We start from the raw sequence: 57,036 nt of genomic DNA on the forward strand, positions 1-57,036 counted from the left end.
AAGATCCCATAACGCGGATTCAGGAACTCACCGGAGGCTTCGGTGCGGATGTGGTGATCGATGCCGTGGGCCGGCCGGAAACCTACCGCCAAGCGTTCTATGCCCGGGATCTCGCCGGCACCGTGGTGCTGGTGGGCGTCCCCACTCCGGAGCTCATGCTGGAGCTGCCGCTGCTGGATGTTTTCAGTCGCGGCGGGGCGCTCAAAGCCTCATGGTACGGCGATTGCCTGCCGAGCCGGGACTTTCCGGCGCTCGTGGAGCTCTACGCCCAGGGTCGGCTCGACCTGGATGCTTTCGTCTCCGAGCGCATCGGACTCGGAGATGTAGCACAAGCCTTCGAGACCATGGCCGGCGGGGCGGTACTGCGATCGGTGGTCATACTATGAGCATCGAGCGTATCCGCACCGAGGGCACCTTCTCGCTCGATGGCGGCAGCTGGGAAGTAGAAAACAACACCTGGATCATCGGCGACGGAGCCGCCGGGGCAGAGGTCATCTTGATCGACCCGGCACACGATGCCGCCGCGATCGCCCACACCGTAGCGGGGCGCAGAGTCAAGGCCGTGCTGCTCAGCCACGGGCACGACGATCATATCGGCGCTGCGCTGGAGTTCAGCGAGCTGACCGGGGCGCCGCTCTACCTGCATCCGGCGGACACGATGCTGTGGGAGCGGGTCTACCCCGGGCGGCCCGCACCGGAGCCGCTTGCCGAGGGGCAGCGCTTCCATCTGCGCACCGCAGATGAGGCGCACGATGCGGCGGGCCTCTTCCTGACTGTGCTGCACACTCCCGGCCACTCCCCCGGTTCGTGCTGCTTCTACGCACCGGCTCTGCGCACCGTGTTCACCGGCGACACCTTGTTCCAGGGCGGCCCTGGAGCCACCGGGCGCTCTTTCAGCGATTTCCCGACCATCATCGAATCCATCACCACCAAGCTCCTCACCCTGCCGCCGGAAACCGAGGTGCTCCCGGGCCATGGCGAGGCCAGCAGTATCGACGCTGAGGCTCCGCAGCGTCAGGAGTGGATCGACCGCGGGCACTGAGGCACCGTTCAAGTCACATCCACTGACACGGCTCAGCGGTGCACGATCTGCACGAACTGCCCCGGGCGGCGGACGTTGAAGCGGAGCATCAACTCTCCGCGGCGAGCTAGGATCACGCCGATCACGATCGCGGCCAGCACCGGTACGGCGCCGGAGAGCAGCAGCGCCGGCTCCGGGCCCAGATGCTCGGCCAGCCAGCCGATGACCGGGCCGCCGATGGCCTGGCCGCCGATGAGCACCATGATGTAGAGACTCATCACCCGGCCCCGGATCTGCATATTGGTCGAGATCTGCACCAGCTGATTGGATGCGGTCAGGAAGAGCAGGCAGGTGAATCCGGCGATGGTCATCACCGCGGCGAAACTCCACAGCGATGGCATCAGCGCTGCGACCATGAGGGCCGCCCCATAGGCGCCCGCGCCGATGATCACGGAGCGCAGTCTCAGCTCCTTGCGCCGGGTGGAAGCCAGCGCGCCGGCCAGCGCGCCAACTGCGATCAAGGTATTGAACAGCCCGTACCCTCCGGGGCCGGCGTCGAAGACGTGATCCGCGAAGGCGGCCATGAGCACGGGCAGGCCCAGCGCGAAGACCGCGACGAAAGCGACCATGATCGTGGTGAAGAGGATGGCAGGTTTGCCGACCAGGTAACGGGCTCCCTCCGCAAGCATGCCCTTGGTCCGCGGCACCAGAGCCGAGCGCAGGAGGTCTGCCGGGCGCATCGCGAGGAGCATGCTCACCGTGAAGACGCAGGCCAAGGCGTTGACGATAAAGGCCCAGCCGCCGCCGATGGCAACCAGCATCGCACCGGCGATAGCCGGCCCGATCATGCCGCCGAGCTGGAAGATCGATGAGTTGATGCTGATCGCATTGCGCAGCTGCGCGGGCCCGACCAACTCGTTGACGAAGACCTGACGCGCTGGCTGATCGATCACCGTGACCAGACCCAGCAGCAGCGCGATGACATAAATATGCCAGACCTGCAGCGCTCCGGTGAGCGCGAGCACGCCCATCACCGCGGCCAGGACTGCTGCGGCGCTCTGCGCGATCATGATCAGAGCGCGTTTGGAGAATCTGTCAGCGAGCACTCCTCCCCAAGGGCCCAGAAGCAGCGTTGGGGCGAACTGCAGCGCGACGGTGATGCCGACGGCGGTGACCGAGCCGGAGAGCTGCAGCACGATCCAATCCTGGGCGATGCGCTGCATCCACAACGCGGTCATCGCGACGATATGCGCCACGGTGAAGTACCGGTAGTTGCGGATGGCGAAGAGCGCGAGCATGCCCTTCACGCCGGTGCGCTGATTCACCAGGGTGACCGGTGCGGTGACGGCGGACGCCGCCGCAGGAGCAGGAGTTGCCGATTCCGCAGGTGCGGTCTCGGTGATGGAGTCAGGACTGCGGGGAGCCACAGAGCACCTCTCATGCTGGAAGATTCACGGGCTGATTTGGTCGGCTGAGCTTGGATCCGCATCCCTGCGCGTATCCGGGGAACATCTTCACGCTACTCTTCGATAACCGCATTGATAAGAGATATAATCCCTATAAGTCCTATTACGAATGCTAATAAGTTGGTCAGCGGGCCGCCTTCCCCAAAGATGCACGATCCGCACACCCTTCAGGAACCCTCATACGATGTTCGATAACGATCAGCTGCGCAGCTTCCTCTCCGTTGCGGAAACCCTCAGCTTCACCCAAGCCGCCGGGCGGCTCGGCCTGAGCCAGCCCACCGTGAGCCAGCATGTGCGCAAGCTCGAGGAGGCCGCCGGACGGCAGCTGATCCTCCGGGATACCAGGGATGTCCGGCTCACCGATAACGGGGACGCCATGGCCGGCTTCGCGCGCAGCATCCTCGCGGCCCAGGACGATGCCACTCGCTATTTCTCCGGAGCCGCGATGCGGGGCAGGCTGCGTTTCGGCACCGCCGATGATCTGGCGCATACCCGCTTGCCGACCATCCTGCGGGATTTCCGCCAGCTCTACCCGCAGATCAATCTGGAGCTCACGGTCAGCCAGAGCGATCAGCTGTTCCGCAAGGTCAAAGCCGGGCAACTGGATCTGGTCTTCGTGAAATGGGTCAATGGGCTGTCTGGGGAACCCGAGGGCGTAGTGGTGCGGCACGACCACTTCTCCTGGGTCGGCTTAGAGCAGACCCAGCTCGATCCGGACGGGCCGGTACCGCTCATCACGTACCCGGCCCCCAGCCTGAGCCGGACACTGGCGATCGACGCCCTAGAGAAGGCCGGCAAGACCTGGCGGATCACCTGCAATACCCGTGAGATCAACGGGATCATCGCCGCCGTGCGGGCCGGCATCGGCGTCACCGTCATGCCGAGCACGCTGATCCCGGAAGATCTGGCCGCGATCACCCGCCGCTTCGATCTGCCCCCGGTGGGCGAAGTAGATTTCACGCTGATCCGCAATTCGCTGGCCCGCACCGAAGTGATCGACGCCCTGGAACAGGCCATCCTCGGCCGGAAACTGCACCCTTCCCGGAACTGAACCGGAACTGAGAACAGGATTAGACTAAGACCGATGATCCGTACCATGTTCAAATCCAAAATCCACCGCGCCACGGTGACCCATGCCGACCTGCACTACGTTGGATCCGTCACGGTGGACTCCGATCTGCTCGAGGCCGCGGATATCCTGCCGGGCGAACTGGTCTCGATCGTCGACGTCAGCAACGGCGCCCGGCTGGAGACCTATACCATTGCCGGCGAGCGCGGCAGCGGGGTGATCGGCATCAACGGTGCCGCCGCGCATCTTATCAACGTCGGTGACCTCGTGATCCTGATCAGCTACGCCCAGCTCAGCGATGCTGAGACCCGGAGCTTCACTCCCGTGGTCGTTCACGTGGACGCGCAGAACCGCATCGCCCGGATCGGCGAGGACCCTGCGGAGCCGGCGGATTCAGCTCAGCTGCGGCCGCCGCTGGCTGTGCGCGTCTGAGCTTGCGCATTAGAACACCTGCGCGCCTTATCCAGCATCTGCCAGACCTTATTGGGTAACCTAACTACATGGCTTCCAAAGACGCGGCGGATATCGTCGCCAACATCGTGCAGGGCTACACCTTCGATGGCCCGGCTATCACCCTGGGCGCGGCTCTTGTGAACGATGAGCCCTACCCGGACGCCCAGGTCCGGCTACCGCTTTCGATGATGAATCGCCACGGGCTGGTCGCTGGAGCGACGGGAACCGGCAAAACCGTGACCCTGCAGATGGTCGCCGAGCAGCTCTCTGCAGCCGGGGTTCCGGTTTTCATGGCAGACATCAAAGGCGACCTCTCCGGCCTAGCCACCGCCGGGACCGCCAGCGAAAAACTGACCGCCCGCACCAGCAGCCTGGGCCAAGACTGGTCCGGCACAGCGTACCCGGTGGAATTCCTGGCGCTGGGCGGGGAGGGCAACGGGGTCCCGGTCCGCGCCGCGATCACCTCGTTCGGCCCGATCCTGCTCGCCCGGGTGATGGGCCTGAACGATACCCAAGAATCCTCGCTTCAGCTCATCTTCCATTACGCGGATCAGCAGGGCCTAGAACTCTACGACCTCAAAGACCTGCGCGCCGTGATCCAGTTCCTTACCTCAGATGAGGGCAAGAGCGCACTCGCGGACCTCGGCGGCCTCTCCAAGGCCACCGCAGGGGTGATCCTGCGCGAGCTGGCGACCCTGGAGGCCCAGGGCATGAGCAAGTTCTTCGGCATGCCGGAATTCGATACCGCAGAGCTGCTGCGCACCGCACCCGATGGCCGCGGCGTGATCACCTGCTTGGAACTGCCGAGCATCCAGGACAAGCCCCTGCTGTTCTCGACCTTCCTGATGTGGCTGCTCGCCGACCTGTTCCGCGATCTGCCGGAAGTCGGCGATCAGGACAAGCCCAAACTGGTCTTCTTCCTCGACGAAGCGCATCTGCTGTTCAAAGGTGCCTCCAAAGCCTTCCTCAACGCGATCACCCAGACGGTGCGGCTCATCCGCTCCAAGGGCGTCGGCATCTTCTTCGTCACCCAGACACCCAAAGATGTCCCCGCGGATGTGCTGTCCCAGCTCGCCAACCGGGTGCAGCATGCTTTGCGCGCCTTCACCCCGGACGACGCCAAAGCGCTCAAGGCGACCGTCTCCACCTTCCCGGTGAGCGACTACGACCTGGAGAAGACCCTCACCAGCGCCGGCATCGGCGAAGCCGTGATCACCGTGATGAACGAGAAAGGCGCACCCACGCCGGTCGCGCTGACTCGGCTCCGCGCACCGGAATCCGTCATGGGCCCGAGCCCTGAGGAACTCATTAAGTCCACCGTGGCTGCCTCTCCATTGCTCGCCACCTACGGCACCGAAGTGGATCCGATCTCCGCCTACGAAAAACTGCAGGGACAGAACACTCCGGCAGCACCCACCACGGGCGAATCCGTAGGTCAGCCGGAGCCGCCCACCCCGGCACCGCCGGTCCCGATTCCGCCCCCGCCGGCACCGCAGCAGACCCAGAACAGCAACGGCATGAGCAACGAGATCGCCGGGGCTCTGGGCGGCATCCTTGGCGGCGGTCTGCAATCCATGGTCCGGTCCATGGGTACCGCTCTGGGCCGTAACATCATGCGCGATGTCTTCGGCACCACGAGCCGGCGACGACGGCGCTGACCCCGCACAGAACATTTCAGGTATACCTTGACGACTCCGCATGCGCATCTGGCCGAGACCAGACCCCCCCGGCCCGGCACACCGCTCGTCCGGGCCGCAGCAGCCTGGCTTTTCGGGCTGCTGGCGGTCATCGCCGCGGGAATCATCACCATTCAGCTGGTCAGCACCAATCTTTACGGGCCGCAGCAGCCCATCCGGGATTACCTTCAGGCAATGCGGGATGGCAACGGCGCCAAGGCACTCGGCCTGCTCCGCGCCAATATTCCACCGGCCTCCCCCGCACTGCTCGATGGCGAGGCGCTCAAGCAGGCCGCTGCCGGAATCGAGGACGTCAAAATAGGGCAGCCGCAGAATATCGGCAACCAGCGGGTGAAGATCAACGTCGCATACTCCGCGGACAACACGCCGCACAGCGCGGATTTCACGCTGGAACCGGTCGGAACGGAGTGGATGTTCTTCAGTAAATGGCAGCTCACACCCATCACTCTGCCCACGATGAACGTTTCAGTGGTGAACTCCGAAGTAGTGGAAATCAACAACGTCACCGTGGGCACCCCTGGAGGGCGGGGCACTTTCGCCACTTTCTTCCCGGGCAACTACCGGGCCTCACTGCAAGGCCCGCTTTTCGAAGCTCCCGAGCGCGTCGTGCTGGTGGAAAACGGGAAGTCGGTTCCGCAGACCGCCACCCTGATCACTCAGCCGACCGCAGCGCTCAACAATCAGGTCGATGCCAGGCTGAAAGAATACCTGGACGGCTGTAGCCGGCAGGCCGTGCTGCTGCCTACCGGATGCCCTCTGGGCTGGCGCACCGCCAACCGGGTAGCCTCCCCGATCACCTGGACGATCACCGAGTATCCGCAAGCGCAGATCACAGCCTACGGCGGCGGCTGGTCTATTGCGCCGCTGTCCCTGAAGGCCCGGATCACCTTCACCGAGCAGAACAACCTCACCGGCGCGTTCCGCAAGGTCGACGAGGAAGAGAGCTACGGTTTCAGCGCGAAACTCACCATCAACGGCGATAGCGTCAACGTCACGCCGGTCGTTCAGTACTGAGTTCAGTACTGCCCGTGCGCAATCGAGCAAGGTTTAGCTATGCTCGCTGAGGATTGGCTACGCTGCCTATCGTGAATGAGTCGGAATAACTACGATGAGTTCATGAGCAAATACACCACTCTTCTTCAGGAACAGATCGGCCACGAATTCACCGCTTCGCAGCAGTACATCGCCGTCGCCGTGTGGTTTGACGCGCAGGATCTGCCTCAGCTCGCAGCGCACTTCTACAAGCAGTCGCTCGAGGAGCGCAATCACGCCATGATGATAGTGCAGTACATGCTGGATCGCGATTTGCAGATCGAGATCCCAGGAATCAGCGGCAACAGCATCGTGAATGACTTCGCTGACGTCCTGGAGCCGCTCACACTCGCCCTGAACCAGGAAAAGCAGGTCACCGAGCAGATCGAGCGGCTCTTCGCCACTGCACGTGAGGAGAATGACGCCCTAGGCGAGCAGTTCATGCTCTGGTTCCTCAAGGAGCAGGTCGAAGAGGTCGCCTCGATGAACACCCTGGTGAACATCGCTGAGCGCGCCGATACACTCTTCGAAATCGAGAACTTCCTGGCCCGCGAAACCGTTGGCGACGGCGGCGAGGACGCCTCCGCACCGGAGGCCGCCGGCGGCGCTCTCTGAGCCCTCGGCTTGAAAATCTGAGATCAGCTGCCGATAGGTCGGGCGGGGAACCATGGTTCCCCGCCCGACCTATCGGCAGCTCTTCAGCGTCCCGGTTCAGTGCATCCCGCGGAGGTCGAGAGCCAGCTCGCGATCGCCCGTACCGACCAGGCGGACCGGGATGCCCCAATCCTGCTGGTACATATGGCAGGCCGCGTATTCCGGGATCTCGCCATCGGGCTCACCATCGCACGCCGCAGCCCGGGCCGTAATATGCAGCACACCTTCTGTGACATCGCCGTTGAGCACCAGGGTGCGGTTCAGCCCCTGAGCCGTGCCGGAACCTGCGCTGAGCAGTTCCGGCGGGGTCGCTGAGATCTTCAGCTGCGTCGGGTCTCCCCAGCGGTGATCCAGCTTCTGCCCGCTCGGCGCAGCGAAGCGCACCGTCAGCTGAAGATCTCCTGGGGCCAGATCCGTCCGCGGCCGCTGCATCTGCGCAGCCCCCTCGTCCACAGCCAGTGCTTCGCTCGGCACCGGGATGCGCGTCAGCTGGTGCCGGTTGGCCTCCACCACGAGCAGGTGCTTGCCATCCAGCAGCACGTCAGAGGGTTCAGCCAGCCCTCGGGCCAGGGTGCTCACGGTTCGCTGGACGGGGTCATACCGGCGGACCGCACCATTATAGGTATCCGCGATGGCCACGGAGCCATCTGGCAGCACCGCTGCACCGAGAGGGTGCTGCAACCGGGCTTGCTCGGAAGGACCATCCCGGAATCCGAAGTCGAAGAGCCCTTCCCCGATCACGGTCTCGACAGCGCTGAGCTCACCGTCCTGAACCCGAAGCACCCGCAGCGCCGAGGTCTCCGAATCGGCCACCCAGATATCGCCTTGAGCATCCACGGCGAGCCCTGAGGGCTGCGCGAACCAGGCCTGATCCGGGGCACCGTCAAGAACGCCCTCCAGTCCGGTGCCCGCCAGGATGCTCAGCTTTCTGCTCAGCGGGTCGAAGCCGAAGATCTGATGAGTCCCCGCCATGGCGATCACCACCTGACCCAACTGCTCGGAATACACCACATCCCAGGGAGAAGAGAGCGAGATCTCCCGCGGCTCCCCGGGCAGTCAGCCCAGAGCAGCCCCGCCTTCGGCGTTCACCCGGGCCGGGCCGGCATCGAGCAGCCTCTGAACGCCGTTCCCCGCAAGCGTGGTGACCTGCCCGGTTTCCAGGCTGAGGCCACGCAGCCGGTGGTTGACCGCATCGGCGACCACGACGTCATACCCTGTTTGTTCCGCGACATCCCGGGGCAGCAGCGCCAGACCGTGCGGTTCGTTGAAACGGGCTTCGGCCGCCGGGCCGTCCGCGAATCCGCGCTGCCCGGATTCGCTCTCCGGGCCTGCGCCGATGGTGCGCAGCACCGTCTGCAGATCCCCTGCCAGTTCCACGAGCCGATGATGCCCGGTGTCCGACACCAGGAAACTGACCGGCTCGCCCTGCGCTGCGGGCAGCGGCAGCACCTTCCCGGGGAAACGCAAGGTCCCGGAACGCGGCTCCGGAGCGATATAGGGGCCATCGCCCCGGTGCAGAGTGCCCTGGGCTTCATGCTCGGCGATCAGCTCCGGGATGAGGCTCGCCAATCCGGCGGCGTGACCCTCACCGGAAAGATGAGCGACGATATAGCCCTCAGGGTCGATAACGACCAGAGTGGGCCAGGCTCGGGCCGAATAGGCCTGCCAGGTCGCCAGCTCCGGGTCATCGAGCACGGGGTGGCGGATCTCGTAGCGCTCCACCGCGGCGGCGAGGGCCTCCGGATCCGCCTCGTGCTCGAATTTGGGCGAGTGCACACCCACGGTCACCAACACATCAGCGTACTGCTCTTCGAGCGGGCGGAGTTCGTCGAGGACATGCAGGCAGTTGATGCAGCAGAACGTCCAGAAATCCAGCAGCACAATCTTCCCGCGCAATTTCTGCAGGTCCAGTGACTGGCCGCCGGTATTCAACCAGGCTCGGCCGGTCAGTTCCGAAGCCCGCACCCGGCTGGCGGGGCGTGCGCTGAGCTGCTCTGGCATCATCTCTCCTCAGAATTGGTGGTCCGGCTGGACTTGATCTGATCAGCGTCCGGAACGGGGCTGTTATTCCGGCCGGTCTTCGGACCCGGCTCCTGCTGGTGCGCGCGGCGCGATGGGCCGAATGCCCTCATCGCCATAGCGGTGACGAGGATGACGATGGCTGCCGCGCCGGCACCCCAAAGCAGCGCACCGCCGAGCTGCTGGTCGGCGATCGCCGATACCCCCCAATCACGGCCCAGATTCCCGAAGTACGAAGCCTGCAGCAGAGCATCCGTGGAGGTCAGAAGGTAACCGGCAGCGGCGTACCCGGCGAGCACGGCCGCGAGCAGCGACCACCTCAGCGGGGAGCCGAAGCGGCGCGATGCCCCGGCCGGGCCGATCATCGAAAGCGTGAAAAGGCAGCCGGAGATCAGAAAATACAAGGTCGTCAGTTCACGGCCCAGATAATCCCGCAATGCGAAACCGAGAAGCGGCGATGAGTAGAAGACGGCCAGGCCCGCAATGACGTTCAGCGATGCGAAAACCGGATGGGTGAGCACCGCGGCGAGCCTGGAATGCGTCAGCGTCAGGAGCCACTCCCGCGGCCCTCGGCTGCCGTCCTCCCGGGCCGGCTGCACCCTGAACGCCAGCGCCACCGGGGCTGCCAGCACGAGAAGAACCGGCGCTACCGCGATGAGCGCTATCTGCGTGGTGATGTTCACGCTGAGAAGAACCCTGCCGTAGACCTCCGGAGCACCCGAGGTCAGGTAGACCAGCGTCGCGATACCCAGCAACCAGCATCCGGTCTTCAGACGCGGCCAGGCACCCCCGCTGCTGCGCAACCTGCGCGCGGTGAGCAGATATGCGGCTGCTGCGCTCATCGCAATAGCCAGCCAGAGCCAGTCCATCCGCCACTCGGTGAGCCACCGTACCGGAGTGAGCTCCGGCGGAAGCGGGTAGCCGGAGAGGATCTCTGCCGGGGAAGTATCCGGAGCGTACTCCGTGGGCTGCGGCGGCGCGGATCGGCTCAGCCCGACCGCCACACCGCTCGTCGCGGCCAAGATGACGAGTTCCACACCGATGAGCTGCCAGAGCACCCGGCGTGCACTGTGCTCGCCTGATTCCAGCTGCGGGATGATCCAGCGCCGGTGCATGAAACCGATAGCGCCGACAGTCACGGTCGCTAGGGTCTTGAGCAGGATCAGCTGGCCGTATGCTGAGCCGAAGAGCATCTCCCAGCTCGTCAGCCGGATCACAGCATTGATCGTGCCGGAGGCCAGGACCAAGCAGAACGCGAAGAGCGCGAGGGCGGAGAAGCGCCGGAGCACCTGCGCGGTCAGCCGGCGAGGTTCCAGAATCCGGCTGGAAACAAAGCATAGGGCCACGATGCCGCCGAGCCAGAGTGCTGCACCCACGATGTGCAAGAGCAGCGAGCTGACCGCCCCTTCATGGTCCGGGGAGGACGCCGAATGGCCGATCAAGGCCTGCGGCACCAGCGCGCTCAGAGTGAGTGCGAGGGTCACGGCCAACCCGGTGCGGGAACGCAGGCCGAAGCAGAGCGTGGTGACCACCGCGGCGAAGACGCTGACTGCCAGCCAAGCCCGGCCGGAAGCCAAGTCCGTCATGAAGTACACCAGGCCCTGGGTGAACTCCGGGCTCCCGGAGAGCGGGATGCCGGCCTGATCCAGATATGTCAGGAGCAGGACCGTGATCGCCGCCAGGGTCCACGCAGCGCTGGCAACACCGGCTACCGTGAGCACCCGGGTGAACGCCGGATGCTCGGGGCGCGGTTCGATCTGCCGGCCGCTGTTGCTCCGGTACTGCTCAGCATGACGGGATAGCGGGTTCTTCTCCTTGGGCAGGATGCCCGCCGCGAAGACCAGGCAGCCGATCACCAGGGCGATGGCGATGTTGTTGACCGTCAGCGCGAAGGGCAGCCCCCAGCGCACCACAGGGCCCGGGTCTAGGAGCGTCCGAGCGGGTGTAGCCCCGCCGAAGAGCAGTGCCCCGGTGAGCCCCAGCACCGCTGCCAGAACCGCGGCGATGAACCAGGGGCTGCTGACCGCATGATGGCGCGAGGGCTCTTGTGGGGCCCGGGCGCTGGGCTTGGTGAGGACGGGCACCTGATCATTGTCCGGTATCGCAGGTAGGACGTGCGAATCGCGGGAGGCTGCTTAGCTGGGCAGCCCGGTCAGGATTCGATCCACCCCTGGGAGATCCCGGACTGCCACATCCACACGATCTCCTGATAGAACACATGGTTCGTCGGCACATCCCGGAACGGCGACGTCACCGGAAGCGTCACCGCAGGAGAACCACTCATCCGATACAAGAACGCCGCCATCGGCCCGCGCTCCGTCGCAGCATCCGGCCGATACGTGCCATCCGGCCAACCCTGGGAAATCCCAGACTGGTTCATCCACACGATCTCGCGATAGAACACATGGTTCGTCGGCACATCCCGGAACGGCGACGTCACCGGAAGCGTCACCGCAGGAGAACCACTCATCCGATACAAGAACGCCGCCATCGGCCCGCGCTCCGTCGCAGCATCCGGCCGATACGTGCGGTTGGACATACCCCGGGCTACATTGTCGATGATGTAGTTGATATCGACCGTCCCGGGGCAGAGTGTTTTCGCAAACTGCTTATGCGGAACGATCGCTCTGCGGGGATCGAGCCCATATTTGCGGCAGAGCTCTATACACAGCTGGATAGAGGCGTTGTAAGTGAACTGATCCGGTGGTCGGTTGGGATCAGCGGAAAGCTCGATGCCGATGCTCTGCGTGTTGGTGGGGAAATGACCCGCATGCCACGCGGTGTCCCGCTCTCTGACGTACTGATGGATCGCGCCCTCACCGATGCCGTAATGCGCACTCACCTGACGATCATTACTCATGAAGACCCTATCGGCAGCTGCCAGAGTCCCCACGATGTAATGGATCACGATTTTGTCAACGACGTTCTGAGTGCCGTTCGGTCCCCCGGGTCGGCCCGCAGTGTAATGCGGCGAGGGTACCTATTTAGCGTTCACCATCCCGGCCTAGCCCTTTCCCAGCGGGCAGCCCAGGCCAACAAGGCGATCCTCAGCGAAGAGGACCTGCTCATCAGGGGTCATCGATGAAGCATCCGCTGTTGCAGCGCCGGTACCGGCCACGTTCAGAGAAACAGTAGCCCCGGTGAGCAGGAGCATTCTACGCGATATATCCACGAGAGCGATCGTAACCCAGAAGCTTGTGTAGACAATACCGATTTCAGAAAAGCCGCCCGCGTTCCTCGAGGCGGCAAACTATGATGGAACTCCTCTGGTAGCGAAATTCCCGCCTAAATCTGTGGATAAACCCTTGAAATCTCTAATTTTCCGCGGCTTTCCGGGCGTTTTGAGCCCATTGGTGCGCGATAACTGGTATGTTTTCGTGCAGTGGCTAGGGCGAAGTGTTCTAGCTCCAATCAAGGTCCAGGAGGACATCAATGGCTAAGAACCGTAGTGAGCTTGTCGCTGAGGTGGCTGCTAAGGCTGAGACCAGCCAGGCCGCTGTGAACAACGTGCTGGACGCGCTGTTCTCCGTTTTCGAAAGCTCCGTTGCTGCCGGTGAGAAGATCACCGTTCCGGGCTGGCTCGCTATCGAGCGAACCGAGCGCGCTGCTCGTACCGGCCGCAACCCGCAGACCGGCGAGACCATTCAGATCCCGGCTGGCTACAGCGTCAAGCTGTCCGCTGGCTCCAAGCTGAAGGCTGCTGTCTCCAAGAAGGCTCCTGCGAAGAAGGCTGCCAAGAAGAAATAGGTCTTCTTATAGCTTTTACGTGTGGCCGGCTCCGATCATCGGGGCCGGCCACACGTCTTTCTAACATTCAAACGTGAGTGTTCAGCTGTGGCGGGTTAGAAGTGCCCTAAGCCGCCACAGCTGAACACTCAGCTGGCCGGTACGCCGCTACCGTACCGTCACTCAGCATGAATCGCATCCCGCGGGTACGGGGAAAACGAATTCGCATCGCTTTCTGCTCGAGGCGCGGACGGATCATCCCCGCGGGTGCGGGGAAAACACTTATTGAACAGGAACGATAGCAGCCCGGCAGTGTTTTTAACTTCACTTTAAAACCTAGAAAACTTCAAGGGGCGATGGTCCGAAGACCATCGCCCCTTAGGGTTACTGCGAAAACTGCTTACCAGCTGGACTTCCGCACACCGGGCAGCTCACCCTTGTGTGCCATATCCCGGAAACGAACGCGGGAGATACCGAACTTCTGGAAGGTGCCGCGCGGGCGGCCGTCGATCGCGTCACGGTTGCGCAGCCGCACCGGTGAAGCGTTCCGCGGCAGCTTCTGCAGACCCAGACGGGCCTCTTCCCGCTGCTCGTCGGTAGAATTCGGGTCAACCAGCGCCTTCTTCAGTGCCAAGCGCTTCTCCGCGTTGCGCTCGACAATGACCTTGCGCTGCTCGTTACGAGCAATCTTGGACTTCTTAGCCATGCTTAGCGCTCCTCTCGGAAATCAACGTGCTGACGGACTACCGGATCGTACTTCTTCAGTACCAGGCGGTCTGGGTCATTACGGCGGTTCTTCCGGGTCACGTAGGTGTAACCGGTACCTGCCGTGCTCTTGAGCTTGATGATCGGACGGACGTCCTTATCTTTGGCCATTAGAGCTTCTCCCCTCGTGCCAGGATGTCCGCGACAACCGCGTCAATGCCGCGGACGTCGATGGTCTTGATGCCACGCGCGGAAACCGTCAGCGTGACGTTGCGGCGCAGGGACGGAACCCAGTACCGCTTCTTCTGAATATTCGGGTCGAACCGCCGCTTGGTACGGCGATGCGAGTGCGAAATGCTGTGCCCGAAGCCCGGCTCTGCTCCAGTCACCTGGCAACGTGCTGCCATGGATTTGCCTCCATCATGTGATTTATATAGTGCCCGCGCAGCGCCGAACGGAGATCAGAGAAATTCGCAGAATTCCGGAACAGGCTGATAGCGGATCGATGTGACTTGAGCCCCTAACTACCGGCGCCCCGCAGTTGAATTACGGGTGGCAACCGGAGCAATCACACGATTCCACGCTACACGCGCCTAGTTAGTCTACCGGTCGCAGCACAGTTAAAGCGAATCATCCCGCTCGGGACGCTACGTACCGGACCGCTATGACTTTTGAGGGTCTCCGTGACTTTTGATGCCGTTCGGAGACCCTCAAAAGCCACGGAAGACATCAAAAGTAGCGGGATCGGCCTCAGGGCAGCGCAATCGGTGTGCGCAGCTCGGGCCAGCGCGGGCTCAGCGCATCCCCGCTGGTGGCCCCGCGCAGCCGACGGCTGATCCAGGGGCCGACGTGCTCGCGGGCCCACGCCGAATGGGCTCGCAAGCGCTGCTGAACGCTGCGCTGCGCGGTCTCCTCGAGCGGGCTCTCCGGCAAGGAACACGACTTCCTGAGCACGTTCAGCACCTGGCGGGCCATCTCTTCGTGACCAGCACTCGACATATGAATCCGGTCTTCTGCCCACATCCGAGAATCGTCGTATTGACGGAACCGCCAGTAATCGACCAGCGTGGCACCGCACTCTTCGACGACTTCGCGCACCAGCTCGTTGTAGACCGCCATCCGCCCGCGCAGCGCCCCGAAGAGCTTGGAAGCGCTGGGATCGAAGGCCGTGAAAACCGCCACCTGCGCCCCGGTACTAGTCATGGTCCGTAGCGCCTCCGCGTACCGGGTCACCATGGCATCGACATCCACCGTGGGGCGCAGTAGATCATTCACCCCGGAGTAGATGGTGATCAGCGTGGGCTGCATCGCGAGGGCCGGCTCCACCTGCTCATCGAGGATCTGACCCATTTTCCGTCCCCGGATCGCCAGATTCGCGTACCCCCAGCCGCCCTCATGCGCTTCCAGCTGAGCCGCAACCAGATCAGCCCAGCCGCGCACTCCATCAGGCAGTTCCAGGGCCTCGTCCCCCACGCCTTCGGTGAAGGAATCGCCCATCGCCACATATCGCTGTGCAAAGTCCACGCCTTACATCTTACGAACCAGGCGGGCGCAGGCGAAGCCCGGGCACGGAAGCTATGCGCTCTCCGCCCGGCCCAGCCGCCAATAACCCATAAAAGCGATGTCTTTGCGGCCCATCCCGACCTCCCGCACCAGATAACGGCGCAGCTCCTTAACCATCCCGGCTTCCCCGGCGATCCAGGCGTAACGGCCACCAGCAGCGCCCATTTGACCTTCTGCAGTATCCCAGAGGATCTCCTTGTCGATATCGACTTCTTCAAACTCCTCGCACTGGGCGACTCCCGGATAACCGGCAGGGCATAGCAGCGCGCCCAGCCCACAGAGCCTGCGCACTTCAGCGATGAGCTGCTCGCCGTGCTGGTGGCCGTTCCGGACGAGCCAGGTCAGCTCGAGGCCAGGGGGCACCGCCAGGCCGGTGATATCCCCGGCCTGAGGCACTTCGAGGACAACTTGCCCGCAGACATCCGGGCCAAGCGATTCGAGAATCGACCCGATCGCAGGCACCGCGGTCTCGTCACCGACTAACAGCAAACGCCTGGCACCACCCGGCCGGAACTCGATGCCTCCGCAAGGGCCGGCATCCAGATTGGGGCCAAGCAGCACCATTGGGTCGCCTACTTCAGCCTGCCGGGCCCAGCCGTAAGCGGGCCCGGGCGCCTGCCCAGCCACCGGCGGGTGCAAGACGAAATCGATATCCACTTCTCCAGCATCGAGCCGGCGCTCGCGCACTGTATAAGTGCGCATGTATCCGCGCGCCTCCGGGCCCATCTGCAACCAGCGGCGGTACCAGTCCTCCGGATATTCGCGCATCATCGCGTTCAGATCCGGCTGCAGATTTCCCGCCGAGGGCACCATGACTTTCACCCGCAGATCCAGGGTGCGGCCTTGAACGTCAGCACCCATCAAGCGCAAGTCATCGGAGACGAAGGTGATCCGCCGGAAATGCGGGCTCAGATCCTGTACTTTCGTCACCTCTGTATTGAAGGCGCGCAGCCTCTGCACTACAGTGCTCTGGCTCATCGTCATGCCCTGCTCCTTTCCTGCAAGTCCTGCGAACTCCTGACCGCTGCCTCGGTGTGTTCAAGGAATGGGGGGTCTTCCAGGGACGGAAGCTCCGGAGCTTCCGGACGCAGAGCGGCTGAGTGATGCCGGCTCTGCGGGATTACCATGGGTGCTCCCGTGAGTGGGTCTGCGAGAACGGTGGATTCCAGGCCGAAGACTTCCCGCACCAGCTCCTCCGTGATCACCCGGGCGGGTGCTCCCTGGGCGATGATGCCCCCCTCTTTCATGGCGATCAGGTGGTCGCCGTAGCGAGTAGCTAGATTGAGCTCGTGGAGCACGATGGCCACCGTGGTGCCTCGTTCCCGGTTGAGCTCGGTGATCAGATCCAGGACCTCTATCTGATGGGCCATATCCAGATAGGTGGTCGGCTCATCGAGCAGCAGCAGGGGCGTCTCCTGCGCCAGGGCCATGGCGATCCAGACCCGCTGCCGCTGACCGCCGGAGAGCTCATCGACTCTGCGCTCAGCAAGTTCCAGGGTGTCAGTAGCGGCTAGGGCGGAGACGACAGCAGCATCGTCGGCTTCCGACCAGGTTCGGAACCAGCCCTGATGAGGGTAGCGGCCGCGGCCGACCAGCTCGGCCACGGTGATGCCATCCGGGGCCACGGGGGCCTGCGGAAGCAGCCCGATGCTGCACGCCACCTGTTTGGCGGGCAGCCGGTGGATATCCTCACCGTCCAGCAGCACCGCGCCCCGTGTCGGCTTGAGCAAACGCGCCAGGCCCCGGAGCAGGGTGGATTTCCCGCAGGCATTGGCGCCCACGATCATGGTCACCCGGCCTTCCGGGAGCAGTACGTCCAAATCGCTCACCACGGCACGTTCTGCATAGCCCAGGGAGATTCCCTGAGCTGCCAGGCTGTGCTGGGGGCGGTTCATCATCGGGGCCTTCCGGGAGTTGATCTGTTTCTGCTGGTTCTGCTGGGGTGATCTCTGCTCAGACACTGTTCTCCCTGCGGTTGCTGCGGATCAGCAGCCAGAGCAGGAAGGGTGCACCCGCGGCTCCGGTCACGACGCCCACCGGCAAGGGGCCGCCTGGAATCAGATTGGTGGCGATGAACTCACCCGCCAGCACGATAGCGGCGCCCACCAGCGCGGCAACGGCCAGATTCACCCGGCCCTGCAGTAGCCGCCGGGAAATCGGCCCGGCCAGAAAGGACACGAAGGCGACGGGGCCTGCCGCGGCGGTCGCGAGTGCCGCGAGCACTACACCCAGCAGGATCAGGCCCATTCGACTGCGCCCCACCCTGACCCCCAGCCCGGCCGCAGCGTCATCACCTAATTGCAAGATACCCAGCCGGGTCGCCATACCGATGACAAACGGGGCGAGGACCGCCAAGCCGATGAACAGAGCGCCCACTCGTTCCCAGTTCGCCGGGTTGAGAGAGCCGATGGTCCAGACCAGTGCTTCCTGCGCCCGCGCGAATTCAGCGCGCTGCATCAAGAAGATCACCACCGCTTGCGCCATTGCGGCGATCGCGATGCCGATCAGGATCAGCCTGCTGCCGGCCGAGCCCGGCCGCTCCAGTTGCTGACCGTGATGCTGCCGGGAGAGCATGCTGATGAGCAAGGCGACGATCACTGCGCCGACGATCGCGAGCACCGATACCGTGGTACCGCCTGCTGCGAAGAGCACGATCGCGAGCACCGCGCTGGCGCTGGCACCGCTGGAGATTCCGATGATGTCCGGGCTGGCCAGCGGGTTCCGCAGCAGCGTCTGGAAAATGAGCCCGGCGGCTCCGAAAGCGGCTCCCACCAGTGCCCCGAGCAGCGCCCTGGGCAATTTGCTCTCCATCACGATGAAGGACGCACCGGGGATGTTCTCGCCGAAGAGGATCGCGAAGAAATCCGGCACGCTGACCATGAATCGGCCCAGCAGAACGAGTATGGCGAAGAGCCCGAGCACCACTGCCCCGAGACCGGCGCCGACCATCACGGTGTGCCTGCGGGTTCGGTTCCGCTGCTGCTGAAGCCTGCCGATGGCAGCGGACACAGAGGCGCTCTCCCCGGCCTTGGAAGACTCGGCAGGCAGTTCCCGGGCCACCGGGAGTTCCTGGGCGGTTTTCATAGGCTCACCGCTCCCCGAGCGCGGACCAAGACAATGAACATGGGGCCGCCGATGAAGACGGTCAGGATGCCCGCGGCGACTTCACCGGGGAGCATGACCACCCGGCCGAGAACGTCCGCCGCCAAGAGGATGATCGGTGCGGTGAGTACTGCGTAGGGCAGTAGCCAGCGGTAGTCAGTGCCGATGAGCGTCCGCAGCAGATGCGGCACCACCAGACCGATGAAAGCGATAGGGCCGGCCAGGGCCGTTGCGGAGCCGCACAGCAGCACTACTCCGAGACCGCTCACGCCCCGGGCCAGAGCCGGGTTCTGCCCTAGCCCGCGCGCGAGATCATCGCCCAGGGCGAGTCCGTTAAGCCAACGCCCGGTGCCGAGCACCAGGAGCACACCGGCCAGCATAAAAGGCAGCAGAGTCAGGATCTGCTCCCAGTCCTTCCCCGCGAGAGAGCCCACTTGCCAGTTCCGGAATGCGGTGAGGGCGTCCTGGTTGCTCACCAGCAAAGCGTTGAGCAGAGAGAACAGCCCGGCGGTCAGCGCCGCTCCCGCGAGGGCGAGCTTAACCGGAGTGGCACCTTCCCGCCCCATGCTAGCCACCGAATAGACTACGACGGCGGCGAAGGCCGCACCAAGGAAACCGAACCAGACGTAGCTCAGCGGCTGTACGGCGCCGAAGAAGACCACTGCGCTGACAATGGCCAGGGCGGCACCGGCGTTGACCCCCAGAAGTCCTGGGTCGGCAAGCGGGTTACGGGTGAGCCCCTGCATCGAGGTTCCAGCCAGGCCCAGACACGCCCCAACGAGCAAGCCAGTCACTGTGCGTGGGATCCGGTTGTGGACCACCGCCCAGTCGTCATTGCTGAGAGGCTGGCCGAGATTGCCGAGTGCGTCGAATACTGTTGGTAGCGAAACCGCTCGCGCGCCGATGGCCACGGAGGCGAAGCATGCGACGAGCAATACGATGACCAGCATTCCGAGCACCAGCATGCGCTGGGACAGCCCGGCCGAAATCAGCCGGGCCGGGGCTGATCCGCCCGGACCCGAGCGAGCCGAGCCGAGCCGGCTGGGGGCCGCCCGAGCCGGGCCGGCCTCCAGCCGGCCGGCGGCCTGGCTGACTTCAGTACTCATGCTGGAACTCGTTGACTACTCAGTTACTGCTACTGGAGCTGGCAGCACTGGCATCGACCGCAGCTGCAAGCTGCGGGACGAAGCTGTCCAGCATCCACGGGATGCTAAGCGGTGACGCTGCGGAGAAGGAGAGGCTGAGCGTCTTGTCTTCGGTGGCCACCAGGCCGCCGTTCCGGATCGCCGGAATCTGGCCGATCAGCGGGTCATTCTTCAGGGTCTCTGCGGTCATGCCATCCGGCAGCCAGGTCATGAAGAGATCGGAGTCGAGCTCATTGGCCTTCTCTCGGGACCAGTCGACGAAGAAAGCATCTGAACCCTGAGTGGCCTGCGCCGCGACCGGGGCCATGGTCATGCCCATTTCGGTCAGCAACCGGGGGCGGTTGTCCTGGGGGGTGTAGAGGCTAACCCCGGCCTGCGCCTGGGCCTCGATGTTACCGGCGATGAAGGTCTTTCCGGCGAGCTGAGGGAACTGCTGGACTTTGTCCGAGATCGCCTGTTGCGTGCTGTTGATGAGGTTCTCCGCCTCGGTGTTCTTGCCGAGTGCCTGACCGATCAGCCTAGTGCTGTCCTGCCAGGAGGTGCCGTAGGGCTTCTCCGGGTAACCGACCACGGGGGCGATCTTCGCGAGCTTGTCGTAGCTCTCCTGGTTCAGCCCGGAGTACGCCGCGAGGATGACATCCGGCTGGGCCTTGGCGATCTCATCGAAATTGATCTGCGCGGATTCCTCGGGGTAGAGAGTCGGAGCGTTATCGCTGCCCAGCGAGGCTCCTAGCTCATCAAGCTTGGCCGCCTTCCAGGGGGTCAGGCCATTTTCATCGCCGCCCCAGGTCGTTGTGGGCATAGCCACCGGCACTACACCGAGCGCAAGGGCAACGTCGTCGTTGACCCAGGAGACCGTGGCCACGCGCTGCGGCTGCTGCTCGATCGTGACGTCGCCGAGGGCGCTTTGGAGCGTGACCGGAAAGGCTCCGGTGCCGGCAGAACCCGTGCCGGCAGCGTCGCCGGAAGGAGTCGTGCTCGTCGAGCAACCGGAAAGGACGAGGCTAGCGCTTGCGGCGATAGCGAAGAAGCCGATGGCAAAAGATCGGCGGGCTGACTTCACGATAGGTACCTCAGGTTCTCACGTTGTGCACTGAATGGTCTGTAAAGCAGTGTGGGTGCCCGACTGTCACGTACCAGTCCAGCCCCTCTAGACTTGGTTAGGCTAACCAAACTAACCCAAGATTAGCCTAGCCTCATGCAATTAAGAAACAGTTGTGTTAGCTAATCGATAATTATTAAGCGTGCACGATGGGCGAAGGCGTCGCGGCCGCCTGCCCTTTCGGTCCAGGCAGAGCTGAGCCGTTAACACGCTGAACCGGCACTTGAATCGGTGCGGGGTAGCGCGGGCCAAGCCCGTCGCCGCTGGAGACCCCGCGCAAACGGCGGCCGAGCCAGGGAGCGAAATGCCTGCGACTCCAATCCCACCGGGAACGCGCCTGCTGCCAGCGCGTGTACTTCGGCGGCTGGCCTAGTGGGGCGGACTCCAAGCGGTGCGGAATCCCGATGATCTCCAGGACCTTGGCGGCCAGATAGATATGGCCGCGGGTCGACATGTGCAGGCGGTCATCAGCCCACATCCGCAGATCCTGGAACTGCTCGAAGCACCAGTAATCGACCAGCATGGCACCGTAACGGTGGGCGATACTCCGGACACCTGCGTTATAAGCGGCGTTGCGGAGTTTGAGTGGCTCCAGAAGCGGTGAAAGCGGAACCGGATATCCGGTGAAAAGCAGCGCTTGCGCTCCGCTTTCGCGCACCCGCTGAACCAGCGCATCATAACGGCGTATCAACGCGGGAAGATCAGCCCGCAGGGCCAGTAAGTCGTTGCCACCGGGGTAGATGCTCACGATCTCTGGGCGCAGACGCAGTGCCGGCTCAAGCTGTTCGCAGATCACGTGCTCCAGGCGCTTACCCCGGATGGCGAAGTTCGCGTAACGCCACGAATCATCCCGGGCCTGCAGCTCCTGAGCGACTCGGTCCGCCCAGCCTCGGACGCCATGGGGCAGGTGCGGGGCGTCGTCACCCACCCCTTCGGTGAAGGAATCGCCGATCGCGACGAAGACCCGATGGCCGGCCGACCGTTCGGTTACTTCACGCGCCGCATTGCACACCGCATCAAGCACAGTTCCATCATCGGGCTTCAGCCCCGCTACGTCTCAAAATAGGACTGAAGCGATGTTGAATTCCGGGGAAACCTCCGGCAAAACCCACGGACTCCTAGGCTTCGGTGGCGGCGCGCTCCGGCGGAGTGCCGTCGCCGAAGGGGTGTCCGCCGAGCGCTTCCCGGCCGTGCGGGGCGAGCCAGACATCTTCCTCCGGGCCCTTGGGCACGATCTGCGTGGGGTTCAGATCGGTGTGCACGATGTAGTAGTGCTGCTTGATCTGCTCGAAGTTGACGGTATCCCCAAAACCCGGGGTCTGGAAGAGATCGCGGGCATAGGCCGAGAGCACGGGCATTTCGGTGAGCTTATTGCGATTGCACTTGAAGTGCCCGTGATACACCGCATCGAAGCGGACCAGCGTGGTGAAGAGCCGGATATCGGCCTCGGTGATGCTGTCCCCGACCAGGTAGCGCTGGCCGGAGAGGCGCTCTTCCAGCCAGTCCAGTGCGGCGAAGAGCCGATCATAGGCCTTGTCATAGGATTCCTGGGAACCCGCGAAACCGCAGCGGTACACGCCGTTGTTGATCTCGGTGAAGATCCGCTTGCTCACCTCATCGATCTCCTCCCGGAGTTCTTCCGGGTACAGGTCCGGAGCTCCGGGCCGATGATAATCGACCCATTCAGTGCTGAGATCCAGAGTGATCTGCGGGAAGTTATTGGTCACCACCGCGCCGCTGGGAACATCGACGATTGCGGGCACCGTGATGCCGCGCGGGTAGTCGGGGAATCGCTGGAAATAGGCCTCCTGAAGCCTTTCGATGCCCAGCACCGGATCCTTGGCGTCGGGGTCGAGATCAAACGTCCAGCTCCGCGAATCGTGCGTGGGCCCGCAGATGCCGAGCGAGATCGCGTCCTCCAAGCCCAGTAGCCGCCGCACGATGGTGGCACGGTGCGCCCAGGGGCAGGCCCGCGCTACCACCAGACGGTAACGGCCCGGCTCGACCGGCCAGCCCGGCTCCCCGTTCGGCCCGGCGTCGGCATCCCGGGTGATCCGATCCTCGATGTAATTCGTATCCCGGACGAACTCCTCCCCGGTGTGGACATAAGCGCCTTGGGTACTGAACTGGTCCTGGTCCGCGCTGGGCTGGTCTGCTGCAGGCTTATCGCTCATGAGCCAAGCCTACGCCTTCCGACCCACCCGCTGAGTGGTCGGGTACGGCGGCTTAGAAGCGCAGCAAGCCGCCGTACCCGACCACTCAGCGGAGGGATCAGCGGGGGAAGATCGAGGTGCCGAGCAGCGGTTCAAGCGAAGCTCTGCGCGCTGCGTCGATCCGCCTGAGAACCCCAGCGGGTTCGTCGTAAAAAGCCAGGACCGTTTCGGCGAGCGCGCATTCGACTCCATCGACAGGATCGCTAATCCGATATGCTAGAGTCAGAGAGGCCGGTTTGAGCGCGGTAATCCAGACCTGAACTTTCGCCGGGATGTTACGGTATCGCAACGGGGCACGGTATTTGATCCAATGCTCCACTACCAAGATCTGCACCCCTGCAGGCAGGTCGGGGAATACCGGGAATTCCGGCTCCACGCCGGGTGCTCCGGTGCCCGCAGGCCGCCCAAAGGCATGCACCCGGGCTTCTTCGAGCATCCGCACGATCTCGACGTTGTTGATATGCCCATAGGCATCCATATCACCCCAGCGCATGGGAATATCGATTTCCAGATACGTTCCCATCATTGACCCAGACTACCGGTTGGCTCTGAGCGAGCATCAGAAAGCTCTATCAATCAGCAGTGATGAGTGGTACCCTCGAGCTGTCTGAAACTTCGATGGAGGCGGAAACACCGCGGGAAGCGAGGCGGCCGTGCTGGCCCTCTTGATCTCGGGCTCCGCGCCGCTCAGAGAATTCACTCTTATCGGCTGAGCAGTCACACCGACTGACGCCACCCGATGCGGCGCAATGAGCTGACCAGAGCAGCCGGGAGGTTAGTCCTGCCCAGCGGCTTCCCAGACTTTCATGCGAAAGCGTCTTTCATCATGCACAGCATCACCCCCGACGAGATCCGTCGCAGTTTCATCAACGCCTCGCGCAGCGAGGTCAAAGCCATCACTTTCCCCGCCGATCTGGAGCAGCGTCCTTGGGATTCCCTGGATTACCTCGGCTGGCGAGATCCCAAGATGCCGCAGCGCGGTTATTTGCTCTACCCCAGCACTTCGGGACTCACCGGAGTGCTGCTGCGTGCGCCCGAGTCCGGGGGCCGGGCGCGTAAGGTGCTCTGCGAGCTCTGCCGGGATGTTCGCAGCGATGTGGAGGCGCTGCTTTACGTGGCCCGTAAATCAGGGCCTTCCGGCCGGGATGGGAACACCGTGGGAACACTGATCTGCTCCGGGTTCCAGTGCTCGGCGAATGCCCGCACCGAACCACCTGCCAGTCTGCGACCGGCGGACCCGGAGGCGCACCGCCGGGAACAGATCGCCGGGTTGCACCACCGGCTGGAGCGATTCATCATGGCGGTTCACGGCTGATCAAGTATTCGGTTGATTGAATACTCCCATGAACTCTCCGATCCGCCTGATCCCGCCGGCAGTGCAATTCCATCACTCCTGGTTGGAGAGTCTAGCCGAATGGGGCACTCCGGATCAGGACGGCGCTTCCACCTTTCTGGCTGATGAGTTCAGCTTGGATCTCGAGCAGCCTTCGGGGTTCGCGGCCTGGGTGAAGCTGCTCAACGATTTCGCGCGTGACGATTTCGCCGTACCGGAAGGCTTCGTGCACCAGACCAGCTTCTGGATCATCGAGGGGCAGCAGTACCTGGGCGCGATATCGTTGCGGCACACCCTGGGCAATGAGTATCTCGAACTGGCCGGCGGGCATATCGGCTACGGCGTCCGACCCTCGGCGCGGCGCCGGGGCCTGGCTGCCATGGCGCTGCGGTTCACGCTCGATGAGGCGAAGCTCAGGGGTATACCCGAGGCCATTGTGACGTGTCGGGATTCGAATATCGGTTCTGCCCGGACTATCGAATCCTGCGGCGGAGCTCTGGTGCGCAAAGACCCTCCCGAACTTTTCCCGGCACAGTTCGGGATCGCCGAGGCGATGCGACGATACCGCTTCGACCTCACCGACCAGCTCAGATAGGCCAGCTCCGGTAGTAGCCGATAGCGACGGCCGTCGCTGGAGTCCGCTCAACCGATCACCAGGTGAAAGGGGCGGGCTTCCGCGCTCCCGGCAATGCGGTATCGGCACGCCAGCTGTCCACCCATTCCGGCAGCTGCAGATCCGCCGGGGGCGCACCGATGAGCTCGAAGAGGTCTGCATTGGGCACAGGCCTACCCTTGCGGTCGACCAGGCGCATCGCCATCACAGCTCGGACATAGATCTGGCCCTTGACCACCATGCACTGCTCGAAGTACATGGCTTTCGCATCAAAGCCGAGCACCCGGGATTCCATACTGTAGCGGCGCCAGAGGTCGATGGAGCGGCGGAAGGAGATGGTCTCCGCGCTCATCACGGGTCGCCAACCGCGCGCCCTAATGCGCTTCCACATACCGCTACGCACCATGAGGTCGAAGCGGCCCAGGTCCATCAGGGAGAAGTACATGCCGTTGTTGATATGCCCGGCGATGTCGATATCCGTGGGCCAGGCCCGCATCCGCACCGAAGAGTGTCCCCAGAGGCTCATCGCAGGCCGGAGCATCGCCTGGATCAGGTGAAAGATCGTGCGCAGCAACAGATGCATACCGTCATGTTACTGATTGGTAAGTTCCCCGTCACGCGATCCGGTCGGTGCCGCGGCGGCTCAGCGCACGCCCTTGATCTTGAGCACGAAAACCGCCCCTAGGGCAACGATGATACCGGCGACCGCGTACAGCACGACATAGCTGCCGATGACGACTACGAAGAACGCCGCCAGGACGCCGGAGAGCACCTGGGGCAGGGAGTTGGCCACGTTGATCACACCGAGATCCTTACCCCGGTGGGCGGCTGCCGGTAGGACTTGGGTGAGCAGCACCAAGTCCACCGCGAGGTAGACGCCCTGGCCGATGCCGAGGAGCGCAGCCCCGATCAGCGCACCGGGCCACGTCGGCGCGAACCCCAGTGTGAGCGCCGCCGCGGCGATCATCCCAGACGATGCGATGACGAAAGGCTTGACCCGGCCGACGCGGTCCGCCCAGAATCCACCGATAGCGGCGGTCATCAAGGTGAGCAGGCTGAAAAGACCGGTGAGAATCAGCACTCCGAGTTCAGGGGCCGGGTAGCCGATCCGATCGCGCAGAAAGAACAGCAGGTAGACGATGCAGAGCTGGACTCCCAGCTGAACCAGGAACCTGGTCAACCAGGCCCAGCCGAAATCTGGATAACGCCGGGGGCTGATCCAGAAGCCGGAGAGGAAGCCGGCCCAGCTGAAGGGCTCGCGATCGTCCCGGGAGAGCGGTACGTCATCGCTCCGGAACAGATACAACAGCAGGCCGGCGACGAGCGCTGCAGCGCAGAGCACGTATCCCAGGGCGAAATTCTCACCGACAATGGCGCCGATTGCAGCGCCGCAGAGGATGCCGATCACCGTGCCCATGGCCACCAGGCCGCCCACTCCCCCACGGTTGCGCAGGGGCACCCGATCCGGAATAGCCGCGGTGATGGCCGCGAGCATGCCGTTGCAGCCGAGCTGGACGAAGCACCACAACAGCGCCATCATCGCCACACTCGGCGCGATCGAAAGCCCCAGCAGTGCTGAAGCGCCGATCGCAGCGCCGATCACCACCCAGGGAACCCTTCTGCCGAAGCGCGAAGTGGTCCGGTCCGAGAAAGCCCCGAAGAGCGGATTGGCGAAGAGCGAGATCACGGCACCGCAGCTGGTCACCAGGGCGAGGATAGCTTCTTTGCGGCCTTCGTCGAAAGCAATCGCTTGATTCCCCAGAAGCACCTGGATGGGGCCGAAGAACGCTGCGTTGATACCTACATTGACCAGCACGACAGCCGCTACCCAGAGGGGCTTGACTCTGGCCGTGGGTTCGTTGAGAGCGGCTGGACCGGTAGCTGCCGCCGGCTGCGCAGATGCTGGTGGATCGTGAAGCAACAGTTCCCCTTTTGCAGCTACTTTGCAGCTACTCTGCTGCGATTATGGCGTTGGTCTCAGTCCTTCTGCAGAAGATACTACGGTATCGGCTTCACTCCTGAGCAGGGGCATCTGCTTGGCAGATCTGTTCAGAGTGAACATCACAGTATTCAACGTTGACTATTTTTCCGCACGAGGGCAACATAGGAATATAGTTGCTTTCCTAAAGCAACTAATTTCATGTCCTGACCACCTCGAAGCCCTCGAATCTAAGAGCATGAATGCTCCTGGGAAGACTCGTTATGTCACACGTCGCCAGCACCGCAACCAAGCCAGCCGCCCACGAGGCTCCACCCGTCTACACACGCCGTCAGATCATGACCGTTCTGGTAGGCCTGATGCTCGGCATGTTCCTCGGCGCCCTCGATCAGACCATCGTGTCCTCCTCGATCTACACGATCGCCAATGATCTCAACGGCCTCTCCCTGCAGGCCTGGGCTACCACCGCTTATCTCATCGCCTCGACAGTCACCACCCCGCTCTACGGAAAACTCTCCGACATCTTCGGCCGCCGCCCGCTATACCTCATCGCGATCGTGCTCTTCTTGCTCGGATCGGTTTACTCCGGCTTCGTCCACTCCATGACCGAATTGGCCATAGCCCGCGGCCTCCAGGGGCTCGGCGCCGGCGGCCTGATGTCATTGGGGCTGGCCATCATCGGCGATATGGTGCCGCTCCGGGATCGCGGCAAGTACCAGGGGTACTTCATGTCGATCTTCGGCATCTCATCGGTCATCGGCCCGGTGGTCGGCGGCTTCTTCGCCGGCTCGGAACAGATCCTGGGCCTTGAAGGCTGGCGCTGGGTCTTCCTGATCAATGTGCCCATCGCGATAGCCGCATTCGCCGTAGTCTGGAGGTACCTCCACCTGCCCCGTAAGAACGTCAAGCAGCGGGTCGACTACTGGGGAGCGGCAGCTATCACCCTGGCCCTGGTGCCATTGCTCGTCGTCGCCGAACAAGGCAGGGAATGGGGTTGGACTTCGACCAATTCGCTGCTTTTCTTCGGCTTGGGGTTCATCGGCCTGGCGGCCTTCGTGCTCGTCGAGCGCGCCGCCGGGGACTCCGCGCTGATCCCGCTGCGCTTCTTCAGGATTCCCACCTTCGGCATCTCCGCACTACTGAACTTCATCATCGGCATCGGCATGTTCGGCGCTATCGCGATGCTGCCGATGTACCTGCAGATCGTCAGGGGCCTCACGCCGACCGAGGCGGGTCTGATGATGATCACCTTCACCATAGGCATCCTGATCGGTTCGGTCACGAGCGGGCAGACCCTCTCACGGACCGGGATCTACCGGATCTTCCCGATCATGGGCACTTTCCTGCTCTCCGTCTCCGCGCTGAGCATGGGGCTGCTGCTCGGAGCGGATACCTCGCTGCTCGTGCCCGGTGGGATCGCCATCGTCTTCGGCCTTGGCCTGGGCTTCTGCATGCAGCCGCTGACTCTTTCCATGCAATTGGCGGTTCCACCCAAGGACATGGGGGTAGCGACCTCCACTGCGACCTTCTTCCGCTCCATGGGCGGCACCGTGGGCACCGCCGTTTTCCTCTCGGTGCTTTTCATCGCCGCGCAGGATAAGGTAGCGAGCCTGATGGGCGATGCCCTCCGGGATCCGGCTTATACGGCTCTGCTGCGGAGCCCGGCGACGCTCGCCGATCCGGATAACAAGAAGTTCCTGGATTTCATGGCCAATGCCGGCGAAGGCGGTGCGCTCAGCCTCGATGACACCTCCTGGCTGCGTTCTGCGAATCCAGAACTTACGAAACCGATTCGGGAGGGGTTCGCGCAGTCCATCGACCTGGTCATGCTCTGCGCTTCGGGGCTCGTCACAGTCGCCTTCCTGGTGACCTTCTTCTTGCCGAAGAAACGGCTTACCGACTATCGGCAGGCTCAGCCCGAAGCGGCCGACCAGAGCGAAAGCATAACGAGCCGGGCCTGAGGTCCGCCCTCTTACGTCAGGTCACGTTAGGGGCTTCGGGGCTCTTCTTCAGGAGGCTTCGCGAGTTTCCTCGGCGACTTGGTAATGGATGGTCTTTTCCGTGATCTTGTGATCCAAGGTGCGCTCGATCGCCGGAATGACGATGACCTCCATGGCCCGGGAGACATGTGAAAGTGACGCCGCAGGTTTCATATCCATCCTGGACTCAAGGATCAGCAGCCCCTCCGATGCTTCGATGTTCACCGTGGCATCTTGAACGCCTTCGATCTGGCTCGCCAGTTCCTGCGAAGTGAAACTCGCCTGTACCAGGATGTTCTTATGTGGCAGCGGCGGGGTCAGAATATCCTCAGCCTCTTTGATGGCATCCTCCGGGTTCGCCTCTTCGAGAACAGCTTCGGGCTGAGGATCCGCAAGGGGAATGGCTGATGCGACCTCAGCTCCTGGGCCATCGATCGTCACTCCGGCCCTGCTTGGCTCATCTACGGATGAGTTCGGTGGCGCTGGTACTTGGATGCTCAATAATCTGCCTAAGCCTCGTCAACTAGTAATAAGAAAAAATCTAATAACTAAATAGCTAGACTATCTAGCCACTAGTTTTACAACTCACTAGTTCTACTAGGTAATATAGGCACTGTTGATTCTTGTCGAGAACCATGTCGAGAACCATGTCGAGAACATTGAGGACACTAGGCGCAATGACTATCACCAACAGCCCGGCAGTAACCACTAAAAGCAGTGGTTACTGGTACGAGCACGCCTATCGGCCCACAGCAGTTGATGTACTCAATCTCTTGCGCCACTACCGCGAGGAAGAGAAAACGATGCGGGCGCATATCCGTTCATCGATGGCCATGGGCGAAACGGACCTGATCGCCCTGCGCTACGTCATGAAGTGCTACAAGGAGAATCTGCCCGTCCTGCAGAGGGACCTCGCCCAGCTCCTGCGCATCAGCAGCGCGTCGACCACAATCCTGGTCGACCGGCTGGAGCGCAGCGGGCACGTCCGCAGGGTGAAGCACCCTCAGGATCGCCGCGCGACGCTCATCGAGCCGACCGTAGAAAGCGATGAAGAAGTTCGCAGCACACTCGACGAGATGCATCAGAGGATGATCGCCGTGACCGATGGCCTGAGCGAGGCCGAGCTGGAAACCGTCGCCACCTTCCTCAACGACCTCATCAATGCCATCCGCACACCGAGCGAGCACCCCAGCGAAAAGCAGGAAACCGCGGCTCAAAGTCGGGGGTGACGAGCCCAGCGCTCAGCCTTGAGCGCGGTATGCAACTCCAGGCGAGTACGGCCGCGCAAGGGGTCAGAACCGAGGATCGACCGCACCCGGGAGAGCCGGTTGTACACCGAACTTCTGTGCAGATGAAGCTGTTCGGCCACGTGCTGCACTGAGCCATTGTTATCGTAAAGCAGCTCCAGAACGGGCAGCAGTTCCCGGTTGCGGTCCTGCTCGACCAGCCGGCGGTAATTGGTTGAATATCGACGCGGAGCTGGCTGAGCCGCGAACAGCTGATACACCCCAGCCGTCGCGGCTTCCACAAACTCCCCCAATCCGGGGTCTACAGCAGCCGCCTGCGCCGAGACCTTCGCCTCCCGGTACGCCTCCGGAAGAGCAGCCATCCCAGCAAAAGCCTCGCTGCCCCCCAGAACCACCCGGCCTGCGGATCGCCCCAGGCGCTTACTCAGTTCCCGCTGATACCGGACCATCGCTGAGGCATAATGCACCTGCCCCGGCTGCGCCTGGGCGAGCAGTACCGCATGGGTATCCGTTCCCGAGCTAAAGAGGATCGCGTCCAGCCCCACCGTAGCCTGCAACGCTGCGGTGCGATGGGTGAGCGCTGCGGCCAGCGGGTCTTCCGGTTCGGTCAGCGCCGGCCCGGCCTCCTTTGCTGCCACAGCGTTATTGAGCTCCAGGAGGCAGATGAGCTGCCAGGGCCCGCGATTATGCACTTCACGCCAGCCCGCGACACTAGCGAGTAGGGCAGGGTCGCCCTGGCAGGCGGCGAGAAAATCCCGCTCCCGCCGTTGTCTAACCTCCGAGCTGGCTGTATTCGAGTCCAGGAGTAAGCCGGCAAGGAGTTCCAGCTGATCACCAACCTGCGGCAGCTGCCCCAGGATACTGGTGGCGCTTTCTTCCCCTTCGCGCTGCTGCACCCAGAGATAGCCGACCCGAAATCCTCGTACCATCAGCGGCACGCAGACCCGGCCCCGCATGCCTAGCTGATCATTCGCGGGAATCACCACGGGCCGCACCGCTTCAGCTACGCCGTGCGAAAGCTGCCACTGGCTGACATCCCAGGGAACCTGCTTACTCAACAGAAACTTCACCCGCACCTGATCGGCTTCATCTTGATTGGAGCTGTAGGCGAGCAGCACCCCGTCAAGGTCTTCCAGGGACAGGCCCCGGCCGAGCCGCAGCGCAATGGTCTCCACGACGGATTCGATATCCCGGTTCTGCATATCGACAGAATACGACATTCGATGCTTTCAGATTCGACATATATCGAATACTTTTCGATTTATTCCCTGTATTTCCGGTATTTTTGCCAATCACGAGCACCGACACAACGTTCACTAGCTCACATTCGCGACTATCCTGGAGATTCAAGAGAAAGCAGGGGAACCGAACTGGAGTCACAGCCTTGCGCAGTGGTGCGCGATGCCTGAACTGTCCTGAACCGCCCTCTTCTCTGTTTCGTATTCAGCCGCTAAACGCGCATCAGCACCAGGGAAGAGGCACGATGATCATCGGGATCCCGAAAGAGATCAAGAACAACGAATTCCGGGTAGCCATCACTGCCTCAGGAGTGCACGAATTCACTAGCCACGGGCACACCGTGCTGATCGAGCGCGGCGCGGGAATCAGCTCCTCCATTAGCGACGAAGAGTACGCCGTCGCGGGGGCCGAGCTGATCGATTCCGCGGATGAACTCTGGGCCCGCTCCGATATGGTGATGAAGGTTAAAGAGCCGATCGCCGATGAATACCACCGCTTCCGCCCGGGACTCATCCTCTTCACCTACCTGCACCTGGCCGCCGAACCCGAGCTGACCGCAGAGCTGGTTCGTTCCGGTGTGACCGCGATCGCCTATGAGACCGTCCAAGAAGGCAGGGCCCTGCCGCTTCTGGCGCCGATGTCCGAGGTTGCCGGCAGGCTATCGGTACAGGTCGGGGCCCAGTCTCTGACCGCGCCGGCGGGAGGGAAAGGGGTGCTCCTGGGCGGCGTACCTGGAGTGCGGCCCGCTAAAGTAGTGGTCTTGGGCGCGGGAGTCGCCGGCACCAATGCGGCAACCATGGCCCTTGGCCTGGGAGCGGAAGTCTCCATTCTGGATATCAATATCAACCGGCTGCGCGAACTGGATGCGATCCATCAGGGCCGGCTCAAAACTATCGCATCCAATGCATTGGAAATCGAGAAATCTCTTCTGGAGGCAGATCTGGTAATCGGCTCGGTGCTGATCCCCGGCGCCAAAGCACCTAAATTGGTGAAGAACTCACTGGTCGCACGTATGAAGCCGGGATCCGTGTTGGTGGATATTGCCGTGGATCAGGGCGGTTGCTTTGAGGACAGTCGGCCCACAACTCACGAGGAGCCGACCTTCAGGGTGCATAACTCGCTTTTCTACTGCGTTGCCAATATGCCCGGGGCGGTTCCTAATACCTCGACATATGCGCTAACGAATGTAACATTACGTTATGCGTCAGAGCTTGCTAACAAAGGCGCCAAGGATGCTTTGATGGCAAATCCTGCCCTGGCCAGCGGACTTAACGTTGCTGGCGGGAAAATAGTGAATCCTTCAGTAGCTTTAGCACATGAGATGGAGCTCACACAAGATTGGTTCGCCCTGATCTGATTCGCATTGGGATCAATATCCTCTAAACTAGTAATATTGGGATCAATATCCTCTAAACTAGTAATTAATAAGGTAGCCAAACTAAACAGCCGCCTCGCTGATCGGGGTCCGGTGTGCCTACCCCCCCCAAGGCACACCGGACCTCGATCAGCGAGGCGGCCGTTCACGTTTCTATAGCCACCTTTCTCGATTATGAGCCCGCCGGTCTGATCGCTGAACCCAGCGATACCTCCGATCGGGCTCTTGGTGTTTTTACTCAAGGAGTGTTTTATGTCTGATCGCACCGTCCTGGCTCTTGTCGGCAGCTTGCGCGAAGCTTCCACCAACCGGAAACTCGCCGAGGCCGCGCAGCAGCTGGCACCGGAGGGCAGCCGCGTAGAAATCTTCGAAGGGTTGGGGGAACTGCCGTTCTACAACGAGGACATCGATCAGCCGGGAAGCGCTCCGGAGGTCGCCGGTAAACTCCGTGAAGCTGTGGCCGCAGCAGATGCCGTCATCTTCTTCACCCCAGAGTACAACGGCACCATCACCGCGGTTCTAAAGAACGCGATCGACTGGCTGTCCCGGCCTTATGCCGATGGTGCAGTCAAGAATAAGCCGGTAGCAGTGATCGGCACCTCGCTGGGTCAGTACGGCGGAGTCTGGGCGCACGATGAGGCCCGGAAGGCTCTGCAGATCGCCGGCGGAACCGTGGTGGAAGACGTGAAGCTCTCCATCCCCAGCTCGCTCAGCCGATTCGCCGAAGCGCATCCGCGCGAGGATGCCGAGGTCACAGAAAAGCTCACCGAGGCACTGAACAAGCTGCTCAGCGCCTGACTCCGGGCAAAAAGATACCCCTGGGCTTTTGATGGTCATCAAAAGCCCAGGGGTATCTTTATTTGGTGTGACTAGTTCTGCCAGCCCACCAGGGTCCAGTCGACATAGCCACTGTCCTGGAACAGAGAGGCACCGTAATTGGCAAGGCCGGTCCGTGCGAAGATGATCTGCGGGCCGTTGAAGAGCACGCCCATGGTGTAGTACTTCGCCATGTGATCCTTCTCCACCTCCATAGCGGCCTTGTTGCGCTCCGCGTCATCGGCGATTCCCTGCAGGTCAGCGATCCGCTGATCCAGCTCAGCATCCCCGGTCTTGACCGCGCCGGTCTGGGAGTCATAGTACTGCTTGACTGCGCTCGTAGCATCTGATCCAACCGTGTACCCGGAAATGGTCAGCTGGAAACTGCGCTGCCCGAGCACCTGGCCGAACTCGTTGTTACCGCGCTGGTCGATACTGACATCCATACCGGCGTCATTGAGCTGCTGCTGGAGGGTCTGAACCAAAGCGATTCCGGTCGGATCATCACCGAAGTTCGTGATCCGGAAGCTGATCGGCTGGCCGTCCTTGGTCATCTTCCCGTCGGAGCCCTCGGTGTAGCCGGCATCGGTCAGCACCTGCTTCGCCGCCGCTGGTCCGGACTCGGTGACCGGCCAGTTGTCCTGGTAGTACTGCGAGAACGGCATGAGCATCATGGAACCGGGAGTGGTCTCCTCCCAGTTGAGGCCCTGGTAGCGGATCGCAGCGATCGCTTGCCGATCCACCGCGGTCCAGATCGCTTCACGGACATCGACATCATCCATGGGCGCCTGCTGCGGGTTGATATTCAGCCCACCCGCGAAGAGCCTCTGCCCTCGGAGGATCTCGCTATTGGGGCTGCCCTGCAACTGGTTGTACCGGTTGAGCGTACGCCCATCAACAGCATCGATTTCCTGGTTCCGGAAAGCCGCGATCGAGGCGCTGTCCTCCATCTGCCGGAAAACGAGCTGGTCCAGCACCGGCGCAGTACCCCACCAGTTCTCATTCGGGACGAAGGAGATGGTCCTGGCCGAGGAGTCGTAATTCTCCAGCTTGAACGGCCCCGCAGCCCACTCGGGCTTGGGGTCTCCCACCAGGCCGTTATTGAAGATCTCCGGGGTGTTGATATTCGGGTTGATGATCGTCCCGAAGATATCGGCGAGCGGATAGCTCGGCTGCTTCATCGTCACCGTGACATCCTTGGGCGTTGCGCCCTGCTCCACGGACTCGATATTGCCATAGAGGCCCGGGGTGACGATATTGATCGAGGGGTCCTCGCCATTGCGCATCTTCCAGGTATTGATGAAAGCATCGGCAGCGATCGGCGTGCCATCGTTCCAGACCGCCTGATCGTTGACCTTGATCGTGATCACTTGCTTGCCGTCTTCAGTGCTGGAATCAAAGGACTGGCAGAAATCCTGATTCAGCACCGCGGTGCCATCGGGCTGATACGTCCAGCAGCCCTGCGTCGCCGCGGTGTTGTAAACCCCAAGCATCAGAACATTGGCACTGCTATTACCGTTCTGGCTATTGCGGTTGAAATCCGGGCCGATATTCAGCACCGGTAGAGTGACCCTGCCGCCGTCCTGCAAGTTCTCCCGCGGCTGGGTGTTCATACTCACCAATGAGCTGATATCCGCCCCAGCACTCTGCGCCGCTCCCGCATCCGGGCCGCCCTGGCCCTGGCCGCCGCCCGAACCACACGCGGTGAGGAACAACGCCGAGCCCATCATCGCGGCCCCGGCAACTTTCCATGACATTTTCATCCCTGTACCTGCCTTCCTTTCTAGTCTTCTCTAGGTCTTCTCTGGTCTTTCTAGATCTCTTCTAGTACTTACTGTCTTGCTTGCTTTCCCGCCGGATCAGCCCGCCAGCACCGCCACATCGAGCTCCTCCTCCGGGAAAAGACACGCTTGCCGGTGATCCGGCCCCGCATCGAACAACGGCGGCATCTCCGCCCGGCACTGCTCCTGCTTGGCCTCCGGCAGCATGACGTAAATGGGGCACCTGCTCCGGAAAACGCAGCCTTCAGGAGTATTGAGCGGGGTCGGCAGATCCCCTTTGAGTACGATCCGCTCGCGGCTGCGCTCGGCCACCGGATCCGGAATCGGGATCGCGGAGAGCAGAGCGCGGGTATACGGGTGCTGCGGGTTATCGAAGACTTGATCCACCTGACCGATCTCCACGATCTTGCCCAAATACATCACGGCCACTCGATCAGAGATATGCCGTACCACGGAGAGATCGTGGGAGACCAGGAGGTAGCTCAGCCCCAGCTCCACGCGCAGCTGCTCCAGGAGGTTGATCACCCCGGCCTGCACCGAAACGTCCAGGGCCGAAACCGGCTCATCCAAGACGATCAGCTTGGGGTTCGTCGCAAGCGCCCGGGCGATCCCGATCCGCTGCCGCTGCCCACCGGAGAACTGGTTCGGAAAGCGATTCACGAAATCCGGCTGCAGACCCACGAGCTCCATGAGCTCCAGCACCCGCTCCCGGATCTGAGACTTGCTCAGGCCACGGCCTTCCAGCGGTTCGGAGAGCGTCTCGAAGACCGTGAATCGCGGGTCCAGTGCACCCGTGGGGTCCTGGAACACCATCTGCACGTCCTTGCGGACCTTGCTGCGCACCTCAGCCTTGGTGATACCATGGTTCTCGGTGTCTCCGATCCGCACGGTACCCACCTGGTCCGCATCGAACTCCATGATCTCCAGCAGAGTGGTCGTCTTCCCGCAGCCGGATTCGCCGACGATGGAGAAGCACTCGCCTTCGCGGATATCGAAGCTCAACCCATCGGCGGCTTTCACCGTGCCCACCCGGCGCTTGAAGAGCGCACCTTTCATGAGCGGGTGATGCTTCACCAGATCCTGAACCTGAAGCACCACCTGGCGTTCCGAGCGCGGAACGGCAACGAGCTCCGAAGTCTCGATCTCCGGCACCGGGTAGATGTCCCGTGCGCTGTCGGCATCGCGCAGCTGTTCGGTTTTCAGGCAGGCGGCCTCATGCTGCGGATCCACCTGGAGCATCGGGATCTCGCCGTGCCGGCATTCATCCGTGGCGATCGGGCAGCGTGCGGCGAAGGAGCAACCAGGCGGCGGATCGGTCAGATTGGGCGGGGTGCCCTTGATCGGCACCAGGGAATGCCGCGCCACGGTATCCACCCGGGGAATCGCCCCCAGCAGCCCGAGGGTGTAGGGCATCCGGGGCGCCCGAAAAAGGCTCTCCGCCGTGGCCCGCTCCACCGGCTGCCCCGCGTACATCACCATGATCTCGTCCGCGATCCCGGCGACGACCCCCAGATCGTGGGTGATCATGACCACCGCGGCGCCCGTCTCCCGCTGCGCGGCCTTGAGCACATCGAGGATCTGCGCCTGGATCGTCACATCCAGGGCGGTGGTGCATTCATCGGCGAAGAGCACATCGGGGTTGTTCGCGATGGCGATGGCGATCATCACTCGCTGCCGCATCCCGCCGGAGAACTCATGCGGGAAGGCCTTGAGCCGCTCCTGGGGGCTGGGGATGCCGACCAGATCCAGCAGCTCCACGGCACGGCTGCGCTTGGCCGCCCGGTTCATTCCGGGGTTGTGCACGGTGAGCGCCTCGATGATCTGATCACCCACGGTGAGCACCGGGGTCAGCGAGGAGAGCGGATCCTGAAACACCATGGCGAGCTCATTGCCCCGGTACCGGGACATCTGGCGATCACTGAGCCCCAGGAGTTCCCGGCCGCGGTACAACACCGAGCCGGTGATGTCCGCGGTCTCCGGCAGCAAGCCCATGATCGCCAGCGAGGAGACCGATTTCCCCGAGCCGGATTCGCCCACGATGCCCAGGGTCTTGCCCCGGTAGAGGTCGAAGTCGACCCCCCGCACTGCTTGGTTGATGCCGTTCTCGGTGTTGAAGCTGACCCTGAGATCGCGCACGCTCAGCACCGCCTCCGGCTGCTGAGTCCGAGTCACTGTTTCCGCTGCTGTCATGCTGCGCCCATCCTGCTCTTATCCTTGCGTTCGGAAGCCACCCGGCCCTGAAGCTTAGGCTTGCGCACGCGCCCCACCGAGCTGGATCCCGGATCGAAAGCGTCCCGGAGGCCGTCATTGAGCATCGACAGCGAACCGGTCAGCAAGAACATTGTCAGCAGCGGGAACCAGAACATCCAGGGGAAAGAATTCACTTGTGAGGAAGCCTGGCCGATCAGCACGCCCAAGCTGATATCCGGGTCTTTGATGCCGATGCCGATGAAGGAGAACGCGACCTCAGCCAGAATCGCCACGGTCACCCCGCGCGTGATCTCCAGCACCAGCAGAGAGCCGATATTGGGCACCATATGCCGCCAGACGATCTTGAAAGGGTGCACGCCCATGAACTGGGCCGCTTTGACGAACTCCCTGCTCATCAGCGACTTCCCCATCGCCCGGATCAGACGCGCCGCGCCCATCCAGCCGAAAGCCAGCAGCACGATGGTCAGCAGCAACCAACCGGGCAGTGCCTGGCGCAGCCCCCCGCTGCCGCTCGTCACGACCGCGACGATGAGGATCGTGGGCACCATGATCAGGGTTTCCAGGATCAGCATCATGATCCGCTCCAAGCGGCCGCCGAAGTACGCCATGGTACAGCCGTAGACCGCGGCGAGCAGCGCGCTGCCGATACCGACCACCAAGCCGATCATGATCGAGGTGCGGGTGCCTTCGACTAGCAGCGCGAAGAGATCCCGGCCGGACTGCGTCGTGCCGAACCAGTGCGAAGCCGATGGCCCCATGCCAATGCTGAAGGGGTCGATCGTGGTCTTCTCCCACTGCTGCAGAAACGCTCCGGCGGTGGAGAAGAGGAAAAGCGCGAGGAAAATGCACAGGCCGACGACTGCGGTGCGGTTGCGCAGGAAGCGACGCAGGATGATCCGGGATTTGCTGATCACCGCATCACCGATGGCGGTTTTCGCCGCCAGCCGTTCCTCCGTGCGCTCATCGGATGGGTCCGGGATATTGGGCTGCGTCATGAGACCCTCACTCTCGGATCGACGACACTCGTCGCCAGATCAGCCAGAATCGCACCGATCGCGAAGACCAATGAGCCGAAGGCCACCGTCGCCACCGTCGCATTGACATCGGCTTTGCTGATCACATCGATCGCCCAGAGGCCGATACCGGGCCAGGCGAAGATCTGTTCCGCGAAGAAGGCTCCCATGAAGACGAGCGGAACCTGGAAGGCGATGGACTGGGCCACCGGAATGAAGGAAACTCGCAGCCCATGCTTGCGTATTGCCTGGTTCCGGGTGAGCCCCTTGGCCCGGGCCGTGCGCACGAAGTCGGCATTGACGTTATCCAGCAGATACTGCCGTTGCGAGATCTGATAGGCCTGCCAGCCAAGCACCGTGAGCGCGAAGGTGGGGACCACGTAATGGGCGGCCATATCCCAGAACGCCGGCCACCCCGGTTCGACACCCACTGTAGAGATACCGGTGACATAGAAGATCTGGCTGCCCGCGGCCTCATTGATCTGGATCGCCCCGAGCTGAATCAGGAAGTACCCGATGGGCGCCGGGAGGATGTATACGAAGTAGCTCCAGCCGGTGATGATCCGGTCTGCCAGGCGGTACTGCCGGGCGGCGGCATAGACACCAAGGGCCACGCCGATCACAATGGTCAGGATCATCGCGACGATGTACAGCCGGGCGGAGACCCAGACCCGGTCCGCAAACTCGGCATTGACGAAGGCTCCGGAGGGGCTCCGGCCCCAGTCCCAGCGCGTGAAGACCCCCAGGAACCACTCCCAATAGCGTTCCAAGGGGTTCTTCGACGGGTCCAGGCCCAGGTTCGCGAAGTTCTGCTGGATCTGTTCGTCGGTGGGCCGCGGGATCTTCTCCTGCTCCAGCAATGCCGGGCGCATAGTCGAGACAGCGAGGAAGTACGTGGCCGAAGTGGTCACGAAGATCATCAGAAGATAGCGGATAGCCCGCTTGAGCAGATAGATGAACACGGTGCCGGGCTCAGCGTTTCAGCCGCCCCTTGGGGTCCAGCGGCTGACTATCTGGAATGGTACTTATGGGCGACACTATGATCTATCCTCTCAACGGAAAAACCGGATGCGCTGTCGGAAAATCCTGGAAGTGGATTTCTTGAACCGCAGATCAGCAATCCCTGATTACCAATGTTGCGTGCATCACATTGGAGTGAAATGTAGCACAATGTGCTGCGGTCTACCGTTCATCTCTTGCACACCGCGTGACTCTTTACCTCACTGAAACAATCCCGGAACACATCGGAGGGGAACTGAAAGAGGCCTCGGGAGGATCCCCGTAAGCGCAGCAGCGCTCCGTCGGCTTATGCTGTGGGGGTGACATCCAATAGCTCTTTTCCCCCAGTTTCCCAGGCCCTGACCGGACCGGCCGCCGCTGAGATGTTCTCGGCGCGCGCCGAGAACATCAAGCAGTCCGCCGTGCGCGATGTTTTCGAGATCTCGATGCGCCCGGGGCTCATCTCCCTGGCCGGAGGCAACCCTTATCTTCAGTCCCTGCCCTTACCGGAACTCGCGGAAGCTGCCGCGAGGATCATCAGCGAAGAAGGGCTCACTGCCCTGCAATACGGCGGCGGCCAGGGCACCCCGGAGCTGCGCGAGCAGATCTGCCAGGTCATGGCTGCCGAGGGCATCACAGATGCTGATCCGGAGAATGTCGTGGTCACCGCCGGATCGCAGTCCGCGCAAGATATCGCCGCTAAAATCTTCTGCGATCCGGGCGATGTGATTCTGGTCGAGGACCCCACCTATGTGGGTGCGCTCAATACCTTCGAGGTCTACCAGGTAGAGCTCGAACCGGTCGCCGTCGATGACGAGGGAATCATCCCAGATGCTCTGCGGCAGCGCATCCACGAGCTCAAAAATCAGGGCAAGCGGATCAAGCTGCTCTATACCATCCCGAATTTCAACAACCCCTCCGGTGCGATGCTCGCCGAAGAACGGCGTGTTCAGATCATCGAGATCTGCCAGGAGGCCGGGATCCTCGTGCTGGAGGACAACCCTTACGGCCTGCTCAAATTCGACGGTCAGCCGCTGGCCCCTTTGCGCGCCAGGGACTTCGAGAACGTGATCTATCTGGGTTCGTTCTCGAAGATCTTCGCTCCGGGGCTGCGGGTGGGCTGGGCGCTTGTGCCCCCGGCGTTCAAACAGCGCTTTTACCTGGCCAATGAGGCGGTGACCCTGTGCCCGCCGACTTTCAATCAGATGTTGATCTCTGAGTATCTGCGCAACCATGATTGGCTCGGGCAGATCGAGCGCTACCGCGAGCTGTATCGGGAGCGCTGCTCCGCGATGCTCGAAGCGCTCGAGGAATACATGCCGGAAGGTGTGAGCTGGAACCGCCCGGAGGGCGGGTTCTTCGTCTGGCTCAGCCTGCCCGAGCATATCGACACGTACCCGCTACTACAGCAGGGCATCGACGCCGGCGTCGTCTTCGTGCCGGGAGCTGCTTTCACTACCGCGGAGCACAGCAGTGCGCTCCGCCTAGCGTTCAGCGCAGTGGGCACGGAAGAGATCCGGGAAGGGGTTCGCCGGCTCGCCGGGGTCCTCCGGGAAGCTCTGTAAATCCGGCGCTGAGTGTTCGGGTGTGGTGACTTAGAGCTCCTCTAAGTCACCACACCCGAACACTCAGCGGGAAGAGCGGGGGTTAGAGTGCTTCGCTGCGCCGGGAAAGGCCGAAGATCACGCTCAGAGCTATGGAAGCGAGCGCCGCGGCGATAGCGAAGACCAGGAAGTTCGCATTGACCCCGAGCCCAACAACCAAGAGCAACCCGCCGACCTGTGGAGCAGCAACGGCACCGATCCGGCCCACACCGAGCGCCCAGCCCAGGGCCGTACCACGCAGCTGGGAGGGGTAAAGGTTGGCGATCGCCGCGAGGATCAGGCACTGTGTACCGTGCATGCCGATACCCGCGAGTACTAGGAGCGCGTAGACCACCGCGGTCGGCGGATTCAACAGCAGAGCAGCCAGGGCGGCAGCGGCAATCGCCGCGGTCACCATAGCCACCCGGACCGGGCCGAAACGGTCCCCGGCCGCCGCCGAGAGCAGTGATCCTGCCACCGCACCGAGGTTAAGCGCAAGCGCGAACGTCAGAGCCGAGCCCAGGTCATGCCCGGCAGTCTGCATCAGGGACGGAAGCCAGATGCCCAAGCCGTACCAGGCGAAAAGCCCGCCAAGTGTCGCCAGCGCGAAGAGCAGGCTCGCAGATCGATAAGGCGGGCGCAGTAATTGCCGAAAACCGCTTTCTACCGCAGCCGGGGAACCCTGCGCGGCGGGCTTCGTGCGCAGAGTCTCGGGCAGCACCTTCCACGCGACCGGCAGCACGACGATCAGGGCCAGTGCCGCCACCAAGAACATCGAATGCCAGCCGAAGCTGGGGATCAAGACGATTCCGAGCAAAGCCGCGAGCGAGCCGCCGATCGGCACCCCGGACATCATCACGGTAGCGGTCAGCGCGCGGAAACGCGGCGGTACCAGCTCTGCGGCCATAGCGTTCACCGATGGCATGAGACCGCCAAGGCCCAGGCCAGCGATGAGTCGGAACAGGCCGAACCAGATAGGCCAGATAGGGTTGGGCGCGAAGGCGCACAGCACGGTGAATACCGAGAACACGATAGTGCACGCCAGGATAGTGGTGCGACGCCCTAGGGAGTCAGAGATCCGGCCTGCGAATAAAGCACCCAGGAGCATGCCCAGGAAAGCCAGGCTGCCCAGGGTTCCCGAACTGGCTCGGTCCAGGCCCCAGTCGGCTTCGGCCAGCAATGATGACTGCACGGTGCCGTAGACGATGAGATCATAGCCATCGAAGACCACAAGCAGCCAGCAGACGAAGACCACGATGAACGCCTTGCGCTTGCCGAGGGCGAATTCCGGAGTGCTACCGGTTTCCGGCAATGCCGGTAGCTTTCCTGTTTTCGTCTCCATCGACGCAGCCCTCGTCTTCATCGTGATGGGGTCATGACTGACCCTTTGTCTGTATATGTGATCCGACTCTTGCGGCAGTTACGGGAATGCAGCAATAGAATTCTGATATGCAGAAGTTTAGCCCGGCTCCAGATTCACCGCGTTCTGGGAAAAGGACTTCCCCGAACCAGCAGGAACGGCCCAGCTATGCACTGAGCTCCGTGGATAACGCCTTGCGGCTCATCCAGCTGCTGCGCGATCTCGGCCGACTGCGGATCAAAGACGCTGCCACGGAGCTCAGCATAGCCCCGTCCACGGCGCATCGTCTGATGGCGATGCTGGTGTATCGGGGCTTCGCCGTCCAGGACGAATACCGGGAGTACCTGCCCGGCCCCGCGATCGGCCAGCCGCCAGCGGGGATGGCCTGGGCCAAGGAGTTACGACGACTGGCGCAGCCACATCTGGAGTTGCTGTCCAGCAGAATCGGCGAGACTGTCAATCTGATGATCCGGGTGGGTACAAAGGTTAGCTTCCTGAGCACTATCGAATCCGACACCCTGCTGCGCATCGGCGACCGGCGCGGAAGCGTCTTCAATGCCCGCGAGACCTCCGGCGGCAAGGCGATACTGGCGACTCTGCCAGAAGCGACACTGCTGCAGCTGTACCGCTCCAAAGGGGCCAAACTGGCCGGTGATCTGATGAGCGAGAATCGGTATCTTTCGCTGAACTCGGAATTAGCCGCAGTGCACACCACCGGCTATGCCGTCAACCGGAACAGCACCGAACCCGGAGTATCAGCAATAGGCCTGGCCCTGCTCCACGGACCAGGCCCCGCAGCAGCGGCCTTCGCCGTAGCCGTCCCGTCCACGCGGCTGGAGCAGTTGCTGCAGCGACGTCAGCTCGACCTCATCCGGATGTGCAAGCAAGAGATCGATCATGACTTGCAGCATCTTTTCAGCAAAGAGGGCAATGCTCAGGACAACGGGCCCTTCATTTAGGACTCGGCCGGCACGGCGCAGATTCCGGGCCTGAAGTAAATTCTGAATAGCAGAATAAAAGGACTTCTGCGTTTCCACTCCGGCTAGCCTGGCCCACAGCACATCCACCATCTGAAAGAGAATCGTCATGGGCAAAGGCGCCAAACAGGACAACGGTCCGCACACCGTGGTATCCCAGTATGGGCAACCGCCGGAAGTCTCTGAGCCGGAACTGGCGCAGCTTTACCGCGATTTCGCCGCGGAAAACCTCAATCCACTGCGGACTCAGCTAGGCGATCTGATGCCGGAGCAACCCCGCCCGCAGGCGAAGCCTCATGTCTGGCGCTGGGATGTGCTCTACCCGCTGGCGCAGCGCTCCGGGGATCTGGTGCCTGTGGGCCGCGGCGGCGAGCGCCGGGCCATCGCGCTGGCTAACCCCGGCCTCGGTGGCGCCCCGTATGCCACTGCCACCCTCTGGGCGGCCATCCAATACCTCGGCCCTCGTGAAACCGCACCGGAGCATCGGCACTCGCAGAACGCTTTCCGTTTCATCATCGAAGGCGAAGGCGTATGGACGGTCGTCAACGGGGACCCGGTAGCGATGCGCCGCGGCGACTTCCTCCTGACTCCGGGCTGGAACTTCCACGGCCACTACAACGAATCTGGCGCTCCGATGGCCTGGATCGACGGTCTAGACATCCCTTTCGTGCATTACACCGATACGAGCTTCTTCGAATTCGGCTCGGAGCGGGTCACCGACGAGGCCACTCCCAGGATCTCCCGGGCGGAACGTCTCTGGGCCTACCCCGGCCTGCGGCCGCTCAGCGGACTGGATCCGCACACTAATTCTCCTATCGCCGCTTACCGATGGGAGTACACCGATAAGGCGCTGACCGAACAGCTGCTCCTGGAAGACGAAGGCCAGCCCGCCACGGTAGAACCGGGGCACGCAGCGGTCCGTTACACGAATCCGACCACCGGCGGCGATGTCATGCCGACGCTGCGCGCCGAGTTCCACCGCTTGCGTCCCGGAGCGGCGACCCGCCCCCGGCGGGAAGTCGGCTCCTCAGTCTGGCAGGTCTTCGAAGGCCAGGGCACCGTATCCCTCGACGGAGTGGAACAGCGGCTGAGCAAAGGCGATCTCTTCGTGGTTCCCTCCTGGACCTCCTGGTCGCTACGCAACGACGAGCCGGAGGAGAGCCTGGATCTCTTCCAGTTCTCCGATGCGCCGATCATCGAGCGCCTCCACTTCCACCGCACATTCATCGAAGGGCAGGACTCATGAAATTAGCCACCATTCGCCGCTCCGGCTCCACCGCTGCTGCGGTACTCCGCGGGGACCAGCTGGTCGAGATCGAAGACGCCCAGGATGTTGGCGAGCTCCTGGGCGATCCGGCCTGGGCCAGGCGGGCGGCTGAAGCTGCCGGCACCGCGTACACTGCCTCCGGAGCAGATCTGGCTCCTGTCGTGCCGAGGCCATCGAAGGTCGTCTGTGTCGGGCTGAACTACCGAAACCACATCCTGGAAATGGGCCGAGAACTGCCCGAGTATCCGACGCTCTTCGCGAAGTACCCCGAAGCCCTGATCGGCCCCTATGACGTGATCGAGCTACCCGCGGAATCCGGCCAGGTGGACTGGGAGGCGGAACTGGCCATCGTGATCGGGCGCAAAGCCCGCCGGGTCAGCGTCGATGAAGCCACGGACTATATCGCTGGTTACGCAGTGCTCAACGATGTCACGATGCGCGACTATCAGTACCGGACGCCGCAGTGGTTCCAGGGCAAGACTTGGGAGAACTCGACGCCTTTCGGACCGTATCTGACCACTGCGGATGAATTCGAGCTGGGCGGTGTGCTGCGCGGACAGGTGAGCGGCAGGACGGTGCAGGAAGTGCCCACCTCGGATCTGGTCTTCGACCCGGCGACGCTGGTCTCCTACATCTCCACGATCTTCACGCTGAACCCAGGCGATGTGATCGCCACCGGCACGCCAGGCGGCGTCGGTCATGCCAGGAAGCCCGCGGAGTACCTCAAAGACGGTGATGTGCTGGTGACATCCGTCGAAGGCCTCGGTGAGCTCGAGAACCCGGTCCGGGGTGCCGATGCTTCACACGGAGCCGGAGCCTAGTCACCGTGGCCGCGAGAACCGACCTCGTCCGCGATGAGCAGACTCTCGCCTGGCTTCTCCAAGCCCGGCGTGGGACAGCTTATTTCGCCCGGAAATTACGGGAACTGCCGGATTCGGCGCTTGCTGAGGACTCCCGGCTGCCCGGCTGGAGCCGGGCTCATCTCGTGGCGCATGTCGGTTACAACGCCCGGGCCCTGGCACGGCTGGTGGACTGGGCCGAGACCGGGGAGGAGCATCCGATGTACTCCTCGCCTGAGGCCCGAAACGAGGAGATCGAGCTGGGTGCAACACTGAGCCCCATCGCGCTACGCAACCTCTTCGATCACGCTGCCATTCACCTCAATGTGCAGTGGCGGGATCTGCCGGACGAGCGCTGGGACTTCCAGGTGCGCACCGCGCAGGGACGTCAGGTCCCGGTCAGCGAGACGCCTTGGATGCGGATCCGGGAAGTCTGGATTCACGCTATGGATCTGGGCAATGGCGGGCAGTTCTCTGATATCCCGACGCCGGTGCTGGAGCGGTTGCGCCAGGAGATCGCCGGGACGTGGGCTTCCCGGGAAGAAGAATTCCACGTACCGGACGGCGAACTCGCCGATCAGGTGCAGTGGATGAGCGGGCGCCGCGGCCTTCTCAGCGACAGTGCGGCGGTCCCCCCTCCGCGCTGGCTCTGAGCGCCCCGTGCCGTTTTTTGATGCCTTCCGTGACTTTTGATGCGCTACGAACGCACTCGAAAGTCACGGAAGGCATCGCAAATTTGAGTCAGTCGAGGAGCAGGGCCGGTTCCTCGAGGATCGAAGCGACATCGGCCATGAACCGCGCAGAGAGATCCCCGTCGACCACTCTGTGATCGAAGGAACCGCCCAGAGTGGTGATCCAGCGCGGAATGACCTCGCCGTCGAGCACCCACGGCTTCTGCTTGATCGTGCCGAAGGCCACGATCGCCACTTCCCCCGGATTGATGATAGGGGTACCGGTATCGATGCCCAAGGCGCCGATATTGGTGATGGTCATCGTCCCGCCCTGCATATCCGACGGTGGGGTCTTCCCAGCCCGGGCCCTCTCGGCAAGTTCGTTGAGCGCCACGGCGAGCTCTTTGAGCGTGAGATCCTGGGCATTCTTGATATTGGGCACCATCAACCCGCGCGGGGTAGCCGCCGCGATCCCGAGGTTCATGAAGTGCTTGACCAGGATCTCTTCTTCGGACCAGCTCGCATTGACGTGCGGATTACGCGCCGCGGCCCAGATCACCGCTTTCGCCAGGATCAGCAGCGGGGAGACCCTGATACCCTCGAATTCACGGCTGGCTTTGAGCCGCTTCACGAATTCCATGGTGCGGCTGGCATCCACATCGACGAAGATGCTGACATGAGGCGCGGAGAAGGCGCTGTCCACCATCGCCCGGGCGGTCGCTTTGCGTACCCCGCGCACCGGGATCCGCTCGATCCGGCTATCCTCGCTCCAGAACGCCTTCCCTGGAGTCGCCCCGCGCCGGGTGTGGAAATCCAGGACATCGCGCCGGGTGACTTCGCCCCGGGAACCGGTAGCGGAGACTTCTGCGAGGTCGATGCCGAGGTCCTTAGCCGCCTTGCGCACCGGCGGCGTGGCCAGAACCGTAGACCCCGGCTTCGCAGGCAGCGCATTCGTCCGCACAGCCTCGGCCGGCGCAGCGGCCGCTCCGGTTCGACGGCGACGGCGCTGCACCGCATCGGCCTTCGGGCCGGCTCCGACGAGCGGCGCAGCAGCCGCGGCGTTCTCCTGGTGCGGAACCGCCACCTCGGGGTCTTCAGCGCGTAGCTGCTCCCCCGTGGCCGGGATCGCCGGATGACTGGGCACCGACGGCTCGGGTCGAGTGCCCGGGGCCTCGCTGTCTTCGAAAGCGATGATCGGGGTGCCCACGTCTACCGTCTGCCCTTCATCGACCAGCAGAGCGCTGACTTTCCCGGCATGCGGCGAGGGCAGCTCGACGAGGGATTTAGCGGTTTCGATCTCCACGAGCACCTGATTGACCGCGACGGTTTCTCCGGCGGCGACTTTCCAGGAGACGATCTCCGCCTCCGTGAGGCCTTCGCCTACATCAGGGAGCTTGAAATCCCTCATTCTTACTCGCTCTCTGTCAATGAGAAGTCCGGTGTGGGTCTTCAGTACGCCAGAGCCCGATCAAGGGCTTCCAGGATCCGGTCGATATCCGGAAGGTACTGTTCCTCCGCACGGGCTACCGGATAGGGCATGTGGAATCCGCCAATGCGGATCGCCGGGGATCGCAGCGAGTAGAAGACCCGCTCCGAGATCCGCGCCGCAATCTCACCGCCCAGCCCGCCGAAGGTCGGCGCTTCATGCGCGATAAGAAGCCGCCCGGTCTTCTCCACCGAGGCTGCGACAGTATCGAAATCGATCGGCGAAAGTGATCTCACGTCGATCACTTCCAGGCTCCGCCCGTCCTCTTCGGCGGCACGCGCGGCAGCTAATGCCACCGGCACCAGAGGGCCGTAGGCCACTACGGTGGCATCGCGGCCTTCCCGGAGGACTTGGGCTTCGAAAGCGCCGCGGCCCGGATCCGTCAGGTCCACTTCGCCCTTGAGCCAGTAACGGCGTTTGGGTTCAAAGATGATCACTGGGTCCGGGCAGAGCACGGCTTGCTGGATCATCCAGTACGCATCGTGCGGATTGGACGGAGTGATGATACGCAGACCTGCGGTGTGGGCGAAAAGCGCCTCGGGCGACTCCGAGTGGTGCTCGATCGAGCCGATGCCGCCGCCGTAGGGAATCCGGATCACTACGGGGGCGCTCAGGGCGCCGCGGCTGCGGGCGCGAATCTTCGCGAGCTGCGTGGTGATCTGGTTGAACCCGGGGAAGACGAAACCATCGAATTGGATCTCGCAGATCGGCCGGTAACCGCGCAGCGCCATGCCGATAGCGGTTCCGACGATCCCGCTTTCGGCAAGCGGGGTGTCCACGACGCGGTCCGTGCCGAATTGCTCGACCAGCCCCTCGGTGACCCGGTACACCCCGCCCAGCGGCCCGATGTCCTCGCCCATGAGCAAGGTCGACGAGTCGTCACTGAGTACTCGGCGCAAGCCTTCGTTGATGGCCTTGGCGATGGTCAGGGATCTGAACTGCCCTTGGCTGATCTCATGGGACTCGACAGCGGTGCTGCTCATCGCGCCTCCTGCGTATCCTCGGGGAGGAATCCGGCCTCATACTGTTCGAGCCAGGCGAGCTCTTCGCTCACCAGGGGGTGCGCCTGGCCGTAGACCGTGGCAAAGGATTCCCGTAGATCGGCCTCAGCAGAGGTCTTCGTGGCTTCGCGGAACTGACCCGCGAGTTCATCGCCTGCCTGCTCGACCGCCGCGAAGAACTCAGCATCGGCATAACCCTGATCCCGCAGGAAAGCCGCCAACCGGGGCAGCGGATCGCGCTCCTGCCAGTGGGCTTCTTCCGCCTGGCTACGGTACTTGGTCGGATCATCGGCGGTGGTGTGCGCGCCGAGCCGGTAGGTCACCGCTTCGATGAGCACCGGCCCTTGGCCTGAGCGGGCGCGGTCCAAGGCCCAGCGGGTGGCTGCATAAACCGCCAGTAGGTCGTTTCCGTCCACCCGGATGCTGGGGAACCCGTAGCCTTTGGCCCGGTCTGCCAGCGGAACCCGGGATTGGACGCTGGAGGGTACCGAGATCGCCCAGTGATTGTTCTGGCAGAAGAAGACGACGGGTGCCTTGAAAGAAGAGGCGAAGACCATGGATTCGTGCACATCGCCTTCTGAGCTGGCGCCATCTCCGAAGAAGGCCAGCACCGCCTCAGCGGCTTCTGTTGCGCCGCGCGCCTGGTCTCGCTGGATGCCCATGGCGTAACCCACAGCATGCAGGGTCTGTGCCGCCAGGACGAGTGTGTACAGATGAAAGCGGGTGGATTTCGGATCCCAGCCGCCGTGGGCGATTCCGCGGAAAAGCGCCAGCAGCTCGCCGGGGGTGACTCCGCGGTACCAGGCGATGGCGTGCTCGCGGTACGTGGGGAAGATGTAGTCCTGCGGCTCCGCGGCCAGGACTGCGCCCATCTGCGCGGCTTCCTGGCCAAGCGAGGGCACCCAGAGCGCCAGCTCGCCTTGCCGTTGCAAGGCGGTGGCCTCCTGATCGAAGCGCCGGGTGAGCGCCATGCCCCGATAAGCTTCGCGCAAGCGCTCTGCATCCAGTTCGCCGAGGAAAGCCTGCATCACGTCGGACCCCGATGGATCGAACCGCCCCTGGGCGTCAAGGAACTGCATCACTTCTGACGTCGGGAGCATGTTTTCACGCGCTGCCTGCTCCGATAGCTCGGAAAAAGTCACACTGTCACCCCGTCCTCCACTTCATATATTCCCCGCCAGGAATAAATAGCTGGCGTGGAATATGTTTTTTCTTCCCCTCACCACTGTAACGGTTCTGCCCAGCGGGTTATGCCATTACGACAACTGTGCAGTGTGATCTTGATCGAGCTTCTGATGAAGATATCGCCCGGTTCAATCGCGGCAAAGCGGATCAGCGCAGGCCAGCAGTCAGGCTGGGATCAAGGCTCGCGCAGAGCTCCAGGAAACGAGTATTCGCGGCAGACTCGCCGATGCTGACGCGCACGCCTTCACCCGGGAAGGCCCGAACAGCCAGCCCCTGCTGCTCAGCCTGCTGGGCGAAATCCGCGCTGCCCTGCCCGAACTCGAGCCAGAGGAAGTTACCCTGCGGCTCGGGGACGCCCCAGCCCAGCCCCCGCAACCCCTGGTACACCCGGTCCCGCTCCCACACCAGCTGATTGATGCGCTCGGTGATTTTGGCCGAAAGCTTCAAGGATTCGATGGCCGCCTGCTGCGCTGAAACGGTCACGGCAAAAGGAGGCGCTGCGATGCGCAGGTACTGCGTCAGCTCTGGATGCGAGATGGAATAGCCGACGCGCATCCCGGCTAAACCGTAGGCCTTGGAAAAAGTGCGCAGAAGCACCACATTGGGGTACTTCCGGTAGAGCTGCAGGCCATCAACGGCGTCCGCATCCCGAATGAACTCGAGATAGGCCTCATCGAGCACCACCACGACATCGCTCGGCACCTGAGCCAGAAAAACTTCGGTCTCCGCGGTATGCAAGGCCGGCCCGGTGGGGTTATTGGGCGAGCACAGCAGTATCACCGAGGTGCGCTCAGTGATCGCGTCCGCCATCGCCGCCAGGTCGATCCGCCCATCCGGCGCCAGGGGCACCGGGACACTGCGCGCTCCGGTGAGCCCCACGCAAATGGGGTAGGCCTCAAAGGAACGCCATGGATAGACCACCTCACTAGCTTCCCCCGTATCACCGGCCTCGGCCCCGGCGAAAGTCATCAGGATCTGCGTGAGCGCCCCGAGGCCGCCCGTGCCGGTGACGATGTCTTCTGCGGGAACCTCCAGGAATTCAGCAATGGCTTCACGCAGCGGGGCCGCTGTGGGATCCGGGTAGCGATTGGCCCATTCATGCGCGCAGACCGCAGCCAGAACCTCCGGCAAGGGCGGGAAGGGGTTCTCATTCGAAGAGAGCTTGTAGCTTTCGAGCCCAGGCACCGGGCGGGGCGGCTTACCCGCAGCGTAACGGGGCACGCGTGCTACCGCGGCGCGTGGCCGGGGCGCACCGGACGGAACGCTCTGTGCTGTGCTCACCGTCACACTCTAATCCTCCATCCTGGACGGCGCATGCCTGCCCGGGCTGTGAGAGCACCGCACCCATAGACTGGACCCATGGGCAAGTTCTTGATTCGCGTCATCATCGGCACGGCCGGCCTCTGGATCGCCACCTGGCTGCTTCCCGGCATGCGCATCGACAGCGCGGCCACCCAGCAGATGGCTCAGGATGGCGTTCCCCTGGCCGGGTTGCTCGCGCTGCTGTTCATCGGCCTGATCTTCGGCGTGGTCAACGCCCTCGTGAAGCCGCTGGTCAGTCTCATCTCCCTACCTGTCACTCTGCTGACCCTGGGGCTTTTCACCGTAGTCATCAATGCGGCGATGCTCTGGCTGACTTCATGGCTGAGCAGTTTCACCCCGATCCAGCTGAGCATCGACAGCTTCTTCTGGACCGCGATCCTCGCGGCCATCCTGGTCAGCCTGATCGCCATGGTGGGCAATGCGGTCACCGGGGTCAACCGTCGCGACTGAGGGATCCCTCAGAACATCTTTCAAGAGCACTAAACTGGGAACATGCCTGAATCCCAGCCCGCTGCGCAGCGTCGTGATCTCGCCGATTCCTACCCCGCGATCTCGCTGGGGCCACTCGATGGACGCTACCGCAAAGCCACGGCCCCGCTGGTGAACTTCCTGTCCGAGGCCGCCCTCAATCGCGACCGGATCGCGGTGGAGGTCGAATGGTTCATCCACCTAGCCGAGAACTCAGTACTGCCGGGCGCCGGGCCGCTGGATGATGCCCAGAAAGCCAGGCTGCGCGCTATCGTGAACGATTTCGATGCGGCCTCGATCGCCGAACTGGCGGAGATCGAAGAAGTCACAGTGCACGATGTCAAAGCCGTGGAGTACTTCATCGGCAGAAGGCTGCCCGAGCTAGGCCTCGAACGGCTGTCCTCGCTCGTGCACTTCGCCTGCACCAGCGAGGACATCAACAACCTCGCCTACGCCCTGGGCATCAAAGGCGCGGTGGAGCAGGTCTGGTTGCCGGCGGCCCGGGAACTCAGCTCTCAGCTGCACGATATGGCTGAACAGAACCGCGCGGTGCCGATGCTCGCTCGCACGCACGGGCAGCCCGCGACACCGACCACGCTCGGCAAGGAGATCGCGGTATTGGCGCATCGCTTGGACCGGCAGCTCGACCGCGTCGAAACCGCCGAATACCTCGGTAAGATCAACGGCGCCACCGGAACCTATGCGGCGCATCTGAGCGCGGCCCCGGAGGCCGACTGGCAAGGGCTCGCACACGCTTTCGTAGCAGGCCTCGGGCTGAGCTGGAATCCCCTGACCACCCAGATCGAGTCCCATGACTGGCAGGCGGAGCTGTACGCCGATATCGCCAGGTACAACCGCATCCTGCACAATCTGTGCACCGATATCTGGAGCTATATCTCCATCGGTTATTTCGCCCAGGTGCCGGTTGCCGGAGCCACGGGCTCCTCGACCATGCCGCATAAGGTCAACCCGATCCGATTCGAGAACGCGGAGGCGAACCTGGAGCTCTCCTGCGCCCTGCTGGATAATCTCGCCAGCACCCTGGTGACCAGCCGCTGGCAGCGGGATCTGACGGACTCCACGAGCCAGCGCAATATCGGCGTGGCTTTAGGCCATTCCCTGCTGGCGATCAGCAATGTGCAGGCCGGCCTGGGCCGCCTGGATACCGCTGAATCCGTGTTGGCCGCGGATCTGGAGCAGAACTGGGAGGTTCTGGGCGAGGCGGTGCAGACCGTGATGCGCGCCGAGGCGATCGCCGGGACTCCCGGGATGGACAATCCTTACGAACGGCTCAAGGAGCTGACTCGGGGCCAGCGCGTTGATGCTGAGCGGATGCGGGAGTTCATCGCAGACCTCGGTTTATCCGCAGCGGCCACCGAAAGGCTCTCCGCACTGAGCCCAGCCGGTTACACCGGGCTGGCCGCAGAACTCGTCGGGCACCTGAAGGATCACGACGCCTGAGGGGCGTTAGCAATCAGTCGGCACCTGGCGCGCTCAGGGAGTCAGCAGGATCTTGCCATGGTGCTTACCGGAGTCGAAGTACTCGTGCGCGGCATGGGCCTCGGCTAGCGGGAAGACCTTATCGATCACGGGATCGATCCGCTCATCGGCGACGAGCGGCCAGATCTGCTCCTGCACCTGACGCATCACCTCGGCTTTTTCAGCTGCGGGCCGGGCTCGCAGGGTGGTTCCGATGATCGCGGCACGTTTGGCCATGAGTACAGCGAGGTTCAGCTCCGCCTTGGCCCCGCCCTGCAGGCCAATCACTACTAACTTCCCACCCGTGGCGAGCGCCTCCAGGTTGCGGGCCAGATACCCTGCACCGATCACATCGAGGATCACATCTGCCCCGCCCAGTTCCTGGAGCACGGCCACGAAATCCTCGTCCCGGTAGTTCACAGCGACAGATGCCCCGAGCCGCAGTACGGTCTGGCATTTCTCAGCTCTTCCAGCGGTGGCCACAACGCGTGCGCCGAGCGCCGTAGCGAACTGGATCGCCATGGCTCCGATGCCCCCGGATCCACCGTGCACCAGAAGTGTCTGACCGGCCTGCAGACCGGCGGCGAGCACCAGATTGCTGTAAACGGTTGCCGCGGTTTCCGGTAGTCCCGCTGCCGCCTGCAAGTCAAGACCCTCGGGCGCCGGAATCACCTGACCCGCGGGAACCGCGACCCGCTCCGCGTATCCGCCACCCGCAAGCAGGGCGACCACCGGGTCGCCATCACGAAAACCTTCACCGTCACCGATGATGTGGCCGGAGACTTCGAGGCCAGGATAATCGGGCGCTCCAGGCGGTGGCGGATACAGACCCCTACGCTGCTGCACGTCGGCCCGGTTGACGCCCGCTGCGGTGACCTGGATGAGAACTTCGCCCGGGCCGGGAGCCGGCTCCGGAACGTCCTGGAGAACCAGGCTCTCAGGGCCCCCTGGTGATTCGATCTCAATAGCTTTCATTCGTCTGCCTTCATCGATTCTCTGATTCCGGTCTCTTCCCAGTCTCTACTGCGTAGACCACCACTGGAACCCCGTTGGCAAACAGCTCCCGGCCCGGGTGCATACCCAGTTTCTCAGCGACGCGCCGGGGGGGGTGCGTTACGGGTATGGATATTAGCCGTAAGTCGCTGAAAACCCAGTTGCCAGGCGAAATCCCGGCAAGCACGGGCAGCTTCAGTAGCGAAGCCCCGGCCTTGCTGTTCGCGATGAACGTGGTAACCGACTTCAAGGTCACGTCGGCCACCGATGTTCTGCCAGGTGAGCCCGCAATCACCCAGGAATTTGCCGCTGTGCGTTTCGATGATCCAGAGGCCGAACCCATCCTCGGCATAGCGCTGCCGGTTTCGTTGAATCCAGGCAGCGGCTTGGTCTCTGCTCTTGACCTCCGGGTAATAAGTCATCACCTGCGGGTCACCCAGAAGCCCCGCCAGCACGTCGAGATCCGCCATGGTCATCTCCCGGAAACGCAGGCGTTCAGTGGGTTCGGGTAGCTTCGATGACACTCCTGAAGCCTAAAACCGCCGATCAGACGAGACCAAAGATCTGTTATTTTCTGTGCTTTTTTGACAGAAACAGATAAAGCCAACTAAAGTCACATAAAACCAACTGTTTGTGACACTTATCACTGGGGAGAATCGGGGAGTCGTGTTCGCACACGAGCGTCAAGAGCGCATCGCTGCCCAGATCTCGGACGTAGGCCGAGCCAGCGTCCCCGCCCTCGCGGAACTTCTCGACGTCACTCAGGAGACGATCCGCCGAGACCTGGACGCCCTAGTCGCGGCCGGCCTGGTCCGCCGGGTTCACGGTGGCGCAGTAGACATCAAAGACCCCGTTATCACCGAGGCGAGCCTGACCGAGCGCCAACACCAGCACCAGATGGAGAAGCAGCGCATCGCCCAGGCCGCGTTGCGCCTCCTGCCCGTCACCGGACCCGCCTCGATCGTGATCGACGCCGGGACCACCACCGAGCTATTCGCAGAAGCTCTCGCGGACCGCCCAGCACCGGTGCAGAAACTCCTCACGATCACGAACACGATACCCATCGCGCATCGACTCTCCCAGAGCAGCCAGTTCGAACTGGAACTGCTGGGCGGCCGAGTGCGCGGGCTCACCAGCGCCGCGGTAGGACCGCAGGTGACCGAACAACTGGAACGGCTCCGCCCGGATATCGCCTTCATCGGTGCTAACGGCCTGCACTCCAGATTCGGCCTGAGCACACCAGACCCACTCGAGGCCGCGATCAAAACCGCCATGGTCCAGGCGGCCAGGCTCGTCGCGGCCCTCGTCGACGCCAGCAAACTAGGCCAGGAGACCTTAGTGCAATTCGCCACCCTCGAAGAGATCGACCTGCTCATCACGGATGCGCCTCCGCCGTCCGAGATCGCCGAGGCCCTGAAGGCAGCGGCCGTAGAGGTCGTGGTCGCATGATCGTCACACTCACCCCGAACCCGAGCCTGGACCGGACCATCGAGCTGGGCGGCCCGCTGGAGCGCGGAGCCGTTCAGCGCGCTTGCGGCGTGGACCGCCAGCCCGGCGGGAAGGGCGTCAACATCGCTCGTGCAGTGACTGCCGCCCAGACTCCTTGCCTAGCGCTGTTGCCCGGAGCCACAGAGGATCCGGTACTGACCGCGCTCAGCGCAGAGGGCATCGCCTACGTCAACCTGCCATTAGCAGAGCCACTGCGCTCGAATATCACGGTCACCGAACCCGATGGCACCACGACCAAAATCAACGAACCGGGGCCGGCGCTCTCAGCCGACCAACAGCGGCAGCTGATCCAGCTGTGCATCGACCATGCAAAGAATCAGCGCTGGCTGGTGCTCGCAGGCTCTTTGCCGCAAGGAGTCGCGGAGGACTTCTATGCGCAGATCATCCGGGCCGTCCGCACAAACTTGGGCGCAAGCGCGCCCTTGATCGCCGTCGATTCTTCCGGGGCACCCCTGCGCGAAGCACTCGAAGCAGCCCCGGATCTCATCAAACCCAATGCCGAAGAACTCGCCGAGCTCTGCCAGGACCTTGGTCTTTCGACGTTGGCGGAGCTCCCTTCTGCTGAGCAGCTGGAGACGCAGCCCGGGCTCGTGGCGGATCTGGCCGGGCGCCTGATCGGCCGGATGGGTGAAGGCCCGCAGACGATGACGGTCCTGGCCACGCTGGGTGCGCACGGTGCCATCTTCGCCGAGAAACAAGACGCTTGGTACGCCCGAGGGCCCAAGATCATCGCCCGCAGCACCGTGGGCGCTGGCGACTCGGCGCTCTCCGGATACTTGCTCGCTCAGCTTTCCGGGCTACCGGCCCAGGATCGGCTCCGGCAGGCTGTGGCCCACGGTTCCGCGGCTACCGCGCTCCCCGGATCCACGATGCCCAAACCAGAACACATCGATGCCTCCGGTGTCGATTCTCAGCCGATCTCCGGATCAGGAGATCATCCGCTCGTACAAGGAACGAAGTCATGAACCAGCTCATCACCAACGGCCTCATCAGCCTCGATCAGCCTCTCGGCGGCGATGCCGAAGCCGTTATCCGCGCTCTGGCCGACCGTATCGCCGACCAGGGCAGGGCCCAGGATGCGGACGCTCTTTTCGCGGACGCTTGGGCGCGGGAGCAGAAAACCGCAACCGGAGTTCCGGGCGGAATCGCTATCCCGCACTGCCGTTCCGAGTCCGTAACCGCCCCGACACTCGGCTTCGCCCGGCTGCCGCAGGGCGGGGCGGTGGATTTTGGCGCCAAAGACGGCCCGGCGGATCTGATCTTCTTCATCGCCGCACCCACCGGGGCGGACCAGACTCACCTGAAACTGCTCTCCGCCCTGGCGCGGGCGCTCGTCCGCAAGGACTTCACCGCCAAGCTGAGGGCCGCGCAGCGTCCCGAAGA

The 57,036-nt window shown here is 63.0% G+C and carries 55 protein-coding genes and 2 pseudogenes (2 of these 57 running past the window's edge); 24 read left to right on the forward strand and 33 right to left on the reverse strand.

What is annotated here, in order from left to right:
- Nucleotides 1-386 carry the 3' end of an S-(hydroxymethyl)mycothiol dehydrogenase gene (locus C501_RS0108925; RefSeq protein ID WP_018135281.1) on the forward strand. It extends 700 nt beyond the left edge of the window, so the window shows 386 of its 1,086 coding nt (coding positions 701-1,086); its start codon lies beyond the left edge, outside the window; its stop codon occupies nt 384-386.
- Nucleotides 383-1,042 (forward strand): MBL fold metallo-hydrolase, encoded by a 660-nt coding sequence (locus C501_RS0108930; protein ID WP_018135282.1) that lies wholly within the window; start codon nt 383-385, stop codon nt 1,040-1,042. The genes C501_RS0108925 and C501_RS0108930 overlap by 4 nt, the downstream gene beginning before the upstream one ends.
- Before the next feature lie 32 nt (nt 1,043-1,074).
- Here the strand turns inward: C501_RS0108930 and C501_RS0108935 are convergent, their stop codons facing one another.
- Nucleotides 1,075-2,448, reverse strand: coding sequence for an MFS transporter (locus C501_RS0108935; protein WP_018135283.1), 1,374 nt, complete (start codon nt 2,446-2,448; stop codon nt 1,075-1,077).
- A gap of 223 nt (nt 2,449-2,671) precedes the next feature.
- Between C501_RS0108935 and C501_RS0108940 the strand changes: the two genes are divergently transcribed.
- The 5 genes from C501_RS0108940 (at nt 2,672) to C501_RS0108960 (ending at nt 7,353) form a co-directional block, all read left to right on the forward strand.
- Nucleotides 2,672-3,538 (forward strand): LysR family transcriptional regulator, encoded by an 867-nt coding sequence (locus C501_RS0108940; protein WP_018135284.1) that lies wholly within the window; start codon nt 2,672-2,674, stop codon nt 3,536-3,538.
- 33 nt (nt 3,539-3,571) lie between these two features.
- Entirely contained in the window at nt 3,572-3,988 is a 417-nt protein-coding gene (panD, locus tag C501_RS0108945) for an aspartate 1-decarboxylase (RefSeq protein WP_018135285.1), read from the forward strand.
- 68 nt (nt 3,989-4,056) lie between these two features.
- Entirely contained in the window at nt 4,057-5,667 is a 1,611-nt protein-coding gene (locus tag C501_RS0108950; protein ID WP_018135286.1) for a helicase HerA-like domain-containing protein, read from the forward strand.
- A gap of 27 nt (nt 5,668-5,694) precedes the next feature.
- Nucleotides 5,695-6,720 carry a zinc ribbon domain-containing protein gene (locus C501_RS0108955; RefSeq protein ID WP_018135287.1) on the forward strand — a complete coding sequence of 342 codons (1,026 nt, stop codon included), beginning with the start codon at nt 5,695-5,697 and terminating at the stop codon, nt 6,718-6,720.
- Between the two features lie 102 nt (nt 6,721-6,822).
- Complete coding sequence (locus C501_RS0108960; RefSeq protein ID WP_026174774.1) at nt 6,823-7,353, forward strand: ferritin; 531 nt, start codon at nt 6,823-6,825, stop codon at nt 7,351-7,353.
- 96 nt (nt 7,354-7,449) lie between these two features.
- On the opposite strand, the pseudogene C501_RS12980 reads toward C501_RS0108960, so the two are convergent.
- The 5 genes and pseudogenes from C501_RS12980 to C501_RS14305 all read right to left on the reverse strand — a co-directional run bounded on the left by C501_RS12980 (nt 7,450) and on the right by C501_RS14305 (nt 12,583).
- A pseudogene (locus C501_RS12980) lies at nt 7,450-9,393 on the reverse strand (NHL domain-containing thioredoxin family protein).
- Nucleotides 9,393-11,495, reverse strand: a complete 2,103-nt coding sequence (locus C501_RS0108970) for a bifunctional copper resistance protein CopD/cytochrome c oxidase assembly protein (protein WP_018135291.1) — start codon at nt 11,493-11,495, stop codon at nt 9,393-9,395. The pseudogene C501_RS12980 and the gene C501_RS0108970 overlap by 1 nt, the downstream one beginning before the upstream one ends.
- 68 nt (nt 11,496-11,563) lie before the next feature.
- Nucleotides 11,564-11,950 (reverse strand): S-layer homology domain-containing protein, encoded by a 387-nt coding sequence (locus C501_RS14825; RefSeq protein ID WP_342662536.1) that lies wholly within the window; start codon nt 11,948-11,950, stop codon nt 11,564-11,566.
- Nucleotides 11,951-12,004: 54 nt separating this feature from the next.
- A pseudogene (locus tag C501_RS14830) lies at nt 12,005-12,325 on the reverse strand (peptidoglycan recognition protein family protein); the annotation flags it as partial.
- A 90-nt stretch (nt 12,326-12,415) separates the two neighbouring features.
- Entirely contained in the window at nt 12,416-12,583 is a 168-nt protein-coding gene (locus C501_RS14305; RefSeq protein WP_156807709.1) for a hypothetical protein, read from the reverse strand.
- A 260-nt stretch (nt 12,584-12,843) separates the two neighbouring features.
- Between C501_RS14305 and C501_RS0108985 the strand changes: the two genes are divergently transcribed.
- Nucleotides 12,844-13,158, forward strand: coding sequence for an HU family DNA-binding protein (locus C501_RS0108985; RefSeq protein ID WP_018135294.1), 315 nt, complete (start codon nt 12,844-12,846; stop codon nt 13,156-13,158).
- Between the two features lie 379 nt (nt 13,159-13,537).
- Here the strand turns inward: C501_RS0108985 and rpsN are convergent, their stop codons facing one another.
- The 12 genes from rpsN to C501_RS0109045 form a co-directional block, all read right to left on the reverse strand.
- A complete protein-coding gene (gene rpsN / locus C501_RS0108990; RefSeq protein WP_018135295.1) occupies nt 13,538-13,843 on the reverse strand; it encodes a 30S ribosomal protein S14 in 306 nt (101 codons plus the stop codon).
- A 2-nt stretch (nt 13,844-13,845) separates the two neighbouring features.
- On the reverse strand, nt 13,846-14,013 hold the full coding sequence (gene rpmG / locus C501_RS0108995) for a 50S ribosomal protein L33 (RefSeq protein ID WP_018135296.1): 168 nt from the start codon (nt 14,011-14,013) through the stop codon (nt 13,846-13,848).
- The gene (gene rpmB, locus C501_RS0109000) at nt 14,013-14,249 is read right to left on the reverse strand and encodes a 50S ribosomal protein L28 (protein WP_026174775.1); all 237 of its coding nucleotides are present in this window, start codon (nt 14,247-14,249) and stop codon (nt 14,013-14,015) included. Before rpmB ends, rpmG begins: the two co-directional genes overlap by 1 nt.
- 343 nt (nt 14,250-14,592) lie before the next feature.
- Nucleotides 14,593-15,366: an SGNH/GDSL hydrolase family protein gene (locus C501_RS0109005; RefSeq protein ID WP_026174776.1), complete on the reverse strand. Its 774-nt coding sequence runs from the start codon at nt 15,364-15,366 to the stop codon at nt 14,593-14,595.
- 51 nt (nt 15,367-15,417) lie between these two features.
- Entirely contained in the window at nt 15,418-16,389 is a 972-nt protein-coding gene (locus tag C501_RS0109010) for a siderophore-interacting protein (protein ID WP_018135299.1), read from the reverse strand.
- A complete protein-coding gene (locus tag C501_RS0109015) occupies nt 16,386-17,303 on the reverse strand; it encodes an ABC transporter ATP-binding protein (RefSeq protein ID WP_083906592.1) in 918 nt (305 codons plus the stop codon). Before C501_RS0109015 ends, C501_RS0109010 begins: the two co-directional genes overlap by 4 nt.
- A gap of 55 nt (nt 17,304-17,358) precedes the next feature.
- The gene (locus tag C501_RS0109020) at nt 17,359-18,489 is read right to left on the reverse strand and encodes a FecCD family ABC transporter permease (protein ID WP_018135301.1); all 1,131 of its coding nucleotides are present in this window, start codon (nt 18,487-18,489) and stop codon (nt 17,359-17,361) included.
- A complete protein-coding gene (locus C501_RS0109025; RefSeq protein ID WP_018135302.1) occupies nt 18,486-19,613 on the reverse strand; it encodes a FecCD family ABC transporter permease in 1,128 nt (375 codons plus the stop codon). Before C501_RS0109025 ends, C501_RS0109020 begins: the two co-directional genes overlap by 4 nt.
- A 19-nt stretch (nt 19,614-19,632) precedes the next feature.
- Nucleotides 19,633-20,715 (reverse strand): iron-siderophore ABC transporter substrate-binding protein, encoded by a 1,083-nt coding sequence (locus C501_RS0109030; protein ID WP_018135303.1) that lies wholly within the window; start codon nt 20,713-20,715, stop codon nt 19,633-19,635.
- A gap of 175 nt (nt 20,716-20,890) precedes the next feature.
- Entirely contained in the window at nt 20,891-21,778 is an 888-nt protein-coding gene (locus C501_RS12990; RefSeq protein WP_018135304.1) for an SGNH/GDSL hydrolase family protein, read from the reverse strand.
- A gap of 94 nt (nt 21,779-21,872) precedes the next feature.
- Nucleotides 21,873-22,928 carry a glutathione S-transferase family protein gene (locus C501_RS0109040; RefSeq protein WP_018135305.1) on the reverse strand — a complete coding sequence of 352 codons (1,056 nt, stop codon included), beginning with the start codon at nt 22,926-22,928 and terminating at the stop codon, nt 21,873-21,875.
- Between the two features lie 97 nt (nt 22,929-23,025).
- Nucleotides 23,026-23,493 (reverse strand): acyl-CoA thioesterase, encoded by a 468-nt coding sequence (locus C501_RS0109045; RefSeq protein ID WP_018135306.1) that lies wholly within the window; start codon nt 23,491-23,493, stop codon nt 23,026-23,028.
- Between the two features lie 300 nt (nt 23,494-23,793).
- Here C501_RS0109045 and C501_RS12995 point away from each other — a divergent pair, with 300 nt between their 5' ends.
- Nucleotides 23,794-24,282 (forward strand): FBP domain-containing protein, encoded by a 489-nt coding sequence (locus C501_RS12995; RefSeq protein ID WP_043568727.1) that lies wholly within the window; start codon nt 23,794-23,796, stop codon nt 24,280-24,282.
- Between the two features lie 28 nt (nt 24,283-24,310).
- Nucleotides 24,311-24,895 (forward strand): GNAT family N-acetyltransferase, encoded by a 585-nt coding sequence (locus tag C501_RS0109060; RefSeq protein ID WP_018135308.1) that lies wholly within the window; start codon nt 24,311-24,313, stop codon nt 24,893-24,895.
- Between the two features lie 55 nt (nt 24,896-24,950).
- Here C501_RS0109060 and C501_RS0109065 read toward each other — a convergent pair whose 3' ends face one another.
- Both C501_RS0109065 and C501_RS0109070 read right to left on the reverse strand, forming a co-directional pair.
- Nucleotides 24,951-25,496 carry a thioesterase family protein gene (locus C501_RS0109065; protein WP_018135309.1) on the reverse strand — a complete coding sequence of 182 codons (546 nt, stop codon included), beginning with the start codon at nt 25,494-25,496 and terminating at the stop codon, nt 24,951-24,953.
- A 60-nt stretch (nt 25,497-25,556) separates the two neighbouring features.
- A complete protein-coding gene (locus C501_RS0109070; RefSeq protein WP_018135310.1) occupies nt 25,557-26,834 on the reverse strand; it encodes an MFS transporter in 1,278 nt (425 codons plus the stop codon).
- A gap of 281 nt (nt 26,835-27,115) precedes the next feature.
- On the opposite strand from C501_RS0109070, the gene C501_RS0109075 reads away from it, so the two are divergent.
- A complete protein-coding gene (locus tag C501_RS0109075; RefSeq protein WP_018135311.1) occupies nt 27,116-28,813 on the forward strand; it encodes an MDR family MFS transporter in 1,698 nt (565 codons plus the stop codon).
- A gap of 48 nt (nt 28,814-28,861) precedes the next feature.
- On the opposite strand, the gene C501_RS0109080 is transcribed toward C501_RS0109075, so the two are convergent.
- Nucleotides 28,862-29,272, reverse strand: coding sequence for a hypothetical protein (locus C501_RS0109080; RefSeq protein WP_018135312.1), 411 nt, complete (start codon nt 29,270-29,272; stop codon nt 28,862-28,864).
- Between the two features lie 236 nt (nt 29,273-29,508).
- Here C501_RS0109080 and C501_RS0109085 point away from each other — a divergent pair, with 236 nt between their 5' ends.
- On the forward strand, nt 29,509-30,060 hold the full coding sequence (locus C501_RS0109085) for a MarR family winged helix-turn-helix transcriptional regulator (RefSeq protein WP_018135313.1): 552 nt from the start codon (nt 29,509-29,511) through the stop codon (nt 30,058-30,060).
- Here the strand turns inward: C501_RS0109085 and C501_RS0109090 are convergent.
- Complete coding sequence (locus tag C501_RS0109090) at nt 30,045-31,298, reverse strand: PucR family transcriptional regulator (RefSeq protein ID WP_018135314.1); 1,254 nt, start codon at nt 31,296-31,298, stop codon at nt 30,045-30,047. The genes C501_RS0109085 and C501_RS0109090 overlap by 16 nt on opposite strands.
- 263 nt (nt 31,299-31,561) lie before the next feature.
- Between C501_RS0109090 and ald the strand changes: the two genes are divergently transcribed.
- Together ald and C501_RS0109100 are read left to right on the forward strand one after the other, a co-directional pair.
- A complete protein-coding gene (gene ald, locus C501_RS0109095) occupies nt 31,562-32,674 on the forward strand; it encodes an alanine dehydrogenase (RefSeq protein ID WP_018135315.1) in 1,113 nt (370 codons plus the stop codon).
- A gap of 270 nt (nt 32,675-32,944) precedes the next feature.
- Entirely contained in the window at nt 32,945-33,490 is a 546-nt protein-coding gene (locus tag C501_RS0109100; RefSeq protein ID WP_018135316.1) for an NAD(P)H-dependent oxidoreductase, read from the forward strand.
- 71 nt (nt 33,491-33,561) lie between these two features.
- On the opposite strand, the gene C501_RS0109105 is transcribed toward C501_RS0109100, so the two are convergent.
- From C501_RS0109105 to C501_RS0109120, 4 genes are all read right to left on the reverse strand, one after another.
- Complete coding sequence (locus tag C501_RS0109105) at nt 33,562-35,271, reverse strand: ABC transporter family substrate-binding protein (RefSeq protein ID WP_026174780.1); 1,710 nt, start codon at nt 35,269-35,271, stop codon at nt 33,562-33,564.
- A 96-nt stretch (nt 35,272-35,367) separates the two neighbouring features.
- Nucleotides 35,368-37,479 carry a dipeptide ABC transporter ATP-binding protein gene (locus C501_RS0109110; protein ID WP_018135318.1) on the reverse strand — a complete coding sequence of 704 codons (2,112 nt, stop codon included), beginning with the start codon at nt 37,477-37,479 and terminating at the stop codon, nt 35,368-35,370.
- A complete protein-coding gene (locus C501_RS0109115) occupies nt 37,476-38,495 on the reverse strand; it encodes an ABC transporter permease (RefSeq protein ID WP_018135319.1) in 1,020 nt (339 codons plus the stop codon). Before C501_RS0109115 ends, C501_RS0109110 begins: the two co-directional genes overlap by 4 nt.
- A complete protein-coding gene (locus tag C501_RS0109120) occupies nt 38,492-39,475 on the reverse strand; it encodes an ABC transporter permease (protein ID WP_018135320.1) in 984 nt (327 codons plus the stop codon). Before C501_RS0109120 ends, C501_RS0109115 begins: the two co-directional genes overlap by 4 nt.
- A 420-nt stretch (nt 39,476-39,895) precedes the next feature.
- On the opposite strand from C501_RS0109120, the gene C501_RS0109125 reads away from it, so the two are divergent.
- Nucleotides 39,896-41,077 (forward strand): aminotransferase-like domain-containing protein, encoded by a 1,182-nt coding sequence (locus C501_RS0109125; RefSeq protein WP_018135321.1) that lies wholly within the window; start codon nt 39,896-39,898, stop codon nt 41,075-41,077.
- A gap of 82 nt (nt 41,078-41,159) precedes the next feature.
- Here C501_RS0109125 and C501_RS0109130 read toward each other — a convergent pair whose 3' ends face one another.
- The gene (locus C501_RS0109130) at nt 41,160-42,437 is read right to left on the reverse strand and encodes an MFS transporter (RefSeq protein WP_018135322.1); all 1,278 of its coding nucleotides are present in this window, start codon (nt 42,435-42,437) and stop codon (nt 41,160-41,162) included.
- A 107-nt stretch (nt 42,438-42,544) separates the two neighbouring features.
- Here C501_RS0109130 and C501_RS13000 point away from each other — a divergent pair, with 107 nt between their 5' ends.
- The 4 genes from C501_RS13000 (at nt 42,545) to C501_RS0109150 (ending at nt 46,191) form a co-directional block, all read left to right on the forward strand.
- On the forward strand, nt 42,545-43,414 hold the full coding sequence (locus tag C501_RS13000; RefSeq protein WP_083906589.1) for an IclR family transcriptional regulator: 870 nt from the start codon (nt 42,545-42,547) through the stop codon (nt 43,412-43,414).
- Between the two features lie 127 nt (nt 43,415-43,541).
- Nucleotides 43,542-44,678, forward strand: coding sequence for a cupin domain-containing protein (locus C501_RS0109140; protein ID WP_018135324.1), 1,137 nt, complete (start codon nt 43,542-43,544; stop codon nt 44,676-44,678).
- Nucleotides 44,675-45,520 (forward strand): fumarylacetoacetate hydrolase family protein, encoded by an 846-nt coding sequence (locus tag C501_RS0109145; RefSeq protein ID WP_018135325.1) that lies wholly within the window; start codon nt 44,675-44,677, stop codon nt 45,518-45,520. Before C501_RS0109140 ends, C501_RS0109145 begins: the two co-directional genes overlap by 4 nt.
- A gap of 5 nt (nt 45,521-45,525) precedes the next feature.
- Nucleotides 45,526-46,191, forward strand: coding sequence for a maleylpyruvate isomerase family mycothiol-dependent enzyme (locus C501_RS0109150; protein ID WP_018135326.1), 666 nt, complete (start codon nt 45,526-45,528; stop codon nt 46,189-46,191).
- A gap of 88 nt (nt 46,192-46,279) precedes the next feature.
- Here the strand turns inward: C501_RS0109150 and C501_RS0109155 are convergent, their stop codons facing one another.
- From C501_RS0109155 to C501_RS0109170, 4 genes are all read right to left on the reverse strand, one after another.
- Nucleotides 46,280-47,617: a dihydrolipoamide acetyltransferase family protein gene (locus tag C501_RS0109155; RefSeq protein ID WP_018135327.1), complete on the reverse strand. Its 1,338-nt coding sequence runs from the start codon at nt 47,615-47,617 to the stop codon at nt 46,280-46,282.
- Nucleotides 47,618-47,658: 41 nt separating this feature from the next.
- The gene (locus tag C501_RS0109160) at nt 47,659-48,678 is read right to left on the reverse strand and encodes an alpha-ketoacid dehydrogenase subunit beta (protein WP_018135328.1); all 1,020 of its coding nucleotides are present in this window, start codon (nt 48,676-48,678) and stop codon (nt 47,659-47,661) included.
- Nucleotides 48,675-49,796, reverse strand: a complete 1,122-nt coding sequence (gene pdhA / locus C501_RS0109165; protein WP_156807711.1) for a pyruvate dehydrogenase (acetyl-transferring) E1 component subunit alpha — start codon at nt 49,794-49,796, stop codon at nt 48,675-48,677. Before pdhA ends, C501_RS0109160 begins: the two co-directional genes overlap by 4 nt.
- A 232-nt stretch (nt 49,797-50,028) precedes the next feature.
- On the reverse strand, nt 50,029-51,162 hold the full coding sequence (locus tag C501_RS0109170) for a histidinol-phosphate transaminase (RefSeq protein WP_245532455.1): 1,134 nt from the start codon (nt 51,160-51,162) through the stop codon (nt 50,029-50,031).
- A gap of 78 nt (nt 51,163-51,240) precedes the next feature.
- Between C501_RS0109170 and C501_RS0109175 the strand changes: the two genes are divergently transcribed.
- On the forward strand, nt 51,241-51,654 hold the full coding sequence (locus tag C501_RS0109175; RefSeq protein ID WP_018135331.1) for a phage holin family protein: 414 nt from the start codon (nt 51,241-51,243) through the stop codon (nt 51,652-51,654).
- A gap of 42 nt (nt 51,655-51,696) precedes the next feature.
- Nucleotides 51,697-53,133 (forward strand): adenylosuccinate lyase, encoded by a 1,437-nt coding sequence (gene purB, locus C501_RS0109180; protein ID WP_018135332.1) that lies wholly within the window; start codon nt 51,697-51,699, stop codon nt 53,131-53,133.
- A gap of 33 nt (nt 53,134-53,166) precedes the next feature.
- On the opposite strand, the gene C501_RS0109185 is transcribed toward purB, so the two are convergent.
- Together C501_RS0109185 and C501_RS13005 are read right to left on the reverse strand one after the other, a co-directional pair.
- Nucleotides 53,167-54,126 carry an NAD(P)H-quinone oxidoreductase gene (locus C501_RS0109185; protein ID WP_018135333.1) on the reverse strand — a complete coding sequence of 320 codons (960 nt, stop codon included), beginning with the start codon at nt 54,124-54,126 and terminating at the stop codon, nt 53,167-53,169.
- A gap of 113 nt (nt 54,127-54,239) precedes the next feature.
- A complete protein-coding gene (locus tag C501_RS13005; protein ID WP_018135334.1) occupies nt 54,240-54,668 on the reverse strand; it encodes a GNAT family N-acetyltransferase in 429 nt (142 codons plus the stop codon).
- A gap of 142 nt (nt 54,669-54,810) precedes the next feature.
- Between C501_RS13005 and C501_RS0109195 the strand changes: the two genes are divergently transcribed.
- The 3 genes in view from C501_RS0109195 to C501_RS0109205 are tightly spaced (each overlapping or abutting the next) and all read left to right on the forward strand, a layout consistent with a single transcriptional unit that may run on beyond the window.
- On the forward strand, nt 54,811-55,593 hold the full coding sequence (locus tag C501_RS0109195) for a DeoR/GlpR family DNA-binding transcription regulator (protein WP_018135335.1): 783 nt from the start codon (nt 54,811-54,813) through the stop codon (nt 55,591-55,593).
- Nucleotides 55,590-56,618: a 1-phosphofructokinase family hexose kinase gene (locus C501_RS0109200; RefSeq protein ID WP_018135336.1), complete on the forward strand. Its 1,029-nt coding sequence runs from the start codon at nt 55,590-55,592 to the stop codon at nt 56,616-56,618. The genes C501_RS0109195 and C501_RS0109200 overlap by 4 nt, the downstream gene beginning before the upstream one ends.
- Nucleotides 56,615-57,036 carry the 5' end (the start) of a PTS fructose transporter subunit IIABC gene (locus C501_RS0109205; RefSeq protein WP_018135337.1) on the forward strand. 1,672 nt of this gene lie beyond the right edge of the window, so only the first 422 of its 2,094 coding nucleotides appear in the window; its start codon is at nt 56,615-56,617; its stop codon lies beyond the right edge, outside the window. The genes C501_RS0109200 and C501_RS0109205 overlap by 4 nt, the downstream gene beginning before the upstream one ends.

This window comes from Acaricomes phytoseiuli DSM 14247, assembly GCF_000376245.1.
GTDB lineage: Bacteria > Actinomycetota > Actinomycetes > Actinomycetales > Micrococcaceae > Renibacterium > Renibacterium phytoseiuli.

Bases quoted from the DNA above. Each gene is read 5' to 3' on its own strand.
- C501_RS0108930 (WP_018135282.1), top strand. From the start codon at position 383: ATGAGCATCGAGCGTATCCGCACCGAGGGCACCTTCTCGCTCGATGGC.
- C501_RS0108940 (WP_018135284.1), top strand. From the start codon at position 2,672: ATGTTCGATAACGATCAGCTGCGCAGCTTCCTCTCCGTTGCGGAAACC.
- panD (WP_018135285.1), top strand. From the start codon at position 3,572: ATGATCCGTACCATGTTCAAATCCAAAATCCACCGCGCCACGGTGACC.
- C501_RS0108950 (WP_018135286.1), top strand. From the start codon at position 4,057: ATGGCTTCCAAAGACGCGGCGGATATCGTCGCCAACATCGTGCAGGGC.
- C501_RS0108960 (WP_026174774.1), top strand. From the start codon at position 6,823: ATGAGCAAATACACCACTCTTCTTCAGGAACAGATCGGCCACGAATTC.
- C501_RS14825 (WP_342662536.1), bottom strand. From the start codon at position 11,950: ATGTCCAACCGCACGTATCGGCCGGATGCTGCGACGGAGCGCGGGCCG.
- C501_RS0108985 (WP_018135294.1), top strand. From the start codon at position 12,844: ATGGCTAAGAACCGTAGTGAGCTTGTCGCTGAGGTGGCTGCTAAGGCT.
- rpsN (WP_018135295.1), bottom strand. From the start codon at position 13,843: ATGGCTAAGAAGTCCAAGATTGCTCGTAACGAGCAGCGCAAGGTCATT.
- rpmG (WP_018135296.1), bottom strand. From the start codon at position 14,013: ATGGCCAAAGATAAGGACGTCCGTCCGATCATCAAGCTCAAGAGCACG.
- rpmB (WP_026174775.1), bottom strand. From the start codon at position 14,249: ATGGCAGCACGTTGCCAGGTGACTGGAGCAGAGCCGGGCTTCGGGCAC.
- C501_RS0109010 (WP_018135299.1), bottom strand. From the start codon at position 16,389: ATGACGATGAGCCAGAGCACTGTAGTGCAGAGGCTGCGCGCCTTCAAT.
- C501_RS0109015 (WP_083906592.1), bottom strand. From the start codon at position 17,303: ATGATGAACCGCCCCCAGCACAGCCTGGCAGCTCAGGGAATCTCCCTG.
- C501_RS0109020 (WP_018135301.1), bottom strand. From the start codon at position 18,489: ATGAAAACCGCCCAGGAACTCCCGGTGGCCCGGGAACTGCCTGCCGAG.
- C501_RS0109025 (WP_018135302.1), bottom strand. From the start codon at position 19,613: ATGAGTACTGAAGTCAGCCAGGCCGCCGGCCGGCTGGAGGCCGGCCCG.
- C501_RS0109040 (WP_018135305.1), bottom strand. From the start codon at position 22,928: ATGAGCGATAAGCCTGCAGCAGACCAGCCCAGCGCGGACCAGGACCAG.
- C501_RS0109045 (WP_018135306.1), bottom strand. From the start codon at position 23,493: ATGATGGGAACGTATCTGGAAATCGATATTCCCATGCGCTGGGGTGAT.
- C501_RS12995 (WP_043568727.1), top strand. From the start codon at position 23,794: ATGCACAGCATCACCCCCGACGAGATCCGTCGCAGTTTCATCAACGCC.
- C501_RS0109060 (WP_018135308.1), top strand. From the start codon at position 24,311: ATGAACTCTCCGATCCGCCTGATCCCGCCGGCAGTGCAATTCCATCAC.
- C501_RS0109065 (WP_018135309.1), bottom strand. From the start codon at position 25,496: ATGCATCTGTTGCTGCGCACGATCTTTCACCTGATCCAGGCGATGCTC.
- C501_RS0109075 (WP_018135311.1), top strand. From the start codon at position 27,116: ATGTCACACGTCGCCAGCACCGCAACCAAGCCAGCCGCCCACGAGGCT.
- C501_RS0109085 (WP_018135313.1), top strand. From the start codon at position 29,509: ATGACTATCACCAACAGCCCGGCAGTAACCACTAAAAGCAGTGGTTAC.
- C501_RS0109090 (WP_018135314.1), bottom strand. From the start codon at position 31,298: ATGTCGTATTCTGTCGATATGCAGAACCGGGATATCGAATCCGTCGTG.
- ald (WP_018135315.1), top strand. From the start codon at position 31,562: ATGATCATCGGGATCCCGAAAGAGATCAAGAACAACGAATTCCGGGTA.
- C501_RS0109100 (WP_018135316.1), top strand. From the start codon at position 32,945: ATGTCTGATCGCACCGTCCTGGCTCTTGTCGGCAGCTTGCGCGAAGCT.
- C501_RS0109105 (WP_026174780.1), bottom strand. From the start codon at position 35,271: ATGAAAATGTCATGGAAAGTTGCCGGGGCCGCGATGATGGGCTCGGCG.
- C501_RS0109110 (WP_018135318.1), bottom strand. From the start codon at position 37,479: ATGACAGCAGCGGAAACAGTGACTCGGACTCAGCAGCCGGAGGCGGTG.
- C501_RS0109115 (WP_018135319.1), bottom strand. From the start codon at position 38,495: ATGACGCAGCCCAATATCCCGGACCCATCCGATGAGCGCACGGAGGAA.
- C501_RS0109125 (WP_018135321.1), top strand. From the start codon at position 39,896: ATGTTCTCGGCGCGCGCCGAGAACATCAAGCAGTCCGCCGTGCGCGAT.
- C501_RS0109130 (WP_018135322.1), bottom strand. From the start codon at position 42,437: ATGGAGACGAAAACAGGAAAGCTACCGGCATTGCCGGAAACCGGTAGC.
- C501_RS13000 (WP_083906589.1), top strand. From the start codon at position 42,545: ATGCAGAAGTTTAGCCCGGCTCCAGATTCACCGCGTTCTGGGAAAAGG.
- C501_RS0109140 (WP_018135324.1), top strand. From the start codon at position 43,542: ATGGGCAAAGGCGCCAAACAGGACAACGGTCCGCACACCGTGGTATCC.
- C501_RS0109145 (WP_018135325.1), top strand. From the start codon at position 44,675: ATGAAATTAGCCACCATTCGCCGCTCCGGCTCCACCGCTGCTGCGGTA.
- C501_RS0109155 (WP_018135327.1), bottom strand. From the start codon at position 47,617: ATGAGGGATTTCAAGCTCCCTGATGTAGGCGAAGGCCTCACGGAGGCG.
- C501_RS0109160 (WP_018135328.1), bottom strand. From the start codon at position 48,678: ATGAGCAGCACCGCTGTCGAGTCCCATGAGATCAGCCAAGGGCAGTTC.
- pdhA (WP_156807711.1), bottom strand. From the start codon at position 49,796: ATGCTCCCGACGTCAGAAGTGATGCAGTTCCTTGACGCCCAGGGGCGG.
- C501_RS0109175 (WP_018135331.1), top strand. From the start codon at position 51,241: ATGGGCAAGTTCTTGATTCGCGTCATCATCGGCACGGCCGGCCTCTGG.
- purB (WP_018135332.1), top strand. From the start codon at position 51,697: ATGCCTGAATCCCAGCCCGCTGCGCAGCGTCGTGATCTCGCCGATTCC.
- C501_RS0109185 (WP_018135333.1), bottom strand. From the start codon at position 54,126: ATGAAAGCTATTGAGATCGAATCACCAGGGGGCCCTGAGAGCCTGGTT.
- C501_RS0109200 (WP_018135336.1), top strand. From the start codon at position 55,590: ATGATCGTCACACTCACCCCGAACCCGAGCCTGGACCGGACCATCGAG.